Origin of the sequence: uncultured Campylobacter sp., from assembly GCF_938039205.1 — a bacterium.
Classification (GTDB): Bacteria; Campylobacterota; Campylobacteria; order Campylobacterales; family Campylobacteraceae; genus Campylobacter_A.
Genome location: NZ_CALHVM010000005.1, coordinates 1 through 57,671, shown reverse-complemented (window position 1 = coordinate 57,671; position 57,671 = coordinate 1). Strand labels below are relative to the sequence as shown.

Below are 57,671 nucleotides of genomic sequence, written 5' to 3'. Positions count from 1 at the left end.
TTTTTTAGCCATATCGGTGCGCTTTGGATCTACGACGATCATCTTTGCGCCGCGCTGAAGGCCGCGCTGCATCTGCATAGCGATGATCGGGTGACACTCGCTCGTGTTGGTACCGATGAGTAAAAATACGTCCGTGTCAGTCGCAAATTCGACCAAATCGTTCGTCATCGTTCCGTTTCCTAGCGTGCTGGCAAGACCTGCCACTGTAGGAGCGTGTCAAAGACGGGCGCAGTGATCGACGTTGTTACTGCCCTGAGCTCGGAAAAATTTCTGGAAAACGTAGTTGTCTTCGTTATTTGAGCGCGCGGAGCTAAAGCCCATGATCGAGTTTGGGCCGTATTTTGCGACGGTGGATTTAAATTTATCCGCGAGGAAATCATAAACCTCCTCAAAACTCACTTCTTCAAGCTCGCCGCGCTTGTCGTAGACGCCGTTTAGCTTTCTCATCATCGGTCGACTTAAGCGTTTAGGAGAGTTTACGAACTCCCAACCGAACATTCCTTTTAGGCAAAGTTCGCCGTCGTTTACGTGGTGATCTTTGCTGGGTTTGGCGTCTACGATTCTACCGTTTCGCACGATAAGATCGATGCCGCAGCCCGTACCGCAATATGGACAGGTAGTCTTTACTATCTCTTCCATTTTCGCTCCTTTCTGGTATTACTGAAATTTATGAGATTATTATACAACGGCAAATATAAATTTAGTTTTAAAATTAGTATAATTTTTTAAGAATTATTTAAGTAATATGCAAATTTAGCATATTACTTTTTTGCTTTAAATTTTTATTTTTAGGGAAATTTTTAGGTATATGTTTAACACAATGTAAAATTTATTTAAAAATTATTACTTTTAAATGTATTTAGATGTATAATGGAGATAGAAAATCTTTTCAAGGAGCACCCATGAAAAATCTAGTTGCTTTTCTAGTTATCCTAGGTATCATCGGCGGTATCGCCATGAAGTATATTAACGCCTTTCCGGTACTCGACGAGACGGTCAAAGAGAAATGGGCTCAGGTGCAAAACCAATACAAACGCCGCGCCGATCTTATCCCAAATTTGGTAAAAACAGTTCAAGGCTACGCTAGCCACGAGGAAGGCGTATTTAAGGAAGTAACGGAAGCTAGAAGCAAGGCTTCTCAGATGACGATCGACGTTAGCTCGATAGACGATCCTGCTAAGCTAAAAGAGTTTGAAAACGCTCAAAAAACTTTAGGCGGCGCGCTATCTAGGCTAATGGCTATCACCGAGAACTACCCTCAGCTAAAAGCCGATCAAAATTTCCTCTCCCTTCAAAGTCAGCTTGAAGGTACGGAAAATCGCATCGCGGTCGCTAGAAAGGACTATATCGCAGCGGTCAAGGACTATAACATCGCCCTTCGCAAGATACCGGATAAGTTTATAGCCGCAATTTTTTATCCAGAGCTCAAAACTCGTGCGACGTTTGAAGCAAGCGAGTCCGAACAAAGCGCACCGGACGTATCTTTCGCCAAATAACCCAACCAAGGTACAAAAATGAAACGCATTTTATCTACTTTATTTTGCGTTTTTACGCTTTTAGGACTTACGGCTATAAATTTATCGGCAGCAGATAATGCTACTGAACAAAACAAAACCGTAAAACAAACCGCTACTCAAACATCAAATGAAAAGAGTTCAAATTTCCCTGCCTTAACGGGCAGGGTAGTAGATCAGGCAAGAGTACTAAGCCAGAGCACAAAAGACGAACTAGAAACATTACTAGCTACTCACGAAAACAACACCACTAATCAAGTAGTAGTAGTTACTATAGAATCTCTAGGTAACGCTCAAATAGAAGAGTACTCCATAGAACTAGCTAGACGTTGGGGTATAGGACAAAAAGGTAAAGATAACGGAGTAGTATTAGTAGTAGCTCCAAACGACAAACAAGTACGCATAGAGGTAGGATACGGCCTAGAAGGTACTCTAACGGACGCTCTTAGTAGCAGTATCATAAACTACTACATAATCCCTGAGTTTAAAAAAGGCGATATCCAAAACGGCATAAACATAGGCACGCAAAAGATCATCGCTCTACTTGATGGGGATGAGGGGGTTAAAAAGGAGATAGAAGCTAAGGGCGACTATGATATGTCAATAGAGGTCTACGGGATAATGGGCGGTATTGCGGCGATAATCGCATCGGCTTTTTTAGGCGATATGATCATGAATATCGGCCTTAGCGTCATGGTCGCTAGCATCATTGGCCTTTTTGTAAATTTATGCTTCGGTATCGAGGATATCACAGCTCAACTTGCCGTCGTACTTGGGATTGCCGCGGGATTTTTCTACTTGGTCAAAGACGTGAAGGTCGGTAGCGGAGGTGGCGGAGGCGGATCATCGTCGAGCGGCTCCAGTAGTAGCTCTAGCGGAGGAGGCAGCAGAAGCTCCGGGGGCGGCTTTAGCGGCGGAGGCGGCAGCTTTGGCGGAGGCGGAGCTAGCGGTAGGTGGTAGATTGTCGCTTTAAAATTTGGCGTCGAATTTGGAGGACTTGCTAAATTTGACGCTTTTGCTTTGCTAATTTGATTTAAAACCGCAAGTCGGCGTTTTAAATTTTACCCGAGATGCCGTAAAATTCGCTCGCTTTGCTAAATTTAGTTGTCGTCAAATTTGCAGCTTTTTAGGCGCAGTAGATAAGGCGCATAAATTTGACCTTATAATCTACCGCCGTCAAAATACGTGCAAATTTTACCAACTGCGCTCAAATTTGCACGCCCGCTATTAAATTTGCACCCCAAATCCAAGCTCAAATCTCCCCCAAAATCTTTTTATAGTTACTAAAAATCGGCGAATCCTCGCCAAAATACATACTCATCGCGCACACGTAGCGATCGAGCGGATTTTGGATGCGATTTAGCGTGAGACGCTTGCAAAACGGCAGGTCGTAGCTACTTAAAATCACGCTAAAAGGCACGGGAAAATCGGTGCCAAAAAGAATTTTGTCGTGGATTTGCGTTTGGGTTTTTAGGTGCGGCAGGATGCGGGCCTTGTTTATGCAAAGCAGTGCCGAAACGTCCGCGTACAGCCCGTTAAACTCGCGCAGCCAGCCAAGTAGCGTGAAGTAGTTTGCGCCGAATTTCTCGGGGTCCCTGGAGAGCGCCGTGAGAGCGCCGTCGCTTGAGGCGCCCATGTGAGCGCAGACGATGCGGCAACCTAGATTTAGCGGGGATTTTAGCTGCTCGATACTCTCAAGCGCCTTGTTTGACGCGAGCGAGTTTTCGTCGCCCACGTGGATCACGAGCGGCAGCCCAAGCTCGCTAAGTAGCCTAAAATAGGGCTCATAGCGCTTGTCGTTTAGATCCGTCTCCCAGTATGAGTGCAGCAGCTTGCCGCCTTTAAAGCCCATTTTATGGTATTTCTCGATCAAATTTAGCGCGTCTTTGCGGTTTGGATTTACGCTAAAAAACGGCACGACTTCGTTTGGATTTTGCTCGTAAAAGGCAAAAACATCTTCGTTTGAGGCGCAGACGGTTTTGTCCTTGTGCACGAGATTTCCGCCCTCATCAAATTTCGCATCGACGCCGAAAACTACGGATTTTTGGACGAAAATTGAGCTTTTGATCAGCCGCGCAAAGTTGCTTTTGTAGCCCTCAAAACCGTTTCTTATAAGCTCGCGCCTGTTTATGTCGAATTTTTTAGCGAAAAATGCGAGTGCTAGTTTGTCGTAAAGTCGGTCGAATTTCACGTCCGCGCTAAGCAAATGCGAGTGGATATCGACGGTTTTTATCTGCGTTAAATTTGAGCTTTGTAGGCCCCCTGAGTCGCTTTCGTTAAATTTGCCCGATGAAAATCCGCTTAAATTTGCTTCGTTTGTCGTTAAATTTACGCTCGCTTTGGCAAATTTACCTTTGGCGTAAATTTGACTCGCGTTTTGGCAAAACCCGAGCGTTTTTGGCGCGGCCGTCTCGCTCGCTCTCAAATTTGAGCTTAAATTTACCAGCGCGTTTTGCTCGGTTAAATTTGCGCGAGTTAAATTTGCCTCCGTTTTACGAGCTGTCAAATCAAAGCTTGCGGAATTCGTGCGGGCCAAATTTGCCGCCGTTTTTCCGCCTCTCAAATTTACGTCAAAGCCCAAAGCCTCCAAACTCTCGCATGCGCTATAAAAACCATCTCGAAACATCGTTTCTCCTTTTTAAAATTTGACGAAATCATAGCCTAAATTTTAAAAAGTGTCAAGTGGTGCTTTACACTTTATGATTTTCTAAGCTAAATTTGCGTAAGATTTCGTCAAATTTAACGAAAGGAAAGAGATGAGCTACAAGATGAGCGAGCTTTGCGAACTATCGCAAACGCCCAAATCAACGATACTCTTTTACGTAAAAGAGGGACTTTTGCCCGAGCCCGTGAAGGTAAAAGACAACGTCCATCAGTACGGCGAGGACACGCTTTTGATGCTAAATTTCATCAAATACGTCCAGAGCAACTTCCACCTCAGCCTAAAGGAGGTCAAGGCGCTCACGCAGCAAAAGGGCTTTAGTTTTAAGCGCTGCTACGAGGCGCTTTTTGATTCGCTAGATACCTTTATGGGGTCAAATTTCGCCCAGACGCTAAGCGCTAGCGAGGCGTGCGAGAGGCTAGGTATCACGGAGGCTGAGCTAGATAAATTTATAAAGGACGGATTTATCTTTATGCGAGGGGGCAAGCTAACCGAAAAAGAGGTCGAGATCCTGCAAATCGTGCTAGAAACCCAAAAGAGCGAGCGCGGGCGGGAAATTTTACAGACCTACATAAATTTAGCCAAGCAAACGGCCAAAATCGAAGCCGAGTGCGCGCGCGAAATTTACGCGAAATCAAAGGACAAAAACGCGGCCTTAAAGCTCGTTTTCGACAATATCTTGATCTTAAAACCCTACATCTTAAATTTCCACACCTTCGATGCCTACAAAAAGGAGAACAAATGAAAGGTGTTTTTTCGGTTAGGGGCTTTTTGCCCTTTTTGATCGTTATGTTTATCAATGCGGTCGTCGATCTTGGCCACAAAATCACGATCCAAAACATACTTTTTAAGAGCATCGAGGATGAAAATTTACAGATCATCCTGACCTCGCTCGTAAATTTACTAATCTTGCTGCCCTACATCATGCTTTTTAGCGTTTCGGGCTTTTTAAACGACAAATTTTCGCGCACCCGCATCACTAGATACGCGGCGGCGAGCGAAATTTTACTCACGCTTTTTATCACTATAAGCTACCTTTGCGGCTGGTTTTACGTGGCATTTGGCACGACACTGCTGCTAGCGGTGCAAAGCGCGATATATAGCCCCGCTAAATACGGCCTGATTAAAAAAATCACGGGCGCAGAAAAGCTTGGCGCTGCAAACGGTATCGTGCAGGCCTTTACTATCGTGGCGATTTTGCTTGGTTCGTTTGTTTTCTCGGCGATTTTTGAGAGCTACGCCGTAGCGAGCACGGACGCGGGCGAGATGATAAAATCGGTCTGGTTTATCGGCGCGATACTTTTCGTTTGCTCGGTAGCCGAGACTATTTTTACGTTTAAGATTCCCTTTTTCGAGGCAACCGACGCGGGGCTTAAATTTGACGCGAAAAAGTACTTTAAACTAGGCTACTTAAAAGAAAACACCAGGCACATCTTTAACAACAAAAACGCCTTTTTATGTACGCTGGGGCTTTCTGTTTTTTGGGCGGTAGCGCAGCTGGTTATCGCCGTTTTCCCAGCTCACTACAAGGCTATGAGCGCTGATAATAACGTCATGATCGTGCAGGCGATTTTAGCTGTTAGCACCATAGGCCTAGTCGCCGGCTCGGCGCTAGCTGGCAGCTACTCGAAAAACCACATCGAGATGGGCATCGTGCCTTTTGGGGCGCTGGGGCTGTTTGCTTCGCTACTTATGTTTGCGCAGGGCTCAAGTGCTGCGTTTATGACGCTGGCGTCCTTTTTGTTCGGTTTTAGCGGCGGCGTTTTCATCGTGCCGTTAAATGCTAATATCCAGTTTTTCACGTCTGAAGAGCAGATGGGCCGCACGCTAGCGGGCAGTAACTTTATCCAAAACATCTTCATGGCGGCGTTTTTGCTGCTTGCGATGGCGTTTAGCATATTTGCCGTTAGTACGCCGGAGATTTTCGTCATTACGTCGTTTTGCGTACTCATCTGCGCACTGGCGACGATAAAGTACCTACCGCATCTTTTCGCACGTTTGCTTATCATGCCGTTTTTTAGGATAGGCTACACGATCAACGTCGACGGCGTCGAAAATATCCCGCAAAAAGGCGGCGTGTTGTTGCTTGGTAACCACATGAGCTGGATAGACTGGGCGGTGCTGCAGATGGCCTCTCCGCGCCCGATCAGATTTGCGATGCACAAGAGCTTTTATGAAATTTGGTACCTAAAATGGCTGTTAAATTTATTTGACGTGATCCCCATTGGCGCGGGAGCGAGCAAAAGCGCGCTAGAAAAGATCCGCGAGTGCCTGGATGCCGGCGATGTGGTGGCGTTGTTTCCGGAAGGCCACATCAGCTATAACGGACAGATAGACGAGTTTGCGCACGGTTACGAGATAGCCGCAAGCGATACGAACTCTGTCATAGTGCCGTTTTATCTGCGCGGTCTTTGGGGTTCGAGCTTCTCGCGTGCTCAAAAATACTATCAAAGAATCAGCCGTAAAGTAGACGGCAAGCGTGCTATCAGGGTGAGCTTCGGCGCGCCTTTGGCGCCTGAGACCAAAGCCCCGCAGGTGCGCGAAAAAGTCGTCGAGCTGTCGTTTTTTAGCTGGGCAGAGTATCTAAAAACCCTAGAGCCTATGCAGTTTAGCTGGCTAAAACACGCTAAAGCGGATCTGTTTAAACGCTCGATGGTAGATAGCACGGGCGCTGATCTAAACAATCTCAAGGTTATCGCGACGGTGCTAGTGTTTTTGTCTAAATTTAAATTCTCGTTTTTGAAAGAGCGAAACGTCGGCGTGATACTGCCTTCCTCGGTGATGGGTAGCATTATAAATTTGATGCTATTTATCAGAGGCAAGATAAGCGTAAATCTAAACTACACGCTTAGCGAGCAAAATTTGATCGGCTGCGCGGACAAGGCTGGGTTAAGAAGTATAATCACGTCGCGCCAGTTTATCGCCAAGCTAAAGGCACGCGGCTTTGAGCTAGAAGAGTCGCTAAAAGGCAGACTAATCTACCTCGAAGACGTCGCACAAGGCATAAGCAAGGCCGATAAAATTTGCGCGATGCTAAAGGCGATTTTGATGCCGCACTGGCTGCTTGAGCTTATTTATTTTCGCGACGTTCGCATCGACGATGATGCTACGATACTCTTTAGCAGCGGCAGCGAAGGTACGCCAAAAGGCATCGTGCTAACGCATAAAAATATAATGGCTAACATCAAGCAAATTTCAGAGATCGTAAATACGGACGGCAACGACGTTATCTTAGCGTCGCTACCGATATTTCACTCATTCGGGCTTACCGCGGCGACCTTTTTTCCGCTTAGCGAGGGTATCGCCTCGGCTCACGTGCCTGATCCCACGGACGCCTTTGCCGTGGGTAAGATGGTTGCTAAATACCACGCGACGATAATGTTTGGCACTTCGACGTTTTTTAGGCTCTACACCAAAAACAAAAAGCTAAATCCGCTGATGTTTTCTACGATCCGCTACGCGATCGCCGGCGCGGAGAAGCTAAACGCGGCCGTTAAGCGCGAGTTTAAGATGAAATTCGGCGTCGAAATTTACGAGGGCTACGGCACGACCGAGACCTCGCCAGTCGTTAGCGTAAATACCGCAAACGTGCTAGAACCGGAGTTTTTTAAAGAGCTCGTTTTCTCAAAAGAGGGCAGTGTAGGCCTACCGACGGCCGGCACGATAATAAGAATCTGCGATCCAACGAGCCTAGCAAAGCTAGAAAACGGGCAGGCGGGCCTCATACTAATCGGCGGCCATCAGGTAATGAAGGGCTACTATCTGGATGAGGAGCGCACGAAAGAGGCGATCGTCGAGCTAGACGGCGTGCGCTACTATAATAGCGGCGACATCGGCTTTTTGGATGAGGCGGGCTTCTTAACTATCACCGATAGGCTCTCGCGCTTTGCCAAAATCGGCGGCGAGATGATAAGCCTGGGCGCGGTCGAGGCCCAAATTTCAGCCGTGCTGGGTGATGAGGCGACCTTTGTCTGCACCAACGTCGCCGACGAGAAAAAGGGCGAGCAAGTCGTAATGCTCTTTAGCGGCGAGATAAGCGAGGAGGAGCTAGTCGCGCGCATCAGAGCTTCTGCGATACCATCTATCATGCAGCCTTCAAAGATTTACAAAGTAGAGGCCGTACCGGTGCTGGGAACGGGCAAAGTGGACTTTAAATCAAGCAAAAAGCTAGCGGCCCAGTTGGTCGCCGGCGAGGGAAATTTGGGTGCGGCGGAGGAAGCTTAAATTTATGCTATGAGAGGCAAATTTGGCGACTAGGTCGTCAAATTTGCCTATCGTCTAAGCTCCGGCAAAAGACCCCTGTAAGATTAAATTTTAAAACAGCGATACCCGCTTATAAACACCTAAGTTTAATCACAATATAATCGTAATGAAAATAAAACAACAAGGCAAATTTTGAACTTAAATTTAAAACAAAAACTCTTCGGTAGCAAACTTAAAAAGATAGTTTGGTTGGTAGTGCTTTTTACGGCGATACTTGGCGCCGCATTTATCCGTATAATCCCCGATTACAACAAATACAAGCAGGGCTATTGCCTAAAAGAGGATAGAATTTTGTCTAAAGAGGAGCGCTTTAAGCGCGGAATTTTAGATACCTTAGACAGATCCGTATTGTTTTATGCCGCTATTACAGACAGATGCTATTATGTATATGACAATGAAGCTTGCAACTACGGCAATGGAGAATTTGCCGTTAAAGTAGGCTTTTATGAGACGGATAAATTTAATAACGATGATTGGTTGGAAGTTTTATCCAAAGAGTATGAGATAGAAAAACGTAAAAATCAAGACGCTTGGCTGCTGTATAGAAATATTTTTGTCGAGAAATTTCAAATGAAACCCGTAAATATAGCAGAAAGGCTAAAGATAAATTTAGCGGAGGGCTTTGCGGGCTTTGATATGCCAGTAATTGAATACAAAGGATTAAATAAATATCTTTTATATCTTGATAAAAGCTTTATTCTTTATGATGATTTTAAATTCAGTGCTATTTTGGTTAGAGTTCCTGAAGGATATACTCCCAAAGATTTATTGGATAGAAAGCAATATTATGAAAGAGAGATTCAAACCAGATCATATAGCGAAGATGACTTTAAAATCGACACATGCGGCAATAGCGATTTTAAAATTTATAAAAACAATGCCGAAGAAATAGCGGATCGCCTGGTAAGAGAGGACTTGTTTAAAGGCGGTTGAAAAGCCTAATCATTTGAAATTTACCAAGCAAATTTCAAATCAAAAAATAAAATCTCAACACAAAGGATAAATAATGGCTGTATTTAATCTAAATTTAAACGACGACTATTCAAAACAGCTGCTAAGCTACTATATATGGAGTCAAGATACCCAGCCGCCGGTCGGTAAGGCGGCGTCCAATAAATATATCACCGCGATAAAATAAAAGGCGAATTTTGAACTTAAATTTAATACGCCTCACCGCGATAAAAAATTTTGGGTTTTAGCGGTTATGGATAGCGTAAAAATAGCGTCGTTTCATCGCGGTTTAGCCGCATCGGCGGTCAAATTTGCTTGATAAAACGACTAGCTAGCCTGCCTAAACGCCAAATGCCTACCGCAGACTAGCTAAATTTACACCAAATCCCTGCTGCTAAAGATAAAATATCCCCCGATAAGCATAATCGCGCCTAAAATCAGCGGGTAAAAAATCGAGTAAAGCACGAATCCAAACGCGCTAAAGTTGTTTAGCACAAAATTCGACGCCACGCCGATCACGGCTAAATTTGGATCAAACAGGCTAATCGCCGCGATCCTAAAGACCTCGATGGGGTTAATGAGCGCGATAAAAAAGATGATATCCTCGCGCACGTTGCTTTTCATCAAAAAGCCCATCAGCGCGAGATCTAAAAATGCTAACAAGATAAGCCAGAGTAAAAACGCGACGCCTTGACCCATTTCTTGATTTTTGATAGCCGAGGAGATGAGAAATCCAAACGACAAAAACACGAAGCTAAGCGCGAAAAGTAGGGCGGTGTAGAGGCTTAGGATATCCCACGGGATCTCGATTTTTTTAACCAGACCCGCGACTACTGCTAAAACAAAAGAGAGCAAAAGCGGCACAAAAATGACGAAAATGCGCCCCAAAGCCTTGCCGAAATAGTATTCGCCCAGGCTAACGGGGAAGCTAAGCATATACTCAAGCAAATTCGTGTCGCGGTCGGCGCTGATGCTGCGTACGGTCGAGATGAGGATAAAAATAGGCACGATAACGATACAAATTTGGATAAAAAGCAGCAAAAGCCGCGTAAGTCCGCTAAAACCGAGCACTCGCGAGTCCGTCACGCCGCTAAAGATAAAAGTAACGATAAGCCCCATAAAAACCAGCATATAGATGAGAAACCAGCGCGAACGCAGCGACTCGGCGACGTCTAGTTTGGCGATGAGTAGCAGGTTACGCATGCGCGCCTCCTTGAGAGATTAGCTCGTCTTTTACGATTTGCCCCAGATCCATCTCGACGTAGCGGTTTGATATGCCTTGCACCTCATCAAGCCTGTGCGAGATGAAAACCAGCGTCTTTTCTCGCGCGAACTCGCCCAGTAGATCCATAAAATTTCGCCTGGCTTTCGGGTCTAAATTTGCCGTGGGCTCGTCAAACATCATAGCCTCGGTATTTTTAGCAAAGGCGATTGCGATTAGCATTTTTTGCTTCATACCGCCCGAGAGTTTGTAAAAGGGCTTGTGAAAGTTTCCTTTTAGATCAAGCTCCATTTTTTCGCAAAATTTCTCTATGTTTTCCTGCGTTACGCCCGAGCTTTTGCAGACGAACTCGCAAAGCTCCTTTAGGTTAAATTTAAGCGGCGGCGGCGTTTGCGGGACGAAAGATATCACGCTAAGGGCTTCTTTGCGCGCGGTAAATGGGTCAAAGCCGTTTACTCGCACCTCGCCGCTGTTTGGTTTAAATTCGCCCAGGATTATGCGCATCAGCGAGCTTTTGCCGGCGCCGTTTTGTCCTAGCACGACCGTTTTTTGCCCCTTTTCTATGCTCAAATTTATGTTTTGCAGTATCTTTTGCGAGCCAAAAGCCTTTGTGATGTCTTTTAAGATTATCAAATTTATCCTTTTAGATGAGCTTTTTAAAGCCGTTGTCAAATTTCAGCGCGTCGTGGTGACACACGTCGATACAGCGCCCGCAAAGCGTGCAGTCGCCGCCCACGAGACGAAATTCTTTTTTATTTTCGTCGTCGCCTGTTTTAGCATTTTTCTTCGTGATCTCTAGCACGTGCGGCACGAGACAGGTATCTATACAGACTAAACAGTGGTCGCAGCGCTCTTTATTCCAGCTAACTTTGACGGCATTGGTGCGGGTTAGCAGTGAGTAGGTCGCGCCGATGGGACAGACGTAGCGGCACCAGCCTCTGCGGGAGTAGAAAATCTCGACTAAAAGCACGAAAAGGGCAAACCAAATCGCGTGAAAATAACCGTAAATAATAAAGCGCGATACTATGCCTGTTACGCTAAAAATCTCAAACACGAGCTGCGAGCTAGCAAAACTCATCGCGATAAAAAGCGCGGTAAAGACGTAGCGCCATTTGGGATCGAACTCGCGGCGTTTGATTATCTTTTTGGCGGCTAAATTTTCGTGGATTTTCTCGCCGATCTCGCCCAAAAAGGTATAAGGACACACCCAGCCGCAAAAAGCTCGCCCGCCCACGAGCGCGTAAAAAAGCAAAATCGTAGCCGTGCCGATGATCAAATTTATCGGAAACTCGTGCGTCGCGGCAAATACCTGAAAGCTCATAAAAGCGTCGGTCAAATGAAAGCCTAGGATCCTTGATCCGCTGATGTCGCCTTCTAAAATTTGAATATCCGCGCGGTAAGAAAGCACGAACAAAATATGCACTAGCGCGATCGTCATGAGCCGCCAAGCGCGGATGCTAAGGCGCTTTTTGCCCTCGGCGTTTTTTACCGTGAGCGTGCTTGGAAACGGGACTTTGGCGACCGTGCAGCGCGTGGCGTACTTGTCCATTTTCTACTCTTTAAATTTTGAAATTTCATCCGCTAGCAAGCCTAAATCCTCGTCTGATACGTTCGTAAGAAGCCCCTTCATCAGGCTATTTGGCACCTTGCCCTCTTTGTAGTTTTTTAGCGAAGCTAGGATTTCGTCCTTGCTTTTTCCTGCGATACTAGGCGCCATTATGCCCTTGCCGTTTGCTCCGTGACAAGGCGCGCAGGAGGTCAGGTATCGCTTGCTAACGCCGTCGCTAGGCTGATTTGCGACGCTGTTTTGTAGCTGTTTTATCTTTTTGATCTCTTCGCTATCTTGCAAATTTAGCTCTTCGTTTACGACCTTTGGCTGCGTTTGCTGCGCCGGCTTTAGCTCGGGCCTGCTAGCGTCCTTTATGGGTGCTGAGGGCTGACTAGTTAGCATAAAAACCATGAGCGCAAGTACCAAAACTCCAAAGATTATCGCTATTTTCTTTCCCATTTTAGCCTCCTATTTTTTTCTAAATTGCTCGTTAAATTCGCTGATTTCATTTGCTAGGGCGCGGATTTGCGCCTCGTCTAGGGTTTGGACTAGGTCTTTCATCAGCGGATTTGCCTTTTGCTTGCTCTTATATGCGGCGATCATGTCGTAAATTTGATCCGAGGTTTTATTTAGCAGCGACGGGCCGATGATACCGTTGGCGTAGTCATCGTGACAGGCGGAGCATTTTACGATAAAGTCCTTGCTAAGCCGCCCTTTGATGAGTTTTAAATTTATGCTTTGCAGCGGGCTTCGCACCATCGCTAGTGCGCCTACCGAGCGGCTAGTTTCGCTTTCCTCGTCGTCCAGGCCAAATTTGACTCTCTTTTTGCCGTTTATATCGTAGGTCATAAACTGATCGTAGTCTTTTTGCGCGGTTGCGTTTGAGTCCGCTTTTTGCGTCTCTATCATGCCTGCGGCGGCGGGCGTCGCTTGCGTTTTTGCCGCTTGCGTCGCGCTTTTTTTATCATCTTTGCTTTCGCAGCCCGTTATCAGCATGGCAGCAGCGAGGGCGACGAGACAGCCTAAAATTTTATTTCTCATTTTTATCCTTTGTAAATTTCTTCATAGCCGCGGTTTGGCGCGATGTCGATGATTTGCACCGGGCAAACCTCGGCGCACACGCCGCATCCGACGCAACCTTGTTTAAATTCGGGCAAATTTCGCCCGTCGCTTTTAGCCATCGCTATGGCGACGTCTCCGACCGGACAGAGGCTCACGCATAGATCACAGGGCTTGTCCACGCTATTTTGGACGGCGTCTTTTACGGCTTGCTCGCGGTCGTTGTAAATTTTACGCTCAAGCATTTTCGTAATGCCGTTTAAATTTACGTTTTCGTTTTTGTACGCTAGACAGGCCTCGCGTCCTCGCAGCACGCCCACGCCCATCTTTACGTCGCTGATCTGCGTCGTAGCGTGATCTAGCGCGCCGCTAGGACAGGCCAAAACACAAGGAAAAAGGTCGCACAGATAGCAGCCTCGCTCGTGCGCGTCGATATAGGACGTGCCGTTTGAGTAGCCCTGCGTTATATCTAGTAGCTCGATGCTGTGATACGGACAGACCTGCACGCACTGGCCGCATTTTATGCAGAGTGATTCGAAATTTTTAACCGCACCCGGAGGCCGCAAAAAAAGCTCGTCCGCGCGCGTTTTGGGTAAAAAATATCCGATGCCGTAGCCTGCGGCCGCCGCGCCTGCCGTTAGTGCGATAAAATTTCGTCTATTCATAGCGTTGCCTTTTGAGCGTTGTTTGGGCGCATTTTAGGAGAGTCGTCCTCTAAAAGCTTAAGCGGCTCGGAAAAGGGGGCAAGTTTAGCTAGGAAATTTAGCCCGCTAATCACGGTGGAGCCGTAGAAAAAGCGTAGGGCCGGATAATACTGCCAAAGCTTGTCGGCGTAAACGAAGTGCAAGTATGGCGTATCGCCGATGCCGTCTCTATCGACGTCGAGTCCTTCGTATTCGTCGAAATAATTACCGCTCCACTCGTTTAGCTCGATCTTTGAGCCCGGAGTGTCGTTGATAGCCGTTTCCATGTTTCCGATAAAATCATTGCCCTTAAACACGCTTTTTTCCTGCGTCGCGTGCATTTGCAGCCCGATGACGTTGTATAAAATTTGATTGTTTTCGATCAAATTTACGGCGCCCGGATTTAGCGGCGAGCGGTCGGAGTAGATGCCGCGCGAGTTATATAAAAAGGTATTTTCGCTCACGGTAAAGCCCGAGGTATCTTTTAGCGCGATACCCACGCCGAATGCTCCGTTTGAGTTGATTATCACGTTTCGGCGCACGAGGGAATTTGTTGAAAACATAAAATACATCCCCACCGCGCCGCCGCTAAATTCGTTATCCTCGATGAGGTTACCCGTAGAGTACATCGTATGCACGGCGTAGCGGTTGTTTTTGCCGAAATTTTTGCGGATTATGTTGTTGCTGGAAAACCACGCCACGATGTCGCGGCTGTTATAGACGTAGTTGCGCTCGATCAAATTTTCGTGCGAATACCACGCGCGCACGGCGTCGCCGCGTCTAGGCACGTCAAATCCATCTTTTGAGGTGATGTTGTTATCTCTTATCACGGCCTGGTTGCATTCTGATAGCTCGATACCAAAAAGCACGTCTTTAAAGCGGTTTTTCTCGACTAAAATATTATTGCCCTTTGCGCAACTTATGCCCGCGTCTAGGTTCATTTGACTCGTGCCGCTGCCTTCGATGTTTAAATTTATGAGCTTGACGTTTTTTGCCGTTACTTTTATCACGCTTGATTTGCGGTCGCCTCGTATCACGGCGTTCTCGCCTTTGCCTATTATCGTTAGCGGTTTATCTACGATTATATTTCCTTCGTAAAGGCCGTCGTTTAGGCGCAAGATGTCGCCCGGTTCGGCGGCGTTTATAGCGTCTTGCAGCGGACCGGCCAAGGCCGTCAAATTTAGCGCGCAAAAGAGCAAAAGCTTAAATTTCATTTCGCGTCTTTGAGCTCTTTTTTCTTTGAAAATACGGCTAGGATACAAAGCGCACTCATAGCCATCATCACCCAAAATCCTATGCTAGGATACGAGTGCGTCGTAAACTGCGCGACCTTGCCGTCGCCAAGCACGGTCGGCATAAACGGTTTGATCTTAAACGCGCCCCACTCTTGCATATTGTGTCCGTACCAGTATAGCCAGCCCGCAAACGCGCCCATGAAAAGCAGCGGAGCTATGGTCGGAAGCACCATGAGTAGGGAGTTAAATTTGCCGTCGTAGTATAAAAAGGCTAGCATACAAAGCGTGGAAATAAGCAGATAATAAGGCGCAATCGCGCGCTCGACGTTGCCGCCGTGTTCCATCGGATACATGCCGATGTAGTGGTTTATGGTGTTCATCTCGTGCACGTCGCCGCCGTATCCGTCAACGTGGAAATAAACGGGAATGCCGTCCGGAAAGGCATCTTTTGGATAGTTTGGCGCTTCAAGCGCGACGTACCAGATAGGAAAAGACGGCGTGCCGATCTCGGCTTTTTGCTCGATCGCTTTTTGCAGGCTGGCTTTTACGTCGTCTGGCATCAAGTGATTTTTGTACTGAAACGAGGTGTAAAGGTCGTAAATTTTATACGAATATCCGGCAAGCGGCTCGCCTGCGGCGATTTTAGCCTTCGCGCCGAACCATCCAAGAACCGGGATCGTAAAACAAACGGTCATCAAGACTAACGCGATAATAGTGTAAATTTGATACTTCTTCATCGTTTCTCCTTTATTAAATTTAAAAAATTTTTCGCAAAACGCTTTTTAAATTTAACGCAGGAGGCTCGGGTTACGCACGCCGAGCCTCAAATTTAGCGTACTGATTCGGACCGCTAAGCCCGAATCAAATTTTGATTACATTCCTGCGTTTTCGTCGATCCATTTTAGGTATTCGATGATATCTTTGATCTCTTGATCGCTCATGTGCTGATTAGGCATTCTTAGGTTAAAGTAATCGATCATAGACTTGATATACTCGTCGCCGTAAAATTTAGACGGATCTTTGATAAAGTCAAACACCCATTTCTCGCCGTTTTCGTGACGCAAAAGAACGCCGGTTAGATCTGGACCCGAGCTAACCTGACCGATGACGTGGCAGCCGTTACAACCGCCTTTTAGATAGGCTTCCTCGCCTTTGGAGGCAGCCGGGCTCATAGGCGTGGCGATCTCTTTAGCGAGATTGTTTTTAGCTCTTAGGCCGACGTCCGCGGTTTTAACCATATACTGCCATACTTGGTACTCCCATAGTATCGCGCCGTTTACGTCGCCTTTTTTGTAGGCTTCGTCGGCTTTTGCTTTTACTTCAGGGATTTTGCCGTACTGATCCAGAGCGTCGGTAACTAGCTCTTTTACCTTAGGATATTTTTCATAATGCTTCTCTTTTAAATACGTAACGACGCTTTGGATAACTTCGTCGGTAGCTTTGTTTGTAGCGATTACTTTATCGTATTCGGCTTTTAGAGCTTCTGGACTTAGGGTTTTTAGCTTGCTTGCTTTGGCGGATTCGTATTTTTTGTTCGGATCTTTAACTAGCAAGTAACCCATCATCTCAAGGTGCAGCGCAGAGCAAAACTCTGTGCAGTAGTAAGGGAATACGCCCTCTTCGTCCGCTACGAAATTTACGGTCGCTGTTTTACCAGGCTCTAAAGACGCGTGGATGTTATAAAGATCCACGGTAAAGCCGTGAGTCTCGTCCTGGGCGCGCTCCAGGTTGGTTAGGTGGATGGTTACGTTGTCGCCTTTATTTACCTCGATATGCTCAGGATTGATGTGGCTTCTGATCATCGTAGCATAGACGGTTACGTTTTTGCCGTTGCGCTCGACTCTTTCTTGTCCGGCAAGAGTTGCGAACGGACTTTCTTTACCGGTGCGAGAGTTTGTTCCCATGGCATAGGTGGTAGCCGGTTTTAGCTTGCTAGCCGCGATCGAAACTACGTCGTGAGGTTCGCCCAGAGGTATCGGCATATCGTATAAAAGCTCCATTTTTGAGCCGGCTATGTCGATTAGCTGGTGGTTTTGCGGGTGAAGAGGGCCGACCGGGTTAAAGCGATCGATCGAAAGTTTATCAAGAGCGATAGCGTATTTTCCCTTAGGTTTTGACGATTTTCCCTCCATAGTATCAAGGTGTCCGATGTTGTAGTGGACGTTGATCCTATCTAGAACTTTTAGATTTTTGTAGTCCCATTTCACGATCTGGCTATCGACGTAAAGAGAGGTATAGATGATGCCGTCTTTTTCGTCAAAAGAGTTGTGCAGAGGTCCAAGGCCAAGTTCGACTTGTCCTTGCAAGCTCTTTGCCATATCAAGCACAGGGATGCCGTACGGATCGGTGCCGGCAAACTCTTTTTTATCGATTAGGTTTTTGATCTTTTTAAAATCATAAACCGTCGCATGAGTATCTAGCTTGCCGCCGATAACGATATAGCGGCCGTCAGGAGTGACGTCTACGCCGTGCGGGCTCTTTGGCTCAGGGATCAAAAATAACGCGCCGGCTTTAACCGCGGCGTCTATGGTAACTACTCTATGACCGTTTATCTCCATGTAGTTTTTCTTATCCTGAGCTAGCTTTTCTAAAATTTGCCAGTTATAAATGTGCAAATAGTCAGTGTCGTTTCTGCTCGCGCCCGCTTCAAACGGAGGCAAGCCCTTTTCGATACCGCCCGTATACATCTCGGAGTTTATCGAGTTTGTAAACGCCCAACCGAAACTCTCGCCCTTACCGGCGTCGCTTAGGTCCTGCCAGTACGGAGGAAGCTCGAGCGAGAAGGATGCTTTCTCGTCTATCTTACCTTTTGGATAGTCAAATTTCCAAAACGTTACCGCGCCGCGGTATGCGCTTTCGTACTCGTCTATCGAGTGGTAGCCGTTATCTAGCGGAGCCGCGTACTGCGCCGCTTCGATGACGTATTCGCTATTTGGAGTGATGAAGCTGCCGCCGTGTTCGCTTTTTACGATTGGATTAACGACGATTTGAGTAGTTTCGAAATCGTGCAAATTTATAACCGCGATGCGAGGGTTGGCTTTGTCGTTGATGAAAAGATAATCGCCGACGTATTCGCCGTTTTTCTCGGTTAAAGCAGGGTGGTGAGTGTCGCCCCACGTGATTTGTTTGCCTCTGATGGCGCCGCTTTTTAGGATGGCTTTAGACTCCTCGTCGTAGCCGTATCCCTGCCAAGGCTCGGGCGTAAAGACGCCGATATACTTGTAAATCCTCATTGAAGGCACGCCGTAAACCATTACCTGTCCGCTTTGGCCTCCTGAGGAAAATACGATGTAGTCGTCTTTTTTACCGCTTGGCTGATATGTTTTAGCGGCCGCTAGGATGTCTTTTTCCGTTAGTCCGCGCGCTTTCATGATAGCTTGCAAATCGCTATCCGATGCACACGCACTGCTAACGGAAAACGCGAGGCCCGCAGCCGCAACGATACCGCAACTAAGTAGTTTGTTCATTGAAAATCTCCTTTCCTAAGATTTTTTCTTGCAAATTTGGATCTCGCCGTTTATGCTAACGGCTATGACGCTATCTTCGTCGTTAAAAATTTTTATCACGGCGTCTGAGTTTTTGCCTATTTTTTCTATCTGTTTAAACTCGGCGTCGCTTCGTAAAATTTCGCCGTTTCCAAGCCCGATATAAACTTTATCCTGTACGACTAGCAGGCTTTTAACGCGCGAATTTGAGATTTTGTAAATTTGGACGATTAGGTTCGGGGCGGCTTTGGTCTCTGTGCTCGCCGAGTTTTTTGTTTCTAAATTTGTAGAGTTCATCAAATTTGCGTTTGCTTTGCCGCTAGTCAAATTTAGATCCGCTTTGTTTTGCGCGTTTTTGACGGCGGTTAAATTTGAGCTAGAGTTGTCTTTGCCATTTGTTTGCGTCAAATTTGCTTCGGCGTCAAATTTGAGGCTAGCTATCTCGCCGCTAGCAAGTCCGAAAATTACGCCTGATTTTATCTCCGCCGCGCTCAGAGCTACGGATTTTAATCTGCCTAGATTTTTTGCTTTCATGGTGCTTAAATTTACGGTAAAAACCGATCTATCCCAGCTAGTTATCAGTGCGGCGTCGTTTAAAATTTGACAGGTCGCGATATGGTATGCGCCGTCAAGACTCGCGCGCATCAGCTTTTTTGACGCAACGTCGTATGCGACAAAGGTGTCTTTGCTGACGACCGCGTAAATTTTGCCGTTTGCGACGTGAAGGTGCGTTACCTGCGTATCAAGGCTTAAATTTGAAAGATTTAGCATGCCGGCAAAAGAGCTAAAATCATCGTTAAATTTAGCTATCTCGCCGCCAGCAAATCCTGCGTATAAATTTACGCCATCAAAGGCTAGCGAGGTTATCTCGTCTGTTTTAAAGTCAAATTTGCTTATGGGTTTTAAGTCTTTTTGATTAAGTATATTTAGCGAATTTTTGGCATCGTAGACGGCTATGGTTTTGTTTTGCTCGCTATAGGCGCAGCTTTTTACGTCGAGACTAGCCGTGGCGCTAACGTCGCTTGCGAAGGAGAAAATAAACAGAGCGCATACGAGCGCTATAATCTTCATGGATGACTTCCGAATTTTAAATTTCCGCTAAAGAAACTATACAACCGGAAGGCTTAAAGTATATTGATTTAAATCAATATCAGTAATAATTGACCATAAAAAAATATCTCTGTGTTATAACGTAACACTCATAACAACTAAATAATAAAGCTATTATTATTTCAGATTTTCCAGCGTTTTCTTGATGTTTTGCGCCGTTAGATTGGAGATCTCGGCGACGAATTTACCGTTTTTGTCTAGTACGTAGAGCGAGGAGCTGTGTGCGACGGAGTACTCCATGACCGATTTTTCAAGCAGCACCTTTTGATACTTCACGCCGTAGCTTTTTGCAACCTTAGGCAGATCGTCTAATACTATACCGTAAGAATTCGGATAAAAATACTTCGCGTACTCATCGACGTTTTTAGGTTCGTCGCGCTCCGGATCTAGGGTGACGAAAATCACGACGATATCGTCTCTTTTTAGCTCGTTTAACACGCCGCTTAAGATACCTAAAGTCGCGGGGCAGACGTCCGGACACGAGGTGTAGCCAAAGTATATAATCTTATTTTTACCCTCAAAGCTCTTTAGACTCACCGCGCCGTTTGTGCCCTTGCCGGTAAAATCGTAATTTTTTAGACCCTCGGCGACGTTTGCGCTTTGACCGTTAGGGGCGTATTTGTTTGAATAAAATGCGAGATAACCTACGCCAAGAACCGTTAAAATCAGTATAAGTACGATAAGAAGCTTTTTCATCATCCGCCCTTTCAAGTGAAATTTGCATCTACTGATGCAAGTCGAAGTCTATATAAAGTCCGCTTTTTTTACCGTTTTCTAGCACCTCGAAACGGTACCTCATGATGTTTATCAGGCACGCGCTTAGCACGATGTTTGATATGTAGGCGTTGTCGCGTTTTTCTACTTCGGCCTTAATCACACCCATGTCCATATTTACGCCGTGGATCTCAAGGCTCGGGTTTTTAAACCCTTCTAGCCCCTCGATGCGCACTAGCGTAGGCTGCATAGTGTAAACGGGCTTTGGCGAGAGGCTAAATTTAACCGTCTTGCCGCGAAACTCTACGCCGCATGAGTGCTCGGCGTTCATATCGCAGGGAAGCGGGGTTAAATTTGCCCCCACGTCCTCTGCGCTCAAAAAGTCCTCTTGTGCTTGCGGTTTAAAAAACAGGTACGCCGAAGCACCCAAAACGCCGATTAACAGGACTAAAATAATGAGAAATTTTTTCATTAATGCTTGTGGTGTCCGCCGTGATCGTGTCCGTGTTCGCCGTCTTTTTTAGCTACGACCGCTTTTGCGACGATGTCTTTTACTTCGAGTTTTTGTCCGTTGTCAAACTCTAGCGTAGCGTCTAGTTTGTCGCCCTCTTTGATCGGAGCTTTGATGTCCATTAGCATTACGTGCAGACCGCCAGGCTTTAAATTCGCCTCGCCCATCGCAGGCACCTCGATATTTTCTATTTGCACCATCTTTTTCATGCCGTCTACTTCTTTGTGCGTATGTATCTCGCCCGTAGCGGCCGCCGGAGAGCTAGCGCCGACTAGTTTTACTGGCTTATCTGTGTTATTTTTGATGTCGAAAAACAGAGCCGTATTTTTTGCGCCGGGAGGTGTAGCCTTGGCGTAGATATCAACGATCTCGATATCTGCGGCGTTTGCAAAGCCCAAAGAGGCGACTACTAGAGGTAAAGCTAAAAATTTGCTTTTCATTTTTTGCGTCCTTTACGTATAATTTTGATATTCGCTATTGTAACACAAAATAAAAGCTTTTTAAAATTTTTAAGAGAAAATGTAATATAATTCTGGCCTTTATTACGAAAATACTCAACGTTAGGGAAATTTTGAAAAAACTACTCGGCTTACTTATTTTTTATGCTTTTTTTTCTCAAATTTTACTCGCCGAGGCTTTAGCGGACGCAAATTTGACGGGTACAAAATACTGGCTGGAAAAGCTAGGCGCAGCCGACGTCAGATACGGCTACTACGAGGCTAAAACCAAAATCATCGTCGTAAATAAAGCGCAAAAAACCCTGCAAAGCTTCGAGTATGCGGGCGGCGCGCTGGAGCAAATCTTTTCTCAAAGCGTGATAACTGGCAAAAGCGGGGATAAATTTAAAGAAGGCGACCTAAAAACGCCGGTCGGGGTTTACGACATCACGGACAAATTTACGCCGCCCGATCCCTTTTACGGGCCGCTTGCTATGTCGTTATCGTACCCAAACGCCCACGATAAGGCTGCGCAAAAAACGGGCGGAGGCATCTGGATACACGGCCTGCCGATGAAAGGCAAACGTGACGATGAAGTAAAAACGCGCGGCTGCGTGGCGTTTAACAACGACGCGCTGGTGGAATTCGGCAAACTGATCGGTAGCGAGGGCGTCGTGATAATCAGCGAAAGCCAAAAGGTGGACGCTAGTAAAGACGACGTAGCGCGCGTTCTGGCGCATCTGCACGAGTGGTTGCAGGCGTGGCGAGATAACGAGACTAAAATTTACCTCGGCTTTTACGCGGACGAATTTGTAAAGATAGAGGGTAAAAACGCGCTAACGAGGGCTAAATTTGCCGAAAATAAAAAGAGAATTTTCGCGCTAAACGAAAAAAAGAGCATAAAAGCTTCAAATTTTAGCGTGACGCCGTATCCAAACATCAAAGGGCAAAATCTTTTTAGAGTGGTTTTTGACGAGGATTATGCTGCGCCCAGCCATGAATTTAAGGGGCAAAAAGAGCTCTATGTGCGGCTAGATAAAGATAAATTTAAAATCTTAACGGAGAAGTAAATGCAAGAAAAAAGCGAAATAGTAAAGGCTCAAATCGAGGAAATTTTAAAGGCGAGGGGCGAGTTTTTTGCCGAGCTAGACCGCCAAGTGCCAAAGGTTGCGGGTACGGACGTGTTTGACTTTGCGGCGGTTAAAGAGGCCGATCTAAAGGCGCTTTACGCCAAATTTTACTCTTACGATTATAGTATTAGAAAGCTGCTTCCTAATGTTTATGAGGCGTTTGGCGTAAATTTCAATGTCTGAACTCGTTTTAAGCAGATCCGCCTACATCCATAATCTAACCAAAATTTGCGCCAAAGCCGGCGGCAAAGATCGCGTGATTTTGGTGCTAAAAGACAATGCCTACGGTCACGGAGCGGCGCTTGTGGGGCGTGAGGCGGCGAGCTATGGTATCAAATTTTGCGCGGTCAAAAACGAGGCCGAGGCGCGCGAGCTGGAGCCCTTTTTCGAGCACATCCTCATCCTTTCGCACATCCCGCACGGAGGCGAGAGCGAGCGATTTATCTACGCTATAAACGACATTTCTCTGATTGCTAAATTTAAACAAAGTGCGCGCGTGCATATCGCCGTCGATACGCTCATGCACCGAAACGGCGTGGCGATAGATGAGGTGCGGGCGGCGTGCGAGGAGGCTTTGGCGCACGGACTGCAAATTTGCGGTGCATTTACGCATTTTAGAAGTTCTGAGGAGCTTAGTAGCGATTATTTTGTGCAGAGGCAAAATTTCGCCGCGGCAAAAGCCGTAGTGCGCGAAATTTGCGGCGGTTCGAATTTGACCTTTCACTCGCACAACTCAGCTGCGACAGAGCGCTTCGGCGAACTAGCGGACGAGTGCGTGCGCGTGGGTATTGCAGCCTACGGATACGCGCAGTTTGACGAGAGTTTGGAGCTAAGGCGCGTGGCATCGCTTTGGGCACATAAAGTTAGCGGTAGAGTACTAAAAAAAGGGCAATGCGCGGGCTACGGCGCTAAATTTTGCGCGAGCGAGGATATGCAAATCGCCGTTTACGACCTAGGCTACGGCGACGGACTGCTACGCTATACGGGCGAGGGCGAGCTATGCACGGCCGGCGGACAGCGACTGCTTGGCAAAATGTCGATGGATAGCTTTTGCTGCGAATACGTCGGCGATAAAATTTGCGTATTTGACGATGCGCGCGTTTGGGCGGATTTTTTCGGCACGATCAGTTATGATGTTTTGACTAAGCTTTCGCCTAGCATCTCGAGGCGGTTTGAGTAAAACTTCTCGCAGTCCGCTTGAGCTCGCAGGTAGCAAACCCTGCACGCAGAACTAGCGGCAAAAGTTAGCTTTCCAAATTTATGAGCTTAGTCTGCTATCTTCAAAAACGTAAATTTGCCGTCTGATTCAAATTTACTCCGAATTTTGCCTAATATCGGCTCGCGGTTTTGTAAATTTGAGACATCGTTTGGCGGTCAAAAAATTTATCGCTTTTTTTCTTGGGCGGATCGTGCTAATTTTGCCTAAGCGTCAGGTTCGCTAAATTTTGCTTACCGATTTATAGCCTGCTATATTAGCGGGCAAAGCATTTTATGTTTTAAGGTGCTACCGTATTTGCTTTTATGCCTCTACGCCGGCGTTTTTAATTTGGATTTGCGATAAAATCGGACGAGATTCTATGCAGCTAAATTTTCGTAGCGGCGTCAAATTTACGCTGTGTTGGCGCGAGCCGCATTTTGCAAAAACCGAAGCGGAGCATTTGGCTAAGCAGGCAAAATTATTTAAATTTACTTCAAAATATCCTCAAGTGCTGCTTTTAGATCGCTAAATTTAAAGCTAAATCCGCTCTCCATCAAGGCTTTGGGATAGACTTTCGCACCCTCAAGCAGTACGACAGACCCCTCACCCAGCATCAAATTTAACGCAAATTTAGGCACTTTAAAAAACGTCGGTCGTCCTAAAACCTCGCCTAAAATTTGAGTAAATTCTCCGTTTGTGCTAGGAGTCGGCGAAACGAGATTAAAAACGCCGCTTTGGCGGTTTTGCAAGGTAAATTTAAATGCCTCTAGCAAATCAGCGACGCAAATCCAGCAAAACGCCTGCTCGCCGCTACCGATCTTGCCGCCAAGACCGAGCCTAAATGCCGGCAGCATCTTGGCTAGCGCGCCGCCTCGACCTAGCACCACGCCTAGGCGAAATATCGCCGTTTGCGTCCGCGCTTTAGCGGCCTCGCTCTCCCACTCGCATGCTAGCTCTCCCAAAAATCCGCGGTCAAATTTGACCGAGCTCTCGTCGTGATCAAGCCCGTTTTCGTAGATGCCGATAGCCGAAGCGCTGATGAAAAATGGCGGATTTTCTAGCTCGTTTATAGCGCAAACTAGCGTGTGCGTAGTCTCTATCCTGCTTGCGCGAAGCTGCTTTTTATAGGCCTCGCTCCATCTGGCCGCGATAGAAACACCTGCTAAATTTATAACCACATCGCAGCCGCTGATGGGGTTTTCGAGCGCGTATTTGTCGGCGTAGGCGGCCCTCGGGATAGCTACGACCTCGTGCCCCTGGGCTTTAAAAAATCTGCAAAGCTCGCCGCCGATAAATCCGCTCGTGCCGTTTACGGCTATTTTCATATTTTGCCTTTTTGATAAATTTTTATTTTGACGCGTACGGCTAAATTTGACGCGACGCAGGGTTAAATTTAGCGTTAAATTTAACGCTCAAGCCATTTCGCTTAAATTTGCCGGCAAAACGAGGGCTTAAATTTGCCGTCAAATTTACTTTCTAAAATACTCTTTCACGCCGTTTTCGCCATCTAGTTGCGAGCGTAAATTTTCTAGCGCGGCGATGCGATCTTGGGTGCTCGGGTGCGTACGAAATAGCGAGCCCAGAGCGCTTTTTGCGCCGCTAAAGGGATTAACGATAAACATATGCGCGCTTTGTTCGTCGGCGTTTGCCATCACGTGTCCGCGCGCGTAGTCCTCGAGCTTGCGCAGCGCGCCGGCTAGGTGCTGGGGCTTGCCCGTTATCATCGCAGCACCCCTGTCGGCCTCAAACTCCCGCGCCCGCGAGATCGCCATGCGTATGATCGTGGCTGCTAGCGGCATGATGACGGCTAGGGCGATTAACATTAGCGGATTTTGCTTGCCTTGACGGTTTGCTGCTCCAAACTGCGCGAAATTTGCCAGTATCGCGATCGCTCCAGCAAAAACCGCCGCGATAGAGCCCGTTAGGATGTCGTAGTGGCGCACGTGGCTTAGCTCGTGAGCTAGCACGCCCTCGATCTCGTCTTTGTTTAGTATATTTAGCAGGCCCTCGGTCACGGCTACCGCGGCGTGGCTAGGGTTGCGACCTGTGGCAAATGCGTTTGGTACGGCTTCTGGGATGATGTAGATCTTTGGCATCGGCAAATTTGCCTTCGCGCAAAGCTCGCGTACAATCTGATAAAGCCCCGTCGCGTGCGCCTCGTCCATGGGTACGGCTCGGTAGTGCTTGAGCACGAGTGTGTCCGAGAAAAAATATGAAAAGAAATTCATCCCAAGCGCAACTAAAAATGCGATCATCATACCGCTCGTGCCGCCTATCGCGCCGCCGACCGCTACGAAAAGCAACATCAGCACCGTCATCAAAAATGCGGTTTTAAAAAGTTCCATTTGTTTCCTTTACTCGTAAAATTTTACAAAAATATCTCGCCGCCCTCTTTTATCTTTTCTATGAGGGCGAAAATATCTTTCTCCGCTATGCGCATCGGAGCCGAGCCCAGCGTGCCTAGATCGTTAAAATAAATAGCGTCGTCCGAGTTTAATTTTATAAAAAATCCCAGGTCGCCGTCTTGGCCTATCATATAAAAACCGGGCTCGTAAAGCGCCACTTCGTACGTTTCGTTTCGCTCGGCTAGAGCCGCACGCCCGTATAGATACGCACCCGCTCCCGCTTCGTTAAAAACGTCTACGCACTCCTCGACATCGATATTTTCTAAAAATTTCAGATATAACGGCGGAAATTTTATCACCGTTTATCCTTGCCTATTACGGCGTTTTTAAGTATCGCGGCGTCCGCGCCAGTCTCGCTAAGCTCGGCTAGCTCGTTTTGGCTCTCTATGATAACGCAAATTTGAGCGTCAAATAGATAATCCTGCGCCAGTTTTGCCGCTTTGCCGGCAAGCTCGCGGGGCACGACGATAAATTTCGCTCCGGCCGCGTTTGCGACGATGATTTCGTTTAGATTTTCCGTCTCGACGCAAAACTGGGCGCCGAGCTCCTGCGCGCGCTTTATCGCGGCTGCGTCAAATTTAAACAAATTTTGCTTGCCCGCTTCTATCTGCTGGGCATTTTCTCGCCAAAACAGCGGCTCGTACGGCACTAGCTCGTGGCCGATTAGTTTCATTTTTTATCCTTTATACAGTCCTCGCAGACATAACCGCCGCCGCTTATTACGGCGTCTTTGGCCTCTATGAAGGTGCCGCATTTTTTGCATTCGACGAAATTTTGGGCCTCTTTATCCTCTTTTTTTGCGCCGCCTTTTACGCCTCTTTTGACGCGGGTTTTAAAAAATATCAAATAAATCGCGATTAAAACCGCAAAAAAAGCCAAAATTTTAAATAACATCGCCGCCCTTTATAAATACGTAATTTCGGTTGCCGCGCCCGTAAATTTGAGCTTTGAGCCCCTCTAGCTCGCTTTGTACACTGCTTCCTTTGTAAAGTAAAATTTGAGTTTGCGCGTCAAAAAAACCGTCGCAAATTTGCAAAAGATCTTTCGTTTTCATCAGCGCGCGGCTCGTGATTAGCTGCGCCGCAAACAGCTCGCCGTCCTCAATCTTGCAAGATTTTACGTGCACGTTGGTTAAATTTAGCTCGGCTTTGACGTAGCTTAGAAACGCCGATTTTTTCGGACTAGGCTCAAAGAGATGCCACTCACACTCCCTTAAAATCATCGCGAGAAATATCGCGGGGAAACCCGCTCCGCTACCCACATCGATCGCCGTTTTAGCGTCCAAAATTTGCGGGAAAATTTCAAGCGGAGCTATGCTATCGGCGATCTGCTCGTTTAATTTTTTGTAGTTAGTTAGGCTGTGCACGCGGTTAAATTTAGCCAAAATCTCGCTAAATTTCGCCGTTTGCGCGCTAAAATCTCGCGGCAGGTCAATTTTCATCTAGCATGTGCCCCATCTGCTCTTTTTTCACGCGCAGGTAGTTTTCATTAAATTTGTTCGCATGTATGACGATCGGCACGCGAGAGACGATTTGTACGCATTTTAGCCCGGACAGTTTTTTTGGGTTATTGGTTAGCAAATTTATTTTTTCGATGCCGAAGTGCTTTAAGATAAAATCCACGATCTCATACGTGCGCTCGTCGGCCTTAAAGCCTAGCTGGTGATTTGCCTCGATGGTGTCAAGGCCCTGGTCTTGCAGGTGGTAGGCGTTTACTTTGTTTAGTAGGCCGATATTTCGCCCCTCTTGGCGCAGATAAATCACCATGCCGCCGTGCTCCTCGATGTATTTTAGGCTGGCTTCTAGCTGGTCGCGGCAGTCGCATTTTAGGCTACCGATCGCATCGCCCGTTAGGCACTCGGAGTGGATGCGGACGTTTACGACCTCGCCGAAAGGTTTTTTATATATCGCCAAATGCTCCTTCTCACCCTCCTTAAATGCCTTTATCTCAAATATCCCGAAACGAGAGGGTAAATTTGCCGTATTTGAAAGCTCAATATTCATAAATTTTTAACTCCTATTATGTTACACTAAGCGTAAATTGTAGCGAAGTAAAAGGAAAATTATGTTTAAACGTTTTAGAAGGCTCAGGATAAATCCAGCGATCAGGGAGATGGTGCGCGAAACTAGCGTTGCGGCGAGCGATTTTATCTATCCGCTTTTTATCGTCGAGGGCAAAGGTATAAAAAAAGAGATAAGCTCGATGCCGGGCGTCTTTCAGATGAGTTTGGACGAAATTTTAAAAGAGTGCGAAATCGTGCGAAATTTAGGTATAAAAGCGGTGATATTGTTTGGAATCCCGAGCCTAAAAGATAGCGTAGGCAGCGATGCTCTAAGCGACGATGGCATCATAGCGACCGCGCTGCGAGCGATAAAGGATAAATTTCCTGATCTAGTCGTGATAACCGATCTTTGCTTTTGCGAGTACACCGATCACGGCCACTGCGGTATTCTAGATCACGTCCACCAGACCGTCGACAACGACGCGACGCTAGAGATCTCCGCCAAACAAGCGCTGATCCACGCTAGAAACGGCGCCGATATGATCGCTCCAAGCGGTATGATGGACGGCATCATCGCTACCTTGCGCGGGGCGCTGGATTTGAGCGGATACGAAAATTTGCCGATTATGGCGTATTCGACCAAATTTGCTTCGGCGTACTACGGGCCGTTTCGCGACGTGGCCGAGAGCGCGCCAAGTTTTGGCGATAGAAAGAGCTACCAGATGGATCCCGCAAACCGCCTAGAGGCCGTGAGCGAGAGCCTGGAGGACGAGGCGCAGGGAGCCGATATCTTGATGGTAAAGCCCGCGCTTGCGTATCTAGATATCATCCGCGATCTGCGCGAAGCGACGAGGTTGCCGATCTGCGCGTACAACGTGAGCGGCGAATACGCCCTGCTAAAAGCTGCGGCAAAAGCCGGCGTCATCGACTACGAGCGCGTGATGATGGAGACGCTAGTAGGATTTAAGAGGGCGGGGGCGGATTTAATAATCAGTTACCACGCCAAAGAAGCAGCCGCTTTATTAAGAAAATAGCGGCTTGTCTCGCGAGTATCTTTGCTTGATTTTGCAAATTTCGCCCTGCGATAGGCTACGTGCCTTATCTTGGGACGAAATTTACTTCAAAACAAGCAAATCTATCTCGCGATACTTCGCCTTGTAAATTTTATGGGCAAATTTGGGAATAAAGGGAGCAAAATGCGGCACTTTTTAACGTTAAACGATTTTAGCAAAGACGAAATCATAGAAATTTTAAATTTGGGTTTGCAGATAAAAAAAGAGGCAAAGGCGCGAGATTTCAAACCGTATCTCAAAGATCAAAAATTAGCGATGATATTTGAGAAAAGCTCGACTAGAACGCGCGTAAGCTTTGACGTGGGAATGAACGAGCTTGGCGGGCACGCGCTGTTTCTTAGCTCGAGCGATATCCAGATCGGGCGCGGCGAACCGATAAAAGACACCGCGCGCGTGATCTCGCGAATGTGCGATCTCATCATGGCTCGCGTTAATCGTCACGAGACGTTAGAAGAGCTTGCCAAATTTAGCCGCGTACCCGTGATAAACGGCCTTAGCGATAAATTTCACCCCGCGCAGCTGATGGCCGATATCATGACGGCGGTCGAATGCGGACTAAAAATAGACGAGATAAAGGCGGCGTTCGTGGGCGACGGCAACAACATGGCCCACTCGTGGCTGATGCTAGCTAGCAAGCTCGGCTTTGAGCTAAGGATCGCTACGCCAAAGGGCTACGAGCCAGACGCCGAGGTCGTAAATTTAGCGATGAAAAACGCTCAAATTTCGGGAGCTAAAATTTATCTAACTCATGACGTAAAAGAAGCCGTATCGGGCGCTAACGTCGTCACTACCGATACTTGGGTCTCGATGGGGCAAGAGGCGGAAAAAGAAAAGCGCCTGAGGGACTTTGCCGGATTTTGCGTGGATGAAAATTTGATAAGTTTAGCCGCGCCCGGCGCTATATTTTTGCACTGCTTGCCGGCCTACCGCGGATACGAGGTGAGCGAGGCGGTGTTTGAGGCGCACGCGGATGAGATTTTTGCCGAGGCGGAAAATCGCCTGCACGCGCAAAAAGGCGTGATGGTGTGGCTTGATAGGCATCGAAACGGGTAAGTTAAGGAAGTAAATGAAAGAAAAAAATCTACAAAAAACATACGAAAAAATCGACGAAATTTCGGGCGAGCTCGGGATAAAAGAGGGCGAAAAAACGATATTTGAGATCGTGCCGACAAGCGACCCTAATCAAATGAGCCTCAGCCTAAAAAGCGGCTCGTGGGACGGAGTGGAGCCGTGGTTCGGTATTGACGAAAATCAAAATTTGCACACGATGGTTTCGTTAAAATCGCTCTCGCAACTCATCGAAGCCTACCGCAACGTCCAAAAGGAAAATTTCGAGCTAAGGCTTGAAAAGACGATCTGGCAAAACGTGCCGATAGATTTCGCCGACGTTTGGGTCGTGGCGATGGACGAGATACGCAAGATCGCCGCAAAAAATAAAAACAAAAAAAGCATCGACGTAAATTTGGAAAAACTGGTAAAGGGTATCAAAAAGCAGTATCCAAATTTGTTCGTCGATATGCAGAATTTAATGAAAAATGCAAGGAATAAAACGCTATGATAGATTTTGACGCTTACGTGAAGTATTCGCGCCCGGGACCGCGCTACACGAGCTATCCGACCGCGCCCGAGTTTAGCGATAAATTTAGCTACGAAGACTACCTGCGGGAGCTAAAAAACCGAGACGCCTCGCGCCCACTTTCGCTTTATTTGCACCTGCCTTTTTGCCGCAGCGCCTGTTATTTTTGCGGTTGTAACGTGATCTATACGAGCAAAGAGGACCGCAAAACGCGCTATATGCAGTATCTGCAAAAAGAGCTAGATCTGCTAGCGGCAAACCTCGATACGAGCGCGCCCGTGCTGCAAATGCACTTTGGCGGCGGCACTCCGACCTTTTACGGCGCGGATCAGTTAGATGAAATCATCAAAATGATAAAGGTTAAATTTAAAAACTTCTCGCCCGAGGCTGAAATCAGCTGCGAAATCGACCCGAGATTTTTGACCCGCGAGCAGCTTGACGTACTCGTCTCCCACGGCTTTAATCGCATCAGCTACGGCGTGCAGGACTTTGACGAGCGAGTGCAAAAAGAGATCCACCGCATCCAGCCCTACGAAATCACCAAAAACGCCGTGGATATGGCGCGCGCCAAGGGCATAAACTCGATAAATATGGACCTGATCTACGGCCTGCCGTATCAGACGCTAGAGAGTTTTAAAGCGACGCTGGATAAGGCTTTGACGCTATCTCCGGACCGCCTGGCGGTGTTTAACTACGCGCACGTGCCGTGGATAAAAAAATCTATGCGTAAATTTGACGAAGCGACGCTGCCTAGCCCTAAAACCAAGCTTGAAATTTTAAAATACACGGCCGAGTTTTTTATCAAAAACGGCTACAAAATGATCGGCATGGATCACTTTGCAAAGCCGGTCGACGAGCTTTTCGGCGCGCTTGCTAACGGCACGCTTCATCGCAACTTCCAAGGCTACACGACTAAGGGCGGAGCCGATCTCATCGGCATCGGACTAACTAGCATCGGTGAGGGGCAAAGATACTACGCGCAAAATTTCAAGGACATGGACGAATACGAAAAAGCCCTAGATAGCGGCGTTTTACCGTATTGTAAAGGTATCTACCTAAACGACGACGATCTAATCAGAAAAGCCGTGATAATGAGCCTGATGAGTAACTTCGCCCTTGATATCAAGGCGGTTGAGGCTAAATTTGACATCAAATTTTTCGAGTATTTTAAAGATGATTTGGTCGAGCTTGAAAATTTGGGCGAATTTGTAACCGTAACGCCTGAAAAAATCAGCGTAAACGAGACGGGCACGCTGATCATCCGAAATATCGCGATGTGTTTTGACGCGTATTTGAAAAAAATACCCGAAAATTTACGCCGATTTTCAAAAACGGTTTGACGCGAAAATGTTTAAATTTAGCGAAATTTCGGATAAATGCGTAAAATGCGGCAAATGTATCCAAGTCTGCACGATCCACAAGATAAACTCCGACGAAACAACCTCTCCGCGAGGCTTTTTAGACCTTGTGGGAGCCTACGAGCGCGGCGAGCTAAAGCTTGATAAAAGCGCGAAAAATATCTTTGAGAGCTGTTTTTTATGTACGAGCTGCGTCGAGGTCTGTCCAAACTCCTTGCGCGTGGATACGGCGATAGAAAACGTCCGCCGCGATATCGCGGATAAATTTGGCATCGCGTGGTATAAAAAGGCGTTTTTTTGGCTACTGCGTCACCGTGCGGTTATGGATTTGGCGGCAAAGCTGGGCTATGTGTTTCAAAGCTGCGCGTTTAAGATCCGCGAAGGCGCAATGAGCCCGAGATTTAGCCTGCCGATGGTGAAAAAAGAGCGGCTTTTGCCCACTGCTAGCAAAAAGAGCTTTTTAAACTCGCACGCCGAGTTTATCGATAACGGCGGCGATAAAACCATCGGCGTTTTCATCGGATGTATGGGAAACTACGCGTATACGGGCATCGGCGAGGCTCTCGTTAAGATCGCCCGCGAGCTTGGGTTAAATTTAAATTTGATGAAAAAACAGGCCTGTTGCGGCGCGCCGGCGTATTTTACAGGTGATTTTGCGACGGTTGAGGTCTTGGCAAAGCGAAATATAGAGTATTTTGAAAAAATGCTGGGCGAACTAGACGCTATCATCGTGCCGGAGGCGACCTGTTCGGCGATGATAAAGATCGACTATGAGCACTTTTTTCATGACGACGAGCATTGGCGAGAGCGAGCAAAAGCTGTGAGCAAGAAGATATTTTTAGCGACGGAGTACTTTGAAAAATTTACAAATTTAGCTGAAATTTTGGCCAAAAAGGGTAAAAACTTGACATCCGTTACCTACCACGACCCTTGTCATGCTAGAAAAATGCAAGGCGTCTTTAAAGAGCCTCGCAAACTGCTCGCTCAAAACTACGAAATGACCGAAATGGAAGATCCAAACGAATGTTGCGGTTTTGGTGGAGTGACGATGCAGTCTGAAAAATATCATCTAAGCCGCGCAGCCGGACAAAGAAAATCAGAAATGATAAAAAACTCGGGCGCAAAGATCGTAAGCGCCGAGTGTAGCGCCTGTAAAATGCAAATTTCAAATGCGCTACATATCGGTGGCTCAGACGTGAAGTGCGAGAATCCGATAGAACTAATCGCAAAAGCGCTCGGCTAAAGCTCGGTGCTTAGTTTATATTTTTTATAGTATAATGACGAGACGGTCGTCGGGCGCCGCCAAATTTTGATAAATAATATAAGGAAATTCGTGAAAAAAGCGATAGTCGTCGTTTTGATGTTTTTTAGCGCACTGTTTGCAAACGACGAATATCATATTTTTGTGAGCGCTTTTGGCGACGACGTAAGCGAAAAGGCAATAGAAAGCGTGCGAGTGGCCGTCGAAAAAAAAGTAGGTGACCTTGAGGGCGTCGAAAAAGTCGTTAGCGGTAAATTTGGTAGATACCGTGCCATCGCGATAAAAACACAGCCTCTAAGTGGAGAAAAAATTAAAATTTTAATTAATAAAATAAAATCCGCAGGATACAAAGAGGCATATGCCGGGATGGTAAAAAGCGAAAATAACGACGATAAAGGCGCCCTTGATTCTAAAACCACTGCAGAAGAAAAAGACGTAACTATGCCGAAAAAACGAGGATTAAGAAAGAAGCCGGACCTATTTTTTAAAGAGGCACCGGAGCCAATGGGCTAAAATTTAGCTTGCATGTGCGACTAAATTCTAATTTTTTATCCTTATTTCCAAAAATTTTAAAAAAAGCTTGACTTTGAAAAGAAATTGGGCTATAATCCAACTTTCATAAATCAGGATGCTGGTGTAGCTCAGTTGGTAGAGCTACTGCCTTGTAAGCAGTGGGTCGGCGGTTCAAGTCCGTTCACCAGCTCCATTTCATAACAGTGTTTGACCAGAAATACCATTGCAAAGCATTTATTTTTTAAAATAGGGTGAGATACTCAAGTGGCCAACGAGGGCAGACTGTAAATCTGCTGACTATGTCTTCCGTGGTTCGAATCCACGTCTCACCACCATGCTACGCGCGGGAGTAGCTCAGTTGGCTAGAGCATCAGCCTTCCAAGCTGAGGGTCGCGGGTTCGAGCCCCGTTTCCCGCTCCAGATTTTGGAACTAAACTGGGAGCTGTAAGATGATAAAAATATTAAATTTTATACATTTTCTACGGCACACCTTTTTAATTTCATTTAGTTGTTTATGCTTTTTCAAAAATTCTCTAATGCCAAGAGTTTGACGCTCATATGGCTCAGAGGTAGAGCACTTCCTTGGTAAGGAAGAGGTCGCGGGTTCAAGTCCCGCTATGAGCTCCACGGATTTTAGAGAAGTAAAATTAAGTATAAACTTGAATTGCAAATATCATTACGGAGGAAGAGATGGCAAAAGAAAAATTTTCACGTAACAAGCCACACGTAAACATTGGTACTATCGGTCACGTTGACCATGGTAAAACAACTTTGACAGCTGCAATTTCTGCTGTTCTTTCAAGAAAAGGTCTTGCTGAGTTAAAAGACTATGATAATATCGACAACGCTCCAGAGGAAAAAGAGCGCGGTATTACCATCGCTACTTCTCACATCGAGTACGAGACTGAAAATCGCCACTATGCGCACGTTGACTGCCCAGGCCACGCCGACTATGTTAAAAACATGATTACCGGTGCGGCTCAAATGGATGGTGCTATCCTAGTTGTTTCTGCCGCTGACGGTCCAATGCCTCAAACTAGAGAGCACATCTTGCTTTCTCGCCAAGTAGGCGTTCCATACATCGTTGTTTTCATGAACAAAGCCGATATGGTTGACGATGCTGAGCTTCTTGAGCTAGTTGAGATGGAAATTCGCGAGCTTCTAAACGAGTACGATTTCCCTGGTGACGATACTCCAATCGTAGCAGGTTCAGCCCTACAAGCTCTTAACGAGGCTAAAGCTGGAACAGATGGCGAATGGTCTGCAAAGGTTCTTGAACTTATGGCTAGAGTTGATGAGTATATTCCAACTCCAGTACGCGCAACAGATAAAGATTTCTTGATGCCTATCGAGGATGTTTTCTCTATTTCTGGTCGCGGTACAGTTGTTACCGGTAGAATTGAAAAAGGCGTGGTAAAAGTCGGCGATACCATCGAAATCGTAGGTATTAGACCAACTCAAACTACTACTGTTACCGGCGTCGAAATGTTTAGAAAAGAGATGGATCAAGGCGAGGCAGGCGACAATGTAGGTGTTCTTCTAAGAGGCACAAAAAAAGAAGATGTTGAGCGCGGTATGGTTCTTTGCAAACCTAAATCAATTACTCCTCACACTAAATTTGAGGGCGAAGTTTATATTTTAACAAAAGAAGAAGGTGGACGCCATACCCCATTCTTTAACAACTATAGACCGCAGTTCTATGTAAGAACGACTGATGTTACAGGTTCTATCACTCTTCCAGAAGGAACAGAGATGGTTATGCCTGGTGATAACCTAAAGATAACTGTTGAGCTTATTGCGCCAGTTGCTCTTGAAGAGGGAACTCGCTTTGCGATCCGCGAAGGTGGTAGAACTGTTGGTTCAGGCGTTGTTTCTAAGATTCTAGCATAAACTAATTTATAATTTTTAGCGGAGATTGTTCTCCGCTTTTTTGAAGGGAATTTATGGCAAAAGGTAATAGAATAAAAGTTGGTCTTAAATGTTCTGAATCAGGTGATATAAATTACACCACAGTGAAAAATAGCAAGACAACGACTGAAAAATTAGAACTAAAAAAATATTGCCCAAGACTAAAAAAACATACTGTTCATAAAGAAGTTAAGTTAAAGAGCTAAGGCTTTTTAGGGCAATAGCTCCAACGGTAGAGCGCTGGATTCCAAATCCAATGGTTGGGGGTTCGAATCCCTCTTGCCCTGCCATCAGAAGGTTAAAAATGGAAAAAATAATAAATTATATAAAGCTTTCGCGCGCTGAGATTGGAAAGGTAATTTTTCCACTCAAAGAGCAAATAAGAAATGCTTTTATAACAGTTTTTGCTGTAGTAGCTATTGTTTCACTTTTTTTAGCTCTTGTTGATGCAATTATGTCTTTCTCTCTTTCAAAGCTGATTTAAGGTTGAATCATGGCACATAAATGGTATGCGATTCAAACTTACGCCGGTAGCGAAATGAGCGTAAAGAGAGCTATTGAAAATTTGGTTAGAGATAATCACATTGAAGAACAACTAAAAGAGATTATAGTTCCTACTGAAGATGTAATAGAAATCAAAAACGGCAAGAAAAAAATAAATGAAAGAAGTCTTTATCCTGGATATGCTTTTGCATATCTTGATTTGGATACGGCTCTTTGGCACAAGATTCAGTCTCTTCCTAAAGTTGGTAGATTTATAGGCGAGGCGAAAAAACCTACGCCACTAAGCGAAAAAGATATAAATTTAATTTTAGAAAAAGTCCAAAAGCGAGCTGCTCCTAAACCAAAAATTTTCTTTGATAACGGAGAAAATGTTCGTATTACGGAAGGGCCTTTCGCGAATTTTACTGGTATAGTAGAAGAGTACGATATGATACACGGAAAGCTAAGGCTAAATGTTTCAATATTTGGCAGAAGCACCCCAGTTGAAATTTTATATTCACAAGTCGAGAAGATAGTATAAGGAGAAGTTTATGGCTAAAAAAGTTATAGGCGAAATTAAATTACACATTGCTGCTGCAAAAGCAAATCCAAGTCCTCCGGTAGGCCCGGCTCTTGGTCAGCAAGGCGTTAATATTATGGAATTTTGTAAAGCATTCAATGAAAGAACAAAAGATATGGCTGGCTTTAGGGTTCCAGTTGTTATTACCGTTTATGCTGATAGAAGCTTTACATTTATCACTAAACAGCCGCCTGCTACGGATTTGATTAAAAAAGCTGCAGGCATAGAAAAAGGTTCGGATAATCCGTTAAAAAATAAGGTAGCTAAGCTTACAAAAGCTCAGGTACTTGAAATAGTAGAGAAAAAAATTGCCGACTTAAATACTAAAGATAGAGAGCAAGCAGCTAAAATTATTGCTGGTTCTGCTCGCTCAATAGGAATTACGGTAGTAGATTAATCCTTTTACCACATAAGGATTTTATAAAGTTAAGTTTATGCGCACGCGTTAATATTTATAGCGCGTGTATTTTAAATTTGACAATGTGGAAGCATAAAATTTAAAAATGCGGAGAAATTAATGTCAAAAAAAACTACAAAAAGATTTGGTAAGCTACTTGAAAAAGTTGATACTACTAAAACCTACTCTTTAGCAGATGCTATCGATACTGTAAAATTACTAAAAAGCGCCAAATTTGACGAAACAGTCGAAATTGCGCTAAAACTCAACGTCGATCCAAGACATGCCGATCAAATGGTTAGAGGCTCGGTAGTGCTTCCTGCAGGAACTGGCAAAACCGTTCGCGTAGCCGTTATAGCAAAAGATGCAAAAGCCGATGAAGCAAAAGCCGCCGGTGCTGATATAGTTGGTAGCGACGAGCTTGTTGAGGATATCCAAAAAGGAATTATGAATTTCGACGTTCTTATTGCTACTCCAAATTTGATGGGCTTAGTCGGTAAAGTAGGACGAATTTTAGGACCAAAAGGTCTTATGCCAAACCCAAAAACAGGCACTGTTACCATGGATGTGGCTCAAGCGGTTAATAACGCAAAAAGCGGTCAAGTTAATTTTCGCGTAGATAAGCAAGGAAATATACACGCTGGCCTTGGTAAAGTTAGCTTTTCAAAAGAGCAATTAAACGATAACATTTCAACTCTTATCAAAGCGGTAAATAGACAAAAACCTGCGGCAGCAAAAGGTAGATATATTAAGAGTGCCGCTTTATCATTAACTATGAGCCCTTCTGTTTTACTTGAGACTCAAGAGCTTATGGATCTACGCTAATTTAGCTAATAATTTTTATCTTAGATTGGAGATAGCAGAGGCTTTTGCTTAATCGTGCTTTTATGCCGCTCTGCTTGAAATCACTAGTCGGAAAGGAGAGAAACTAGATGACGAGAAACGAAAAATCTGAAATAATCAGTAAACTTGAAGCCGAATTTAAAGGAAATGAAGCGATTATAGTTTGCGATTATCGCGGTCTTAGCACTAAAAAACTAGAAGCATTAAGAGATGCTGCTAGAGTTTTAAACGTAAAAGTTCAAATCGTAAAAAATACTCTTGCAAATATCGCTCTTAATAACGTTGAAAAGTCTGGTATGGTCTTAAAAGATACAAATATCTTTATCTGGGGCGATCAGCTTTCAGCTACTAAGGTTGCGGCTAAATTTGAAGAGACTAACAGCGAACTATTCAAAATCAAAACCGCTCATATTGACGGTGAAGTTGCAAGCGTTGAGAAGGTTAAAGCTCTATCTAAGATGCCTAGCCGTGATGAGTTGCTTGCTATGCTTTTGCAAGTTTGGAATGCGCCTATCCAAAATTTCACTATTGGACTAAATGCGCTTAAAGAAAAAAAATCAGCATAATATAAAAGGATAAAAAATGGCAATTACCAAAGAGGACGTATTAGAATTTATCTCTAATCTTTCAGTATTAGAGCTAAGCGAACTAGTAAAAGAATTTGAAGAGAAATTTGGCGTAAGCGCTGCTCCAGTAATGGTAGCAGGCGGCGCAGCAGCAGGCGGTGCAGCTGATGCAGCTGAAGAGAAAACAGAATTTAACGTTGTTCTAGTTGACGGCGGCGACAAGAAAATCAACGTTATTAAAGTTGTTCGCGCTCTTACAGGTCTTGGTCTTAAAGAGGCTAAAGACGCAGTTGAGCAAACTCCTTCTGTTATTAAAGAGGGTGTTAGCAAAGATGAGGCTGAAGCAGCTAAAAAAGAGCTTGAAGAAGCTGGCGCTAAAGTCGAACTTAAATAATTTCACTTATTTTTACAAAGGAGGCGACGCCTCCTTATTTAATTTTTACAAAGATGCCGCAGACGTGCGGTTATTTACTTTCTTTCAAACTTATACCATGAGGTAGAATATGCTAAATAGTTTATACTCAGGAAATCGTCTTAGGGTTGATTTTTCAAATGTTGCCAAAGAGATCGATGTTCCTAACCTACTACAATTACAAAAAAAGAGTTTTGACCAGTTTTTAAACGTAGATAAAAATCAAGGCGAAAGCGGTATAGAAAAAGTTTTCAAATCAATATTTCCTATACATGATCCGCAAAACCGCTTAAGCTTGGAATACGTAAGCTCTGAAATCGGAAAACCAAAATATACGATCAGAGAGTGCATGGAGCGCGGGCTTACTTATTCTGTAAATTTAAAAATGAAAATAAGGCTGATCGTTCACGAGAGAGATGAAAAAACAGGCGAGAAGATCGGTATAAAAGATATAAAAGAGCAGGAAATTTTCGTTCGCGAAATTCCTTTGATGACGGATAGAATTTCATTTATTATTAATGGCGTCGAGCGTGTCGTGGTTAATCAGCTTCACAGAAGTCCCGGCGTTATCTTTAAAGAAGAGGAAAGCCCGACAGTCGTAAATAAGCTTATTTATACGGCTCAAATCATTCCTGACCGCGGTAGCTGGCTATATTTTGAATACGACACAAAAGATGTACTTTATGTGCGTATCAACAAGCGCAGAAAAGTGCCGGTAACTATCCTATTTAGGGCGCTTGGATATAAAAAACAAGATATTATCAAGTTATTTTATCCTATACAAACTTTAACAATAAAAGATAATAAATTTTTGACGCCATTTAACCCAGATGATTATCAGGGCAGGGTTGAATACGACATAAAAGACGAAGAAGGCAATGTTTTACACGAGGCCGGAAAAAGACTAACCAAGAAAAAGGCTGATAAGATCATCGCTGACGGCGTCAAATTTGTCGAATATCCGACTGAAATTTTGGTAAATAGGTTTTTGGCTCACCCGGTTATTGACAAAAACAGCGGTGAAGTGCTTTATGATACTCTTGCACAGCTTGATGAAAATAAATTGGTTAAAATTTTGGCTGATCAAGAGAGTATCGAGATAGCAAACGACCTAGCAGCAGGCGTGGACGACGCTATCATAAATTCATTTATCGCCGATAACGAGACGCTAAAACTACTACGTCAAACCGAAAACGTCGACGATGAAAACGATCTTGCGGCGATAAGAATTTATAAAGTTATGCGTCCAGGCGAACCGGTCGTTAAAGATGCTGCTCGCGCTTTCGTAAATGATCTATTCTTTAATCCTGAAAGATATGATTTGACGGGTGTTGGCCGTATGAAAATGAACCACAAGCTGGCACTTGAAGTACCTGAATACGTAACGGTTTTGACCAACGAAGACATTATAAAAACGGCAAAATATTTGATAAAGGTCAAAAACGGACAAGGACATATCGACGACCGCGATCACCTCGGCAACCGTCGTATCCGCTCTATCGGCGAGCTTTTGGCAAACGAGCTTCACCTAGGCTTTGTAAAAATGCAAAAGGCTATCAGGGATAAATTTACGACGCTGGGTAATACTGAGGAGATTATGCCTTACGATTTGGTTAATCCAAAAATGATAACCACGACGATAATGGAATTTTTCACCGGTGGTCAGTTGAGCCAGTTTATGGATCAAACCAATCCGCTTAGCGAAGTTACGCATAAACGCAGACTTTCAGCACTTGGCGAAGGCGGTCTCGTAAAAGATAGAGCCGGCTTTGAAGTGCGCGACGTTCACCCAACTCACTACGGCAGAATTTGTCCGGTAGAGACTCCTGAGGGTCAAAATATCGGCCTTATCAACACGCTTTCGACTTACGCAAAGGTAAATAATCTAGGCTTCGTCGAGGCGCCGTATAAAAAGGTCGTAGATGGTAAGGTAACCGATGAGATCGTTTATCTAACAGCGACCCAGGAGGAAAATTTGGTTATCGCTCCGGCATCTACCGCGCTTGACGAAAGCGGATATATAGTAGAGGATTTGATCGAGGCTAGACAAGATGGCGAGATGATACTAGCTAAACGCGAGGACGTTAAGCTAATCGACCTTTGCTCCGGTATGATAGCTGGCGTTGCGGCATCGCTTATTCCGTTTTTGGAGCACGACGACGCAAACCGCGCCCTAATGGGATCAAACATGCAGCGCCAAGCGGTACCGCTACTTCGCTCATCCGCTCCTATCGTTGGAACTGGCATGGAGAGTACCGTAGCTCGCGACGCATGGGAAGCTATCAAGGCTAGACGCGCTGGAGTAGTTGAAAAGGTGGATAATAAGAATATCTTTATCCTTGGTGAAGACGAGGCGGGTCCATATATCGATCACTACTCTATGGAGAAAAATTTAAGAACCAACCAAAATACGACATTCTCCCAGCACCCTATCGTTAAAAAAGGCGAAAGCGTAGCGGCCGGGCAGATCATCGCCGACGGTCCGTCTATGGAGCGCGGCGAGCTAGCTATCGGTAAAAACGCCCTTATAGCTTTCATGCCGTGGAATGGTTACAACTATGAGGACGCGATCGTAATCAGCGAAAAAATGATCCGAGAGGATGCGTTTACGAGCGTGCATATTTACGAAAAAGAGATCGAGGCGCGCGAGCTAAAAGACGGCGTTGAGGAGATTACTAAAGATATCCCAAATATCAAAGAAGAAGATCTGCTTCACCTAGATGATAGCGGTATAATAAAAATCGGCACGCAGGTAAAACCAGGCATGATCCTAGTAGGTAAGGTTTCTCCAAAGGGTGAGGTTAAGCCGACGCCTGAGGAACGCTTGCTTCGTGCGATTTTCGGAGAAAAAGCCGGCCACGTGGTAAATAAATCCCTTTACGCGACTGCGTCAATGGAAGGCGTCGTCGTAGACGTTAAAATTTTTACCAAAAAAGGCCACGAAAAAGATAGCCGCTCAAATAAAGTTTACGAGGAAGAAAAGGCGGCTTTTGAAAAAGAACACCACGATAGGCTCTTGATGCTAGACCGCGAAGAGATGCTAAAAGTAGGCGCTCTGCTTTGCAAAACGCCTTTGAGCTCCGCTCAAACTATCGGTAAAAAAACCTATAAAAAGGGCGAGAAAATCGATAAAGAGGAGTTTGAAAACATCAACCGCTTTACTCTAAGTGCGATCGTTAAGGGCTTTTCAAAAGATGTTCAAAAATCATACGACGACATAAAAAATCATTTCCAAAATGAGAAGAAAAAGCTCAAAGAAGAGCATGATGCGAAGATGGAAATTTTAGAAAAAGACGACATCTTGCCAAGTGGTGTAGTTAAGCTCGTTAAAATCTATATCGCCACCAAGCGCAAACTAAAAGTGGGCGATAAGATGGCGGGTCGCCATGGAAACAAAGGTATTGTTTCAAATATCGTCCCTGAGGTTGATATGCCTTATCTTCCGAGCGGTCAACCAGTCGATATCGTGCTAAATCCGCTGGGCGTTCCTAGCCGTATGAATATCGGTCAAATTTTAGAAAGCCACTTGGGCCTTGTCGGCTACCGCTTGGGCGAGCAGATAAATCAAATTTTCCAAGAGAAAAAAGGTGAGTGGGTAAAAGAGCTACGAGCCAAGATGATCGAGATAGCTTCTGCATCTAAATTTATGGATGCTAAAAAGACTCTAGGCAAAATGAGCGACGAGTTGCTTTTAGACTATGCTAGAGACTGGGCTAACGGCGTCAAATTTGCCACGCCTATATTTGAGGGCGTTAGAGTCGATGAGCTGATGAAACTGTTTGAGCTAGCTAAGATCGATATGGACGGCAAGACCGAGCTTTACGACGGACGCACGGGCTCAAAGATTAAGGAGCGCGTAAACGTCGGATGTATGTATATGCTAAAGCTTCACCACCTAGTCGACGAAAAAGTCCACGCTAGAAGTACGGGACCATACAGCCTTGTTACTCAGCAGCCAGTCGGCGGTAAGGCGCTATTTGGCGGACAAAGATTCGGAGAGATGGAGGTTTGGGCGCTTGAGGCATACGGTGCGGCTCATACGCTTCGCGAGATGCTAACGGTCAAATCAGACGACGTCGAAGGACGCTTGTCTGCGTATAAAGCCCTAACAAGAGGCGAAAATGTGCCTGAAACCGGCATTCCTGAGACATTTTTCGTTCTAACAAACGAGCTAAAATCATTGGCGCTTGATGTCGAGATATACGATGAGGATGAAAATAATGAGTGAGTTAAAACCTATTGAGATAAAAGAAGAACGCAGACCGCGCGATTTTGAAGCGTTTCAGCTTCGTTTGGCTAGCCCTGAGAGGATAAAGTCATGGAGCCACGGCGAGGTCAAAAAACCCGAAACCATAAACTACCGCACGCTAAAACCTGAGCGCGACGGTCTATTTTGCGCTAAAATTTTCGGTCCGATTCGCGACTACGAGTGCCTTTGCGGTAAGTATAAAAAAATGCGTTACAAAGGCATTAAGTGCGAAAAATGCGGCGTCGAGGTAACTAGCTCAAAGGTGCGCCGCTCTAGAATGGGCCACATCGAGCTCGTGACCCCTGTAGCGCATATCTGGTACGTAAATTCACTCCCAAGCCGCATAGGAACGTTGCTTGGCATAAAGATGAAAGACCTTGAACGCGTGCTTTACTACGAGGCGTATATCGTCGAGAGTGTAGGCGACGCATTTTACGATACCGAAAATAGCAAAAAAGTAGAAATTTTCGACGTTTTAAACGAAGAACAGTATGTCTCTTTAGCTTCTCGCTTTGAAGAGAGCGGATTTAGAGCTAGGATGGGCGGCGAAGTTATCCGCGATTTGCTAGCAAATATCGATTTGGTCGAGCTTTTAAATACTCTAAAAGACGAGATCAGCGCGACAAATTCGGAAGCCAAGAAAAAAACCATAGTAAAAAGACTAAAAGTCGTCGAGAGCTTTTTAAATTCAGGCAACCGTCCTGAGTGGATGATGATTACGAATTTACCGGTCCTTCCGCCGGATCTTCGCCCGCTTGTCAGCCTTGACGGCGGTAAATTTGCGGTTTCCGACGTAAATGACCTATATCGCCGCGTTATTAATAGAAACGCACGCTTAAAACGCCTTATGGAGCTTGACGCGCCTGAGATTATTATCAGAAACGAAAAGCGTATGCTTCAGGAGTCCGTCGATGCGCTATTTGACAACGGGCGACGCGCAAATGCCGTAAAAGGCGCAAATAAACGCCCTCTAAAATCACTTTCTGAGATCATTAAAGGTAAGCAAGGTCGCTTCCGTCAAAATTTGCTCGGTAAGCGCGTTGACTTTTCCGGTCGTTCGGTTATCGTGGTCGGGCCAAAGCTGCGTATGGATCAGTGCGGACTACCGAAAAGAATGGCTCTTGAGCTGTTTAAGCCGCATTTGTTAGCTCGCCTTGAGGAGAAGGGCTACGCTACGACCGTAAAACAAGCCAAAAAGATGATCGAGGATAAGACGAACGAGGTTTGGGAGTGCCTAGAGGAGGTCGTTAAAGATCACCCGGTCATGCTAAACCGCGCTCCGACGCTTCACAAATTATCTATCCAGGCGTTTCACCCGGTGCTCGTCGAGGGTAAGGCTATCCAGCTACATCCGTTAGTTTGCGCCGCATTTAACGCGGACTTCGATGGCGACCAGATGGCTGTTCACGTGCCGCTATCCCAGGAAGCTATCGCAGAGTGCAAAATTTTGATGCTTAGCTCGATGAACATCTTGCTTCCTGCAAGCGGTAAGGCTATCACCGTTCCTAGCCAGGACATGGTTTTGGGAATTTACTACCTAAGCCTAGAAAAGACCGACAGCAAGGGCGCTAATAAAATTTTCGCATCGGTAGACGAAGTAATGATCGCCGAGGAAGCTCATTGCCTAGAAGTACACTCAAAGATCAAAACCATGATCGACGGCAAGACGCTATTTACGACTGCGGGTCGTTTGATCATCCGCTCGATTCTGCCTGATTTTGTTCCTGAAAATATGTGGAATAGAGTCATGAAGAAAAAAGATATCGCAAATTTGGTTGATTACGTTTATAAAAACGGCGGCCTTGAGGTAACGGCGGGATTTTTGGATAAGCTTAAAAATTTGGGTTTCCGCTATGCGACAAAGGCCGGCATCTCGATCTCGATCGCCGATATCATCGTGCCTGATAGCAAGCAAAAATATATCAACGAAGCCAAGAAAAAAGTCCGCGAGATACAAAATCAATACGGCGCGGGCTTGCTAACGGACTCAGAGAGATACAATAAGATCATCGACATCTGGACGGATACAAACAACGTCGTCGCAGGCGAGATGATGAAGCTCATCCAGGGAGACAAAGGCGGATTTAACTCTATTTATATGATGGCAGACAGCGGCGCGAGAGGCTCTGCGGCGCAAATTCGCCAGCTAGCCGGTATGCGCGGTCTTATGGCGAAGCCTGACGGCTCGATCATCGAGACTCCGATTATATCAAACTTCCGCGAAGGTCTAAACGTTCTTGAGTACTTTAACTCAACCCACGGTGCTAGAAAAGGTCTTGCGGACACCGCGCTAAAAACGGCGAATGCCGGATACCTAACCAGGAAGCTAATCGACGTCGCGCAAAACGTGAAAGTCACTATGCATGACTGCGGTACACACGAGGGCGTCGAGATCACTGAGATCACCGACAACGGCGAGCTTATCGAGAGTCTAGAAGAGAGAATTTTGGGCCGCGTACTAGCCGATGACGTGATCGATCCGATAGCAAATGAGGTACTATTTAGCGAAGGTACGCTGATAGACGAAGAAAAAGCTAAAGCGATAACCGAAGCAGGTATAAAATCTGTCAGTATCAGAACGCCGATAACTTGCAAAGCGGCAAAAGGCGTCTGCGCGAAGTGCTACGGCGTGAATTTGGGCGAAGGTAAGCTAGTAAAACCGGGCGAAGCAGTCGGTATCATCTCGGCTCAATCTATCGGCGAACCTGGTACTCAGCTAACGCTAAGAACTTTCCACATCGGCGGTACGGCATCTACAGAGCAGCAAGACTACCAAGTCGTAGCACAAAAAGAGGGCTTTATAAGATACTACAATCTAAACGTTTACGAAAACGGCGGTAAGAGAATCGTGGCAAATCGCAGAAACTCGGCTGTCCTGCTCGTAGAGCCTAAGATCAAAGCTCCGTTTGACGGAAAGATCGAGATCGAGGTTGCCCACGAAGACGTAAACATAATTGTAAAAGGTAAAAAAGAAGAAGTTAAATATACGCTAAGAAGAGGCGATCTGGCTAAACCTAACGAGTTAGCAGGCGTTAGCGGTAAGGTAGAGGGTAAAATTTACATCCCTTATGCCGACGGCGATTTGGTCAAAGAGAACGAAAGTATCGCAGAGGTCATTAAGGAGGGCTGGAACGTACCGAAACGTATCCCTTTTGCTAGCGAGATAAAGGTAGAAGATGGCGAACCGATCGCTAAGAAAATCCTTGCAGGCGCAAACGGCGTGCTTAAATTTTATATCTTGAAGGGCGATTATTTAGAGCGCTTAAGAAATATCAAAAAAGGCCACATCGTAACCGAAAAAGGGCTATTCGTCGTGGTTGCCGACGAAGATGATAGAGAGGCGGTTCGCTACTATATCCCGCGAAACTCTATCATCAAAGCAAACGATAGCGATACAGTAGATAGCAAAGCAGTCATCTCTGAGCCTGAAAACCAAGAAAAAACCGTCATAGCCGAGTGGGATCCGTACTCTACGCCGATCATCGCCGAGGCCGCTGGTAGAGTATCGTACGAGGATATAGAGCCTGGATACAGTGCTGCCGAGCAGTATGACGAGGCGACCGGTCAGAGCCGTTTGGTTATAAACGAGTATCTGCCTTCGGGTATCAAGCCTACGATCGTGATCAGCACGGACGAGGGCAAGATGATTCGTTATCAACTAGAGCCTAAAACAGCGATATTTGTAACTGACGGCGCTACGGTAGTGCAGGCTGATATCCTAGCTAAGACGCCTAAGGCCGTCGCTAAGTCTAAAGACATCACGGGCGGTTTGCCGCGAGTCTCCGAGCTGTTTGAGGCCAGACGCCCGAAAAATACGGCTATCATCGCTGAAATCGACGGTACCGTAAGATTCGAAAAGCCGCTTCGATCTAAAGAGCGTATCGTTATTCATGCCGACGACGGCGCTACGTCGGAGTATCTGATAGACAAAACACGTCAAATTCAGGTTCGCGACGGCGAATTTATCCATGCCGGCGAGAAGCTAACCGACGGGCTAATATCAAGCCACGACGTTTTAAGAATTTTGGGCGAAAAGGCGCTGCACTATTATCTGATCAGCGAGATTCAGCAAGTTTACCGCTCTCAAGGCGTTGCGATCGCCGATAAGCACATCGAGATCATCGTTTCTCAGATGCTTCGCCAGGTCAAGATCGTTGATAGCGGCGATACGAATTTCATCACCGGCGATATGATCTCTCGAACGAGATTTAAGGAAGAAAACGAGCGCATAATGCGAATGGGCGGCAATCCTGCGATCGCCGAGCCTATCTTGCTAGGCGTTACGCGCGCTGCTATCGGAAGCGATAGCGTGATCTCGGCCGCATCGTTCCAAGAGACGACTAAGGTTCTAACTGAGGCTTCGATCGCAGCTAAGATCGACCACCTCGAGGATCTAAAAGAAAACGTCATTCTAGGACGCATGATCCCTGTCGGAACGGGTCTTTATCAAGATCAAAAGATCAAGCTAAAACAAAACTAAATTTAACCCCTAAGCCTCGCTAAATTCGGCGGGGCTTAAATTTGCCTCGTTTTAAAGCTAGCCGGATAAAATCAATCCTTTAAATTTGAAAATTTGGAGTAAAAAAGAAAAATTTCGATTTGGGAATTTTGTTTGCGAGACTAGGGCTTGGTGCCTGGCTTTTTATGCACGGCTTTGCGAAAATTTTACACGGCATAGGCGGCGTAAAAAGTATTTTAACAAAAAGCCGGCTTGCCTGAGATTGTGGCTTACGGCTCCTATATAGGCGAGGTTGTTGCGCCGATAATGATAATTTTAGGGATATTTTCAAGGATTGGAGCAGCTCGTTATCGGCACGAGTCTAACGATAATATGCGCCCACCACAGACTTGGAAATTTACTTGAGCTTACAAATGTCGGCGGCTTTAAAGCTGAAATTTTATATCTTTACATCGCCTTGTCGCTCTGCATCATCTTTAACGGAAGCGGAAAACACGCGATTAGAAAAGATTGGCGCGATAAAATTCAGTGTTAAAGATGAAATTTACCTTATATTAAGCCAAATTTAAATAAAATCAAGTCTTTTTAATAAATTTAGTCGAAAGGAATTACTGTGCCAACCATTAATCAATTGGTCAGAAAAGAGCGCAAGAAAGTGACTTTTAAGTCAAAATCTCCAGCGCTAAAAGAGTGTCCTCAAAGAAGAGGAGTTTGCACTAGGGTCTATACTACGACTCCTAAAAAACCAAACTCGGCTTTGAGAAAAGTTGCCAAAGTTAGGCTTACAAGCGGATTTGAAGTGATCAGCTATATCGGCGGTGAAGGCCACAACCTACAAGAACACAGCATCGTGCTAGTACGCGGCGGTCGTGTTAAGGACTTACCGGGTGTTAAATACCACATCGTACGCGGTGCTCTTGATACAGCCGGCGTTGCGAAAAGAACAGTTTCTCGCTCAAAATACGGCGCTAAACGTCCAAAACCTGGTCAAGCGGCAGCCGCAGCGGGTAAAAAGAAATAAAAATTTAGGTTCGCAGACCATGCCATTAGCGGCATAGGTTTGAGTAAAATTTATAAAATTTGAAGGAATAATCAAATGAGAAGAAGAAAAGCTCCCGTCAGGGAAGTAATGCCGGATCCAATTTACGGCAATAAGGTAATCACTAAATTTATTAACTCTCTTATGTACGACGGCAAAAAAAGCGTCGCTACCGAGATCATGTATGGCGCTATCAAAGCTATCGAGAAAAAAAGCGGCGACGTAAAAGGTATAGACGTATTTAACGATGCTATCGAAAACATTAAGCCTCTTATGGAGGTTAAATCTCGTCGCGTCGGCGGCGCTACCTATCAAGTACCGGTAGAGGTTCGTCCGGCTCGCCAGCAAGCTCTTGCTATCCGCTGGATCATCGGTTTTGCTAGAAAAAGAAGCGAAAGAACGATGATAGATAAACTAGCTAATGAGCTACTTGATGCTGCAAATTCAAAAGGCGCGTCTTTCAAGAAGAAGGAAGACACCTACAAAATGGCAGAGGCTAACAAAGCGTTTGCTCACTACCGCTGGTAAGAGGAGGCTGATATGGCAGATAGAAAAACCCCTTTACATATGGTTAGAAACATCGGTATCGCTGCTCACATCGATGCCGGTAAAACTACGACCAGCGAAAGAATTTTGTTCTTTACTGGTATGAGCCACAAGATCGGCGAGGTTCACGATGGCGCTGCTACAATGGACTGGATGGAACAAGAAAAAGAGCGCGGCATCACTATTACGTCTGCGGCGACAACTTGTTTTTGGAAAGATCACCAGATAAATTTGATCGACACTCCGGGCCACGTTGACTTTACTATCGAAGTTGAGCGTTCTATGCGCGTTCTTGACGGCGCTGTTTCAGTATTTTGCTCAGTTGGCGGCGTACAGCCTCAGTCTGAGACCGTTTGGAGACAAGCAAATAAATATCACGTCCCAAGAATCGTTTTTGTAAATAAAATGGACAGAATCGGCGCAAATTTCTTTAACGTCGAGTCTCAAATCAGAAATCGCCTAAAAGCAAATCCGGTGCCTATTCAAATTCCTATCGGCGCAGAGGATAACTTTAGAGGCGTAGTCGATTTGGTTAAAATGAAAGCTTATGTCTGGGAAGACGACAAGAAACCGACCGATTATAAAGAGATAGAAATCCCTGCAGAGGTAAAAGATAAAGCCGAGGAGTATCGCGCGAAACTAATCGAAGCGGTTTCTGAAACCGACGATAGCTTGATGGAGAAATTTTTCTCTGGCGAGGAGCTAAGCGAAGAGGAGATCAAAAAAGGGATCAAAGCAGGCTGCTTAAGAATGACGATAACTCCGATGCTTTGCGGAACGGCATTTAAAAATAAAGGCATCCAGCCGCTACTTGATGCGGTAGTAGCGTATTTGCCTGCACCGGATGAGATCGAGGCGATTAAGGGCGTTTATGAAGACGGTAGCGAAGTAACGGTAGAAAGCACCGATAACGGCGAATTTGCAGCTCTTGCGTTTAAGATTATGACCGACCCGTTCGTCGGACAGCTTACCTTTATCCGCGTTTACCGCGGTAGTCTTGAGAGCGGTAGCTATGCTTACAACACCGTTCAGGATAACAAAGAAAGAATCGGTCGCTTGCTAAAAATGCACTCAAACAAACGCGAGGAAATTTCGGTTCTTCACGCGGGAGAGATCGGTGCGGTCGTAGGTCTAAAAAATACCCTAACCGGCGATACGCTTGCGAGCGAAAAAGACAAGGTCATCCTTGAAAAGATGGACTTCCCTGAGCCGGTTATCAGCGTTGCTGTTGAGCCAAAAACTAAAGCCGACCAAGAAAAAATGGCTATTGCGCTTCAAAAACTAGCTCAAGAAGACCCAAGCTTTAGAGTGGGCACCGACGAAGAGAGCGGTCAAACCATCATCAGCGGTATGGGCGAGCTTCATCTTGAGATCATCGTAGATAGAATGCTACGCGAATTTAAAGTCGATGCCGAAGTAGGTCAGCCGCAAGTCGCATACCGCGAGACCATCCGCAAAACAGTCGAGCAAGAGTATAAATACGCTAAACAATCAGGCGGTCGCGGTCAGTACGGACACGTATTCTTGCGCCTTGAGCCGCTACCTGCGGCTAGCGGATTTGAGTTCGTTAACGATATTAAAGGCGGCGTAGTTCCTAAAGAGTATATCCCAGCGGTTGAAAAAGGCTGCAAAGAGGCGCTACAAAGCGGCGTGCTTGCCGGCTATCCGGTCGAGGACGTTAAGGTTACCCTATTTGACGGTAGCTACCACGAAGTCGACTCGTCTGAAATGGCGTTTAAGCTTGCCGCATCTATGGGCTTCAAAGAGGGCGCTAGAAAAGCAGGCGCGGTTATCCTTGAGCCTATGATGAAGGTCGAGGTTGAGACGCCTGAGGATTATATGGGCGACGTTATCGGCGACTTAAATAAACGCCGCGGTCAAGTAAACTCTATGGACGAGCGCAACGGAAGCAAGATCATCACGGCTTTCTGCCCGCTAGCTCAGATGTTTGGTTACTCTACGGACCTTCGCTCTATGACGCAAGGTCGCGCGACTTATTCTATGGAATTTGACCACTATGAGGAAGTTCCAAAGAACGTCAGCGAAGAGATTATCAAGAAAAGAAACGGCTAAGCCAAATTTGGCGGGGATGCAAATCCTCGCCTTTAAATTTAATCCCCATTTTGCCATTTGTGGTTAAAATGGCATTTTTTTACAAATTTCATATTTTTTGTCCTCATAGCTCAGCTGGATAGAGCGCAGAATTCCTAATTCTGAGGCCGTGAGTTCGAATCTCGCTGGGGACATTCTTTTGGAATATATGAATTTAATCTCACTTTTTTGTTGAGTATTTGTTGCTTCTTAAACATAATATAGATTTTTAGTTATTTTCTGATGCCTATCGTATTTATTCTTTAGCTTGCAAAAATAAAAAGCTATCTAAATTTTCTGAAACAAGTATTTGTGATATGTTATCGTAGCTATACGGGTACAAATTTCTTAATGCAATCAAATATATAATAGTAAGAAAATGCAGATAAATTATATAATATAAGCTAAATATCTTATGAATATAATCTATAAATTATAATTATTCAGCAATCATCAGTTAATCAAATAAAAAATCATTTCCCTCCTTTTTTAGAAAATTATGGTATAATTGGCGATAGTATTCTGTAAAATAGAACACTAAACATCAAGTAACTTTAAAGGAGTCCTTAATGGCAGTAACACAAGCAGAGGTTGCGCAGCTTTATGTGGCGTTATTTAACAGAGCCCCCGAAGGCGCTGGATTCAAGGCATGGATTAATTTCGGCCACAACAAAACACAGGCCGAGATAGCCCAATTAATGTTAGAATCCCCGGCAGCTATAGAGTACTATGGCGGCAGAATAGACCAAGACAAAGACTATATAGAGCTTATCTATAAAAACATTCTTGGTAAAGATTACACAAAAGATCCTGATGGTATTAACGCATGGGTTAAGCACCTTCAGCTAGGTCATTCAAGAGGCGAAACTCTTGTAAAATTATTTGAGGTAGCTCAGTCTGCAGAAGCAAAAGCGGCAGATCCGGTTGCAGCTAAAATTTTCGAAAACAAAACGGCTATTTCAGCTTATATGGCTGAAAAAATCGCTAACATAGAAACAAGTGTTTCTGGAAGTTATGATTATAAACCGTTTCAGGAAATTATAAAAACTACGACTGATACCAATTTTGAAGAGCAAAAAGCAAAAATAGATGCCCTTGCTGCTTCTACGGTACATACTCTCACCACTGAACCAAACGATCTTACCGGTGGAGTTGGACAAGATATTTTTAATGCAGTTGTGGATTCGTTCGTTGCTACAAATACCCTTAAGCCTACCGATAAAATCGATGGCGGAACAGGTGAAAATACTTTAAATGTTACCGTAAAAGATAATTTTAATGGTATGACTACCGGTTTTATCAAAAACATCGATAATTTAAATTTGACAAGCACTGCTACAACTAAAAAAACCTTTAATGCACGAGATATTGAGGGTCTTAAGAAGGTAAGCTTAGATAGTGAAAATGGTATAAATTTCATAAATCCTCACAATTTAGTCGATTTAACCATTGAAAATCTAAAAAGCAGTACGGAGTCGTTTAAATTAAATTATAACACCGGAACTATCGCTGGCACAAATGATACGCAAAATTTGACATTAGATAATGTAAATTTGCATAAAAAAGCTATAGATAACGTGGTTGGCGTAGATGGCACGGGCATAGATATCCCAAATATCGAAAATTTAAACATAACCACAAAAGGCGAGAAAAGCACCGTATTTATAAAATCAGGTGATAACACAAACCACTATAAAACAATATCCGTCAAAGGTACTACCGATGTTAAGCTTATGGTGGAAAGCGATCGCTTAGAAAAGGTCGATGCTTCTGCATTTACTCACAATCTAGAGTATGAGTTTAACCCTAGTCAACACACCCCTATCGGTGCCACAAATGTTATAAAAGGCGGTAGCGGTAATGACACTATAAAACTTGACTTTAAAGACGTAGATGCTACAAATAAAACAAACTTCGATATAGACGGCGGTGCTGGTAAAGATACGCTAAATATCGAAAGATTAAAAGCAAAAGAGAACAAATTTACCGTAAACAACATAGAAAAGGTAAATATACAAAAAGTAGACACCGGTACGGCAAATGATACTGCAAGTATAGATTTTGCTGGCTCAGACGTAACAGCTCTTAACACCACAAAAACAAAGAGCAATCTTGTGGTTACGAACTCTACCATAAAAAGCGTTACGGTAGACAAGCCTGATCCAGAAAATACCGATGTAGCATCTGGCCCTTACGGTAGAGTCGAGTTTAAAAACGGCTATTTGCAAGAGATCAATATAACAAACACAATCGATCCTCAAGACGTTAACGGCAATGCTATCATAAATGCTGTTACTCCTGGACTACGCAGCCAAGTTACCGCTTATGTAGCTGCTGACGAGAGCGAAAGAGTAACCGTAAACGTAGATAAAAACGTATATGCTCAAAAGATCGGCGGAGCCGGCGCTACCGCTGCTTGGGTAGACTCAAATAAAATGCATGCAAACGAAGGTATAGGTATCATAGCTCCAAAAGCTAAAGATATAACCGTAAATTTCAACTCTATCGGCACATATGGCAATAGCGTAGCTAATATTACGGGCATGAGCCTTACAAACATAGCGGTTCACGACCTATCTTCTACTATTCCGTTGCCTCCAAAAACCCTTGAGAAGTTGACCGTAAATTCAAAGTCAAGCATTCTAAGTAATCTGGATGCTACTTTCTTTGAGAAGCTAAAGGCTTTCAACATTAATACCGATGACAACTTTGACGCTTACGGCACTAGAGAGTTTAACGATATCGAGCAGATCAACGCTAGAGGTCTTGCTTCAAATAATATCAAGACCGGTAATGTTTATTTTGTAGATAACGTGATCGGTAAAGGTAGTGGCGCGGGTGCAGGCACAGCTGACGCTACTCAGTCTATAGCTATCACTGCCGAGCACCTAAATTCATTTAAGGCGAGCAAAGGTGTATTTACAAAAGGTTCTATTTCTGTAACCTTGAATGACATCGGCGGTAATGTCGAGATGGTAAACGCCATAAACAACATAACTACTGCCGCAAACAACCCGACTACCGGCTCTACGATGAAGGGCTATTTTGATTCTACCCCTACGACTTGGAACTTCCCGTACGCAACAGCCGATAACTCTATCGTTACTGAGGGTACGTTTAGCGTGAATGGTAACAACATCAATAATCTTTTGATAGGTAATATAGCTGCGAGAGATATAGAGATCAATCCTGGTAATGCAAGAGGTAACGTTAGCATAGCAAGCGGCGGTGGACAGTATACTAGCTCATCTTCGTATGCGAATTCGGTGGGTAAAATCGGTAACGACAAAACCATAAACAACACGATAGATATGTCTCAAATGGCAGGCTCATATAACATAGGCGAGCTGTTTGGACAAAATGTTAATTTCAAAGGAGCTGTATTTACTAGGCCTACGTATTATAGCCCTGAAATAGACACCGGACTAGCTAGCGATAGATGGAATACCGGTCAAGGCTCGACTCCAAATGCGATTAAAGTAAATTTCGGCGGAGCTAGAACCGGAACAAATCCTGGAGATAAGCAAGATGTCGTAAACCTTAACGTAAGCGGCGTCCAGACCGGTGAGAAAACCGACGTATATGTCAAATTTGATGACGGTACGGCTTCTCCTAACGACCTTAAAAAATTTGTCGCTAAGGGCGAAAACATAAACCTTATAGTAAATCCTAAATTTAACGCTGCGACTACTTCAAAGCTAGAGACTATCGATCTAAGCGAAGTAAAAGCAGGATCTACTTCATGGGTAAACCTATCTACCGTTCCTTATAGCACGGATACGACGAGCCATAGCGGATCTACTAATTCAGGTTATAGTAGCTGGCACAACAGTACCGCAAATCAAGGTTTCGGCAATGCAGGCAATTCAAACCTAAAAAATCCTCTTTCAGATAACTATGGTACTGCGCATGCGAATGACTTTAAGGCTACTTCAACATTACCTGATTTTGGTGTCAGAGCTGGCGTTACTGGTAACGATGTGCCTACTTTCAACGGTACCAAGTGGAGTCATAAAAATGTCGACGGAACAACTACAAACTTAACAAGACCGTCTACTGAACTAGTAAGAGAAAAGAGTGACCTAGGCACAAATGCTCACGAGAAACTTAAAGAGATCAAGGGTACTCAAGGTAACGACGTAGTATTGCTAGCTAACGATATGGCTGCAAATAACGGCACCGGCAAGCTAAACGTAGATCTAGGCGACGGAGACGATATCATCCACGTGGGTACTTTGGCCACAAATACCGAGATCATCATCGACGGCGGTAAAGGACGCGATCTATTTGACGTAAGTAGAGCAAAAACCGATGCTAGCGTAAGTAAAATCGTAACTATCAAAAATATCGAGGCCGGCGATAGAATCAAACTCGCCGACTGGTTTGCGCACGGCTATGATCCTAAAGACCCTACCGGCGATAGCAAAGATGCAGTTTATGCAAATTCACAGTTCCATAGTAGAGGTGCCACTGATATCAAGGTAGCGTTCTATAACTATAACCACCCTGGAACTACAGGGGACAATAATCCTGCTACAAACGGTAGATATTTCCATACCGAGGTTGCTAATAACAAACTAGCTAAAGACGTCCAACATGTAACTCCTGTCTACGATAAACCTGTAGATATCACCGGTAGTACCGTAAACGGACAAAACGATACGTCTACAAATCCATATCCTGCAAGCAGTAAAGTAACCGGTTATGAATACTCTACAAACACTAAACCTACTATACTTCCTGGCGTAGAAAAAGGCGTAGTGGCTCAATCCGGTACAGACGGTCATGCCGGCGGTGACAGATATGAATATACTGCTAAATACGGCGACCTCGCATGGCAGACAGGTGCCGCTACAAATGACAAAACTATCGTAGCGGGCAGTAGCCAAAATATCTCCGTGGGCGGAAAAAATGCGGACGGTCAGTATGCTACTGAAACATTCCTAAACGGCGCTACAAAACCGTTTGTAGAGACTGGTTCCGCTCCTATTACGGCTGACTTGTCTACTACTAAGAGCACTGGCGTAACGGTATCTACTTCTGGATGGACACAAGGAACAACCCCTACAACTCCTCACCCTACTCCGGGCGTTACATGGGTAACTTGGATCGCAACAAAAGTTGACGGTAGCACCATAGAGTATTATGCTCCATCAAATGTTCATTCGGCAGCTCCTACACAAGGTACCGGCAACTGGCGTTTAAACACCGACGGTAAATTCTATGAGACTGGAACAGCACAGAACCAACATACTATCGTGAACGGCGTGCTATATTCTAACGAGTACACCGATGCTCACGGCGTTAACGGTACTGCCGGTGCGGTTATTGGCGGTACGCCTATCGCAAATCCTCACGGTAGCGGCGCGATAATACAAAACTCAGGCGTAGCAGGACAAATAGGACCTGCCGCAACGGCGCCTACTGCTACAAACCTAAGAAAAGCCGTAGTCATAGAGACGTCCAATACAAGCGATAAGTATATAAGCAATATCAGTAGTAGCGATAAGTCTATATACGATGCGCACAATATCGTAAAACTAACCGTAAACTCTAAACTTACCGATTTGAGTACGGTTGCCGGCCTAGATACTCTAGTCCAAGCGGTAAATCACGCCATAGCTCACAATAGACTATGGAATGATACTACTCAAGTTAGAGATGACGGTCTTAGATTTAGCGCGACTTACTATAGCGATGCAAACGGCGCTACTACGTATGGTCAAACTGTAAGCGGCTACGTAAGACACATCAACTGGGGTGGCGGCGATAACGGATATTACGACGCTCACAATGATAGACTATATGCGTTCTCTTGGAAGGGCGATACATACCTAGTTTATGATAAAAAAGCTGTAGCTGCAGGCACTACCAATTCGATAGGTACTGAAGACACTATCGTAAGACTTGCCGGTGTAAACCTAGAAAACCTAAAATACACCGTTGACCCTGAAAAAGGTACTATCACTATCGATAGTCTCGATCAGGCTTAATCTTCTCTCAGGCGGCTTATGCCGCCTGATTTTTTATCTGACTTTATCTTCGTATTATTTTTAGTAGTTTTTTATTTTATAGCCCTTAATCCGCCCAAACCCAACCACACCAAATTTGATTTTATTTTCATTCCACCCCTATCCCGATATAATCACGTTTTTAGGCTAAATAAATCTTTAAATATTACAAATAA

Annotated in this window: 51 protein-coding genes, 6 tRNA genes and 1 pseudogene (1 of these 58 running past the window's edge); 36 read left to right on the top strand and 22 right to left on the bottom strand. The window is 45.3% G+C overall.

Annotation, left to right across the window (positions count from 1 at the left end; all coding sequences use genetic code 11):
* Positions 1-639, bottom strand: the start of a protein-coding gene (locus tag Q0394_RS11935) for a molybdopterin-dependent oxidoreductase (protein ID WP_366115479.1). The gene continues 1,605 nt to the left of window position 1, outside the view; the window shows 639 of its 2,244 coding nt (coding positions 1-639); it begins with the start codon at positions 637-639; its stop codon lies beyond the left edge, outside the window.
* 263 nt (positions 640-902) lie between these two features.
* On the opposite strand from Q0394_RS11935, the gene Q0394_RS00620 reads away from it, so the two are divergent.
* Both Q0394_RS00620 and Q0394_RS00615 read left to right on the top strand, forming a co-directional pair.
* Entirely contained in the window at positions 903-1,496 is a 594-nt protein-coding gene (locus Q0394_RS00620; protein ID WP_171992804.1) for a LemA family protein, read from the top strand.
* An 18-nt stretch (positions 1,497-1,514) separates the two neighbouring features.
* Complete coding sequence (locus Q0394_RS00615) at positions 1,515-2,474, top strand: TPM domain-containing protein (protein ID WP_298944959.1); 960 nt, start codon at positions 1,515-1,517, stop codon at positions 2,472-2,474.
* 292 nt (positions 2,475-2,766) lie between these two features.
* Here Q0394_RS00615 and Q0394_RS00610 read toward each other — a convergent pair whose 3' ends face one another.
* A complete protein-coding gene (locus Q0394_RS00610) occupies positions 2,767-4,140 on the bottom strand; it encodes an amidohydrolase family protein (RefSeq protein ID WP_298944957.1) in 1,374 nt (457 codons plus the stop codon).
* Between the two features lie 130 nt (positions 4,141-4,270).
* Here Q0394_RS00610 and Q0394_RS00605 point away from each other — a divergent pair, with 130 nt between their 5' ends.
* The 4 genes from Q0394_RS00605 to Q0394_RS00590 all read left to right on the top strand — a co-directional run bounded on the left by Q0394_RS00605 (position 4,271) and on the right by Q0394_RS00590 (position 9,577).
* On the top strand, positions 4,271-4,921 hold the full coding sequence (locus Q0394_RS00605; RefSeq protein WP_298944955.1) for a MerR family transcriptional regulator: 651 nt from the start codon (positions 4,271-4,273) through the stop codon (positions 4,919-4,921).
* Positions 4,918-8,400 carry an acyl-[ACP]--phospholipid O-acyltransferase gene (locus Q0394_RS00600; RefSeq protein ID WP_298944953.1) on the top strand — a complete coding sequence of 1,161 codons (3,483 nt, stop codon included), beginning with the start codon at positions 4,918-4,920 and terminating at the stop codon, positions 8,398-8,400. The genes Q0394_RS00605 and Q0394_RS00600 overlap by 4 nt, the downstream gene beginning before the upstream one ends.
* A gap of 171 nt (positions 8,401-8,571) precedes the next feature.
* Positions 8,572-9,372 (top strand): hypothetical protein, encoded by an 801-nt coding sequence (locus tag Q0394_RS00595; RefSeq protein WP_298944951.1) that lies wholly within the window; start codon positions 8,572-8,574, stop codon positions 9,370-9,372.
* A gap of 73 nt (positions 9,373-9,445) precedes the next feature.
* Positions 9,446-9,577, top strand: coding sequence for a hypothetical protein (locus tag Q0394_RS00590; RefSeq protein WP_298944948.1), 132 nt, complete (start codon positions 9,446-9,448; stop codon positions 9,575-9,577).
* A gap of 188 nt (positions 9,578-9,765) precedes the next feature.
* On the opposite strand, the gene Q0394_RS00585 is transcribed toward Q0394_RS00590, so the two are convergent.
* The 13 genes from Q0394_RS00585 to Q0394_RS00525 form a co-directional block, all read right to left on the bottom strand.
* Positions 9,766-10,593: an ABC transporter permease subunit gene (locus Q0394_RS00585; protein WP_298944947.1), complete on the bottom strand. Its 828-nt coding sequence runs from the start codon at positions 10,591-10,593 to the stop codon at positions 9,766-9,768.
* Positions 10,586-11,245 carry an ABC transporter ATP-binding protein gene (locus Q0394_RS00580; protein ID WP_298944945.1) on the bottom strand — a complete coding sequence of 220 codons (660 nt, stop codon included), beginning with the start codon at positions 11,243-11,245 and terminating at the stop codon, positions 10,586-10,588. Before Q0394_RS00580 ends, Q0394_RS00585 begins: the two co-directional genes overlap by 8 nt.
* A gap of 10 nt (positions 11,246-11,255) precedes the next feature.
* Positions 11,256-12,161, bottom strand: a complete 906-nt coding sequence (locus Q0394_RS00575) for a NapH/MauN family ferredoxin-type protein (protein ID WP_298944943.1) — start codon at positions 12,159-12,161, stop codon at positions 11,256-11,258.
* 3 nt (positions 12,162-12,164) lie between these two features.
* Positions 12,165-12,620 carry a c-type cytochrome gene (locus Q0394_RS00570; protein ID WP_298944941.1) on the bottom strand — a complete coding sequence of 152 codons (456 nt, stop codon included), beginning with the start codon at positions 12,618-12,620 and terminating at the stop codon, positions 12,165-12,167.
* Positions 12,621-12,629: 9 nt separating this feature from the next.
* The gene (locus Q0394_RS00565; protein WP_298944939.1) at positions 12,630-13,202 is read right to left on the bottom strand and encodes a hypothetical protein; all 573 of its coding nucleotides are present in this window, start codon (positions 13,200-13,202) and stop codon (positions 12,630-12,632) included.
* Positions 13,203-13,204: 2 nt separating this feature from the next.
* Positions 13,205-13,885 carry a 4Fe-4S dicluster domain-containing protein gene (locus Q0394_RS00560; protein WP_298944937.1) on the bottom strand — a complete coding sequence of 227 codons (681 nt, stop codon included), beginning with the start codon at positions 13,883-13,885 and terminating at the stop codon, positions 13,205-13,207.
* Entirely contained in the window at positions 13,882-15,117 is a 1,236-nt protein-coding gene (locus tag Q0394_RS00555; protein WP_298944935.1) for a nitrous oxide reductase family maturation protein NosD, read from the bottom strand. The genes Q0394_RS00560 and Q0394_RS00555 overlap by 4 nt, the downstream gene beginning before the upstream one ends.
* Positions 15,114-15,875: a cytochrome C gene (locus Q0394_RS00550; RefSeq protein WP_298944932.1), complete on the bottom strand. Its 762-nt coding sequence runs from the start codon at positions 15,873-15,875 to the stop codon at positions 15,114-15,116. The genes Q0394_RS00555 and Q0394_RS00550 overlap by 4 nt, the downstream gene beginning before the upstream one ends.
* Before the next feature lie 135 nt (positions 15,876-16,010).
* Positions 16,011-18,605 carry a Sec-dependent nitrous-oxide reductase gene (gene nosZ, locus Q0394_RS00545; protein WP_298944931.1) on the bottom strand — a complete coding sequence of 865 codons (2,595 nt, stop codon included), beginning with the start codon at positions 18,603-18,605 and terminating at the stop codon, positions 16,011-16,013.
* 15 nt (positions 18,606-18,620) lie between these two features.
* Positions 18,621-19,694 (bottom strand): hypothetical protein, encoded by a 1,074-nt coding sequence (locus Q0394_RS00540; RefSeq protein ID WP_298944929.1) that lies wholly within the window; start codon positions 19,692-19,694, stop codon positions 18,621-18,623.
* 156 nt (positions 19,695-19,850) lie between these two features.
* A complete protein-coding gene (locus tag Q0394_RS00535; RefSeq protein WP_298944928.1) occupies positions 19,851-20,429 on the bottom strand; it encodes an SCO family protein in 579 nt (192 codons plus the stop codon).
* A 28-nt stretch (positions 20,430-20,457) separates the two neighbouring features.
* Positions 20,458-20,919, bottom strand: coding sequence for a hypothetical protein (locus Q0394_RS00530; RefSeq protein WP_298944926.1), 462 nt, complete (start codon positions 20,917-20,919; stop codon positions 20,458-20,460).
* Positions 20,919-21,398 carry a copper chaperone PCu(A)C gene (locus Q0394_RS00525; RefSeq protein ID WP_298944924.1) on the bottom strand — a complete coding sequence of 160 codons (480 nt, stop codon included), beginning with the start codon at positions 21,396-21,398 and terminating at the stop codon, positions 20,919-20,921. Before Q0394_RS00525 ends, Q0394_RS00530 begins: the two co-directional genes overlap by 1 nt.
* 131 nt (positions 21,399-21,529) lie before the next feature.
* On the opposite strand from Q0394_RS00525, the gene Q0394_RS00520 reads away from it, so the two are divergent.
* The 3 genes from Q0394_RS00520 to Q0394_RS00510 are packed head-to-tail and all read left to right on the top strand — an operon-like array spanning position 21,530 to position 23,705.
* Positions 21,530-22,465: a L,D-transpeptidase family protein gene (locus Q0394_RS00520; RefSeq protein WP_298944922.1), complete on the top strand. Its 936-nt coding sequence runs from the start codon at positions 21,530-21,532 to the stop codon at positions 22,463-22,465.
* Complete coding sequence (gene cmeU / locus Q0394_RS00515) at positions 22,466-22,708, top strand: CmeU family protein (RefSeq protein WP_298944920.1); 243 nt, start codon at positions 22,466-22,468, stop codon at positions 22,706-22,708.
* Positions 22,701-23,705, top strand: coding sequence for an alanine racemase (locus Q0394_RS00510; protein ID WP_298944918.1), 1,005 nt, complete (start codon positions 22,701-22,703; stop codon positions 23,703-23,705). The genes cmeU and Q0394_RS00510 overlap by 8 nt, the downstream gene beginning before the upstream one ends.
* A 506-nt stretch (positions 23,706-24,211) precedes the next feature.
* Here Q0394_RS00510 and Q0394_RS00505 read toward each other — a convergent pair.
* The 7 genes from Q0394_RS00505 to ribA all read right to left on the bottom strand — a co-directional run bounded on the left by Q0394_RS00505 (position 24,212) and on the right by ribA (position 28,131).
* The gene (locus tag Q0394_RS00505) at positions 24,212-25,048 is read right to left on the bottom strand and encodes a TIGR01777 family oxidoreductase (RefSeq protein WP_298944916.1); all 837 of its coding nucleotides are present in this window, start codon (positions 25,046-25,048) and stop codon (positions 24,212-24,214) included.
* Between the two features lie 144 nt (positions 25,049-25,192).
* Positions 25,193-26,068: a zinc metalloprotease HtpX gene (gene htpX, locus Q0394_RS00500; RefSeq protein WP_298944914.1), complete on the bottom strand. Its 876-nt coding sequence runs from the start codon at positions 26,066-26,068 to the stop codon at positions 25,193-25,195.
* A gap of 23 nt (positions 26,069-26,091) precedes the next feature.
* Positions 26,092-26,427 (bottom strand): hypothetical protein, encoded by a 336-nt coding sequence (locus tag Q0394_RS00495; protein ID WP_298944913.1) that lies wholly within the window; start codon positions 26,425-26,427, stop codon positions 26,092-26,094.
* Entirely contained in the window at positions 26,424-26,801 is a 378-nt protein-coding gene (locus tag Q0394_RS00490; protein WP_298944911.1) for a hypothetical protein, read from the bottom strand. Before Q0394_RS00490 ends, Q0394_RS00495 begins: the two co-directional genes overlap by 4 nt.
* A complete protein-coding gene (locus Q0394_RS00485) occupies positions 26,798-27,022 on the bottom strand; it encodes a PP0621 family protein (protein WP_298944910.1) in 225 nt (74 codons plus the stop codon). The genes Q0394_RS00490 and Q0394_RS00485 overlap by 4 nt, the downstream gene beginning before the upstream one ends.
* Positions 27,012-27,569 (bottom strand): 16S rRNA (guanine(527)-N(7))-methyltransferase RsmG, encoded by a 558-nt coding sequence (rsmG, locus tag Q0394_RS00480; RefSeq protein WP_298944908.1) that lies wholly within the window; start codon positions 27,567-27,569, stop codon positions 27,012-27,014. Before rsmG ends, Q0394_RS00485 begins: the two co-directional genes overlap by 11 nt.
* Positions 27,559-28,131 carry a GTP cyclohydrolase II gene (gene ribA / locus Q0394_RS00475; RefSeq protein WP_298944906.1) on the bottom strand — a complete coding sequence of 191 codons (573 nt, stop codon included), beginning with the start codon at positions 28,129-28,131 and terminating at the stop codon, positions 27,559-27,561. The genes rsmG and ribA overlap by 11 nt, the downstream gene beginning before the upstream one ends.
* 61 nt (positions 28,132-28,192) lie before the next feature.
* Between ribA and hemB the strand changes: the two genes are divergently transcribed.
* The 27 genes and pseudogenes from hemB to Q0394_RS00340 all read left to right on the top strand — a co-directional run bounded on the left by hemB (position 28,193) and on the right by Q0394_RS00340 (position 57,477).
* Positions 28,193-29,164: a porphobilinogen synthase gene (gene hemB, locus Q0394_RS00470; RefSeq protein ID WP_298944904.1), complete on the top strand. Its 972-nt coding sequence runs from the start codon at positions 28,193-28,195 to the stop codon at positions 29,162-29,164.
* A 162-nt stretch (positions 29,165-29,326) separates the two neighbouring features.
* The gene (gene argF / locus Q0394_RS00465) at positions 29,327-30,256 is read left to right on the top strand and encodes an ornithine carbamoyltransferase (RefSeq protein WP_298944902.1); all 930 of its coding nucleotides are present in this window, start codon (positions 29,327-29,329) and stop codon (positions 30,254-30,256) included.
* Between the two features lie 13 nt (positions 30,257-30,269).
* Positions 30,270-30,761 (top strand): DUF2603 domain-containing protein, encoded by a 492-nt coding sequence (locus tag Q0394_RS00460; RefSeq protein WP_004318434.1) that lies wholly within the window; start codon positions 30,270-30,272, stop codon positions 30,759-30,761.
* Positions 30,758-32,119 (top strand): oxygen-independent coproporphyrinogen III oxidase, encoded by a 1,362-nt coding sequence (hemN, locus tag Q0394_RS00455; RefSeq protein ID WP_298944900.1) that lies wholly within the window; start codon positions 30,758-30,760, stop codon positions 32,117-32,119. The genes Q0394_RS00460 and hemN overlap by 4 nt, the downstream gene beginning before the upstream one ends.
* Before the next feature lie 7 nt (positions 32,120-32,126).
* Complete coding sequence (locus Q0394_RS00450) at positions 32,127-33,380, top strand: (Fe-S)-binding protein (protein ID WP_298944898.1); 1,254 nt, start codon at positions 32,127-32,129, stop codon at positions 33,378-33,380.
* Between the two features lie 90 nt (positions 33,381-33,470).
* Complete coding sequence (locus Q0394_RS00445; protein WP_298944896.1) at positions 33,471-33,911, top strand: hypothetical protein; 441 nt, start codon at positions 33,471-33,473, stop codon at positions 33,909-33,911.
* Between the two features lie 117 nt (positions 33,912-34,028).
* Positions 34,029-34,104 (top strand) — tRNA-Thr (locus Q0394_RS00440).
* Between the two features lie 57 nt (positions 34,105-34,161).
* Positions 34,162-34,246 (top strand) — tRNA-Tyr (locus Q0394_RS00435).
* 8 nt (positions 34,247-34,254) lie between these two features.
* A tRNA-Gly gene (locus Q0394_RS00430) sits at positions 34,255-34,331 on the top strand.
* 132 nt (positions 34,332-34,463) lie between these two features.
* A tRNA-Thr gene (locus Q0394_RS00425) sits at positions 34,464-34,538 on the top strand.
* A 63-nt stretch (positions 34,539-34,601) separates the two neighbouring features.
* A complete protein-coding gene (gene tuf / locus Q0394_RS00420; protein ID WP_002947618.1) occupies positions 34,602-35,801 on the top strand; it encodes an elongation factor Tu in 1,200 nt (399 codons plus the stop codon).
* A gap of 53 nt (positions 35,802-35,854) precedes the next feature.
* Complete coding sequence (gene rpmG / locus Q0394_RS00415) at positions 35,855-36,025, top strand: 50S ribosomal protein L33 (protein ID WP_004322121.1); 171 nt, start codon at positions 35,855-35,857, stop codon at positions 36,023-36,025.
* A gap of 8 nt (positions 36,026-36,033) precedes the next feature.
* Positions 36,034-36,109 (top strand) — tRNA-Trp (locus Q0394_RS00410).
* Between the two features lie 14 nt (positions 36,110-36,123).
* Entirely contained in the window at positions 36,124-36,303 is a 180-nt protein-coding gene (gene secE / locus Q0394_RS00405; protein WP_004322122.1) for a preprotein translocase subunit SecE, read from the top strand.
* A 6-nt stretch (positions 36,304-36,309) separates the two neighbouring features.
* Entirely contained in the window at positions 36,310-36,843 is a 534-nt protein-coding gene (gene nusG, locus Q0394_RS00400; RefSeq protein ID WP_298789682.1) for a transcription termination/antitermination protein NusG, read from the top strand.
* Positions 36,844-36,853: 10 nt separating this feature from the next.
* On the top strand, positions 36,854-37,279 hold the full coding sequence (rplK, locus tag Q0394_RS00395) for a 50S ribosomal protein L11 (protein ID WP_004322124.1): 426 nt from the start codon (positions 36,854-36,856) through the stop codon (positions 37,277-37,279).
* A gap of 120 nt (positions 37,280-37,399) precedes the next feature.
* Positions 37,400-38,104: a 50S ribosomal protein L1 gene (rplA, locus tag Q0394_RS00390; RefSeq protein ID WP_002947612.1), complete on the top strand. Its 705-nt coding sequence runs from the start codon at positions 37,400-37,402 to the stop codon at positions 38,102-38,104.
* A 107-nt stretch (positions 38,105-38,211) separates the two neighbouring features.
* A complete protein-coding gene (gene rplJ, locus Q0394_RS00385) occupies positions 38,212-38,688 on the top strand; it encodes a 50S ribosomal protein L10 (RefSeq protein WP_298944894.1) in 477 nt (158 codons plus the stop codon).
* A gap of 16 nt (positions 38,689-38,704) precedes the next feature.
* A complete protein-coding gene (gene rplL, locus Q0394_RS00380) occupies positions 38,705-39,082 on the top strand; it encodes a 50S ribosomal protein L7/L12 (RefSeq protein WP_002947609.1) in 378 nt (125 codons plus the stop codon).
* Between the two features lie 109 nt (positions 39,083-39,191).
* The gene (rpoB, locus tag Q0394_RS00375; RefSeq protein ID WP_298944892.1) at positions 39,192-43,328 is read left to right on the top strand and encodes a DNA-directed RNA polymerase subunit beta; all 4,137 of its coding nucleotides are present in this window, start codon (positions 39,192-39,194) and stop codon (positions 43,326-43,328) included.
* Positions 43,321-47,829 carry a DNA-directed RNA polymerase subunit beta' gene (rpoC, locus tag Q0394_RS00370; protein WP_298944891.1) on the top strand — a complete coding sequence of 1,503 codons (4,509 nt, stop codon included), beginning with the start codon at positions 43,321-43,323 and terminating at the stop codon, positions 47,827-47,829. The genes rpoB and rpoC overlap by 8 nt, the downstream gene beginning before the upstream one ends.
* 164 nt (positions 47,830-47,993) lie before the next feature.
* Positions 47,994-48,343: pseudogene (locus Q0394_RS00365) on the top strand (DoxX family protein).
* 78 nt (positions 48,344-48,421) lie between these two features.
* Positions 48,422-48,829 (top strand): 30S ribosomal protein S12, encoded by a 408-nt coding sequence (gene rpsL / locus Q0394_RS00360; protein ID WP_004322129.1) that lies wholly within the window; start codon positions 48,422-48,424, stop codon positions 48,827-48,829.
* 75 nt (positions 48,830-48,904) lie between these two features.
* Positions 48,905-49,375, top strand: a complete 471-nt coding sequence (rpsG, locus tag Q0394_RS00355) for a 30S ribosomal protein S7 (protein WP_002947591.1) — start codon at positions 48,905-48,907, stop codon at positions 49,373-49,375.
* 12 nt (positions 49,376-49,387) lie between these two features.
* On the top strand, positions 49,388-51,466 hold the full coding sequence (fusA, locus tag Q0394_RS00350; RefSeq protein WP_002947586.1) for an elongation factor G: 2,079 nt from the start codon (positions 49,388-49,390) through the stop codon (positions 51,464-51,466).
* Positions 51,467-51,565: 99 nt separating this feature from the next.
* Positions 51,566-51,639: transfer RNA gene (locus tag Q0394_RS00345), tRNA-Arg, on the top strand.
* A 414-nt stretch (positions 51,640-52,053) separates the two neighbouring features.
* Positions 52,054-57,477 (top strand): DUF4214 domain-containing protein, encoded by a 5,424-nt coding sequence (locus Q0394_RS00340; protein WP_298944889.1) that lies wholly within the window; start codon positions 52,054-52,056, stop codon positions 57,475-57,477.
* Positions 57,478-57,671 lie beyond the last annotated feature (194 nt).

Excerpts from the sequence above, each read along its gene's own strand:
- Q0394_RS00620 (WP_171992804.1), top strand. The coding sequence starts at position 903 with ATGAAAAATCTAGTTGCTTTTCTAGTTATCCTAGGTATCATCGGCGGT.
- Q0394_RS00615 (WP_298944959.1), top strand. The coding sequence starts at position 1,515 with ATGAAACGCATTTTATCTACTTTATTTTGCGTTTTTACGCTTTTAGGA.
- Q0394_RS00610 (WP_298944957.1), bottom strand. The coding sequence starts at position 4,140 with ATGTTTCGAGATGGTTTTTATAGCGCATGCGAGAGTTTGGAGGCTTTG.
- Q0394_RS00605 (WP_298944955.1), top strand. The coding sequence starts at position 4,271 with ATGAGCTACAAGATGAGCGAGCTTTGCGAACTATCGCAAACGCCCAAA.
- Q0394_RS00600 (WP_298944953.1), top strand. The coding sequence starts at position 4,918 with ATGAAAGGTGTTTTTTCGGTTAGGGGCTTTTTGCCCTTTTTGATCGTT.
- Q0394_RS00590 (WP_298944948.1), top strand. The coding sequence starts at position 9,446 with ATGGCTGTATTTAATCTAAATTTAAACGACGACTATTCAAAACAGCTG.
- Q0394_RS00585 (WP_298944947.1), bottom strand. The coding sequence starts at position 10,593 with ATGCGTAACCTGCTACTCATCGCCAAACTAGACGTCGCCGAGTCGCTG.
- Q0394_RS00575 (WP_298944943.1), bottom strand. The coding sequence starts at position 12,161 with ATGGACAAGTACGCCACGCGCTGCACGGTCGCCAAAGTCCCGTTTCCA.
- Q0394_RS00570 (WP_298944941.1), bottom strand. The coding sequence starts at position 12,620 with ATGGGAAAGAAAATAGCGATAATCTTTGGAGTTTTGGTACTTGCGCTC.
- Q0394_RS00565 (WP_298944939.1), bottom strand. The coding sequence starts at position 13,202 with ATGAGAAATAAAATTTTAGGCTGTCTCGTCGCCCTCGCTGCTGCCATG.
- Q0394_RS00560 (WP_298944937.1), bottom strand. The coding sequence starts at position 13,885 with ATGAATAGACGAAATTTTATCGCACTAACGGCAGGCGCGGCGGCCGCA.
- Q0394_RS00555 (WP_298944935.1), bottom strand. The coding sequence starts at position 15,117 with ATGAAATTTAAGCTTTTGCTCTTTTGCGCGCTAAATTTGACGGCCTTG.
- Q0394_RS00550 (WP_298944932.1), bottom strand. The coding sequence starts at position 15,875 with ATGAAGAAGTATCAAATTTACACTATTATCGCGTTAGTCTTGATGACC.
- nosZ (WP_298944931.1), bottom strand. The coding sequence starts at position 18,605 with ATGAACAAACTACTTAGTTGCGGTATCGTTGCGGCTGCGGGCCTCGCG.
- Q0394_RS00540 (WP_298944929.1), bottom strand. The coding sequence starts at position 19,694 with ATGAAGATTATAGCGCTCGTATGCGCTCTGTTTATTTTCTCCTTCGCA.
- Q0394_RS00535 (WP_298944928.1), bottom strand. The coding sequence starts at position 20,429 with ATGAAAAAGCTTCTTATCGTACTTATACTGATTTTAACGGTTCTTGGC.
- Q0394_RS00530 (WP_298944926.1), bottom strand. The coding sequence starts at position 20,919 with ATGAAAAAATTTCTCATTATTTTAGTCCTGTTAATCGGCGTTTTGGGT.
- Q0394_RS00525 (WP_298944924.1), bottom strand. The coding sequence starts at position 21,398 with ATGAAAAGCAAATTTTTAGCTTTACCTCTAGTAGTCGCCTCTTTGGGC.
- cmeU (WP_298944920.1), top strand. The coding sequence starts at position 22,466 with ATGCAAGAAAAAAGCGAAATAGTAAAGGCTCAAATCGAGGAAATTTTA.
- Q0394_RS00510 (WP_298944918.1), top strand. The coding sequence starts at position 22,701 with ATGTCTGAACTCGTTTTAAGCAGATCCGCCTACATCCATAATCTAACC.
- Q0394_RS00505 (WP_298944916.1), bottom strand. The coding sequence starts at position 25,048 with ATGAAAATAGCCGTAAACGGCACGAGCGGATTTATCGGCGGCGAGCTT.
- htpX (WP_298944914.1), bottom strand. The coding sequence starts at position 26,068 with ATGGAACTTTTTAAAACCGCATTTTTGATGACGGTGCTGATGTTGCTT.
- Q0394_RS00490 (WP_298944911.1), bottom strand. The coding sequence starts at position 26,801 with ATGAAACTAATCGGCCACGAGCTAGTGCCGTACGAGCCGCTGTTTTGG.
- Q0394_RS00485 (WP_298944910.1), bottom strand. The coding sequence starts at position 27,022 with ATGTTATTTAAAATTTTGGCTTTTTTTGCGGTTTTAATCGCGATTTAT.
- rsmG (WP_298944908.1), bottom strand. The coding sequence starts at position 27,569 with ATGAAAATTGACCTGCCGCGAGATTTTAGCGCGCAAACGGCGAAATTT.
- ribA (WP_298944906.1), bottom strand. The coding sequence starts at position 28,131 with ATGAATATTGAGCTTTCAAATACGGCAAATTTACCCTCTCGTTTCGGG.
- hemB (WP_298944904.1), top strand. The coding sequence starts at position 28,193 with ATGTTTAAACGTTTTAGAAGGCTCAGGATAAATCCAGCGATCAGGGAG.
- argF (WP_298944902.1), top strand. The coding sequence starts at position 29,327 with ATGCGGCACTTTTTAACGTTAAACGATTTTAGCAAAGACGAAATCATA.
- Q0394_RS00460 (WP_004318434.1), top strand. The coding sequence starts at position 30,270 with ATGAAAGAAAAAAATCTACAAAAAACATACGAAAAAATCGACGAAATT.
- hemN (WP_298944900.1), top strand. The coding sequence starts at position 30,758 with ATGATAGATTTTGACGCTTACGTGAAGTATTCGCGCCCGGGACCGCGC.
- Q0394_RS00450 (WP_298944898.1), top strand. The coding sequence starts at position 32,127 with ATGTTTAAATTTAGCGAAATTTCGGATAAATGCGTAAAATGCGGCAAA.
- tuf (WP_002947618.1), top strand. The coding sequence starts at position 34,602 with ATGGCAAAAGAAAAATTTTCACGTAACAAGCCACACGTAAACATTGGT.
- rpmG (WP_004322121.1), top strand. The coding sequence starts at position 35,855 with ATGGCAAAAGGTAATAGAATAAAAGTTGGTCTTAAATGTTCTGAATCA.
- secE (WP_004322122.1), top strand. The coding sequence starts at position 36,124 with ATGGAAAAAATAATAAATTATATAAAGCTTTCGCGCGCTGAGATTGGA.
- rplK (WP_004322124.1), top strand. The coding sequence starts at position 36,854 with ATGGCTAAAAAAGTTATAGGCGAAATTAAATTACACATTGCTGCTGCA.
- rplA (WP_002947612.1), top strand. The coding sequence starts at position 37,400 with ATGTCAAAAAAAACTACAAAAAGATTTGGTAAGCTACTTGAAAAAGTT.
- rplJ (WP_298944894.1), top strand. The coding sequence starts at position 38,212 with ATGACGAGAAACGAAAAATCTGAAATAATCAGTAAACTTGAAGCCGAA.
- rplL (WP_002947609.1), top strand. The coding sequence starts at position 38,705 with ATGGCAATTACCAAAGAGGACGTATTAGAATTTATCTCTAATCTTTCA.
- rpoB (WP_298944892.1), top strand. The coding sequence starts at position 39,192 with ATGCTAAATAGTTTATACTCAGGAAATCGTCTTAGGGTTGATTTTTCA.
- rpoC (WP_298944891.1), top strand. The coding sequence starts at position 43,321 with ATGAGTGAGTTAAAACCTATTGAGATAAAAGAAGAACGCAGACCGCGC.
- rpsG (WP_002947591.1), top strand. The coding sequence starts at position 48,905 with ATGAGAAGAAGAAAAGCTCCCGTCAGGGAAGTAATGCCGGATCCAATT.
- fusA (WP_002947586.1), top strand. The coding sequence starts at position 49,388 with ATGGCAGATAGAAAAACCCCTTTACATATGGTTAGAAACATCGGTATC.
- Q0394_RS00340 (WP_298944889.1), top strand. The coding sequence starts at position 52,054 with ATGGCAGTAACACAAGCAGAGGTTGCGCAGCTTTATGTGGCGTTATTT.